50 protein-coding genes, 1 tRNA gene and 1 other annotated feature (2 of these 52 cut by a window edge) are annotated in these 57,671 nt (G+C 37.2%); of the genes, 37 read left to right on the top strand and 14 right to left on the bottom strand.

Annotation, left to right across the window (positions count from 1 at the left end):
• The 17 genes from rpoB to M2919_RS02655 all read left to right on the top strand — a co-directional run.
• A protein-coding gene (rpoB, locus tag M2919_RS02735) for a DNA-directed RNA polymerase subunit beta (RefSeq protein ID WP_168413984.1) crosses the window boundary here: on the top strand, positions 1 to 2,278 show its 3' portion. 1,268 nt of this gene lie to the left of the window's left edge; 2,278 of the gene's 3,546 nt are visible here — the last part of the coding sequence; the start codon falls outside the window, past its left edge; it ends in the stop codon at positions 2,276 to 2,278.
• Between the two features lie 52 nt (positions 2,279 to 2,330).
• Positions 2,331 to 5,984, top strand: a complete 3,654-nt coding sequence (rpoC, locus tag M2919_RS02730; protein WP_283163022.1) for a DNA-directed RNA polymerase subunit beta' — start codon at positions 2,331 to 2,333, stop codon at positions 5,982 to 5,984.
• 114 nt (positions 5,985 to 6,098) lie between these two features.
• Positions 6,099 to 6,171 (top strand) — tRNA-Thr (locus tag M2919_RS02725).
• Between the two features lie 109 nt (positions 6,172 to 6,280).
• Entirely contained in the window at positions 6,281 to 6,967 is a 687-nt protein-coding gene (gene gpmA, locus M2919_RS02720) for a 2,3-diphosphoglycerate-dependent phosphoglycerate mutase (protein ID WP_023605371.1), read from the top strand.
• 155 nt (positions 6,968 to 7,122) lie between these two features.
• Positions 7,123 to 7,812, top strand: a complete 690-nt coding sequence (locus M2919_RS02715) for a response regulator transcription factor (protein ID WP_023605370.1) — start codon at positions 7,123 to 7,125, stop codon at positions 7,810 to 7,812.
• A 1-nt stretch (position 7,813) separates the two neighbouring features.
• Positions 7,814 to 8,827 (top strand): sensor histidine kinase, encoded by a 1,014-nt coding sequence (locus M2919_RS02710; protein ID WP_202584892.1) that lies wholly within the window; start codon positions 7,814 to 7,816, stop codon positions 8,825 to 8,827.
• A 27-nt stretch (positions 8,828 to 8,854) separates the two neighbouring features.
• Positions 8,855 to 9,104 (top strand) — a binding site (T-box leader).
• A 48-nt stretch (positions 9,105 to 9,152) separates the two neighbouring features.
• The gene (locus M2919_RS02705) at positions 9,153 to 9,797 is read left to right on the top strand and encodes an amino acid ABC transporter permease (protein WP_248849154.1); all 645 of its coding nucleotides are present in this window, start codon (positions 9,153 to 9,155) and stop codon (positions 9,795 to 9,797) included.
• Positions 9,798 to 9,807: 10 nt separating this feature from the next.
• Entirely contained in the window at positions 9,808 to 10,419 is a 612-nt protein-coding gene (locus M2919_RS02700; protein ID WP_248849464.1) for an amino acid ABC transporter ATP-binding protein, read from the top strand.
• Positions 10,420 to 10,437: 18 nt separating this feature from the next.
• Entirely contained in the window at positions 10,438 to 11,259 is an 822-nt protein-coding gene (locus tag M2919_RS02695) for an amino acid ABC transporter substrate-binding protein (RefSeq protein ID WP_248849152.1), read from the top strand.
• A gap of 120 nt (positions 11,260 to 11,379) precedes the next feature.
• Entirely contained in the window at positions 11,380 to 12,486 is a 1,107-nt protein-coding gene (mltG, locus tag M2919_RS02690) for an endolytic transglycosylase MltG (RefSeq protein WP_248849150.1), read from the top strand.
• Between the two features lie 152 nt (positions 12,487 to 12,638).
• Positions 12,639 to 13,112 (top strand): transcription elongation factor GreA, encoded by a 474-nt coding sequence (greA, locus tag M2919_RS02685; RefSeq protein ID WP_126761755.1) that lies wholly within the window; start codon positions 12,639 to 12,641, stop codon positions 13,110 to 13,112.
• Positions 13,113 to 13,250: 138 nt separating this feature from the next.
• On the top strand, positions 13,251 to 13,994 hold the full coding sequence (gene liaF, locus M2919_RS02680; protein ID WP_246616558.1) for a cell wall-active antibiotics response protein LiaF: 744 nt from the start codon (positions 13,251 to 13,253) through the stop codon (positions 13,992 to 13,994).
• A complete protein-coding gene (locus tag M2919_RS02675; RefSeq protein ID WP_126761751.1) occupies positions 13,991 to 15,055 on the top strand; it encodes a sensor histidine kinase in 1,065 nt (354 codons plus the stop codon). The genes liaF and M2919_RS02675 overlap by 4 nt, the downstream gene beginning before the upstream one ends.
• Before the next feature lie 4 nt (positions 15,056 to 15,059).
• A complete protein-coding gene (locus M2919_RS02670; protein WP_126761749.1) occupies positions 15,060 to 15,692 on the top strand; it encodes a response regulator transcription factor in 633 nt (210 codons plus the stop codon).
• Between the two features lie 37 nt (positions 15,693 to 15,729).
• Positions 15,730 to 16,392, top strand: coding sequence for a potassium channel family protein (locus tag M2919_RS02665; protein WP_126761747.1), 663 nt, complete (start codon positions 15,730 to 15,732; stop codon positions 16,390 to 16,392).
• A 41-nt stretch (positions 16,393 to 16,433) separates the two neighbouring features.
• Entirely contained in the window at positions 16,434 to 16,766 is a 333-nt protein-coding gene (locus tag M2919_RS02660) for a HesB/YadR/YfhF family protein (protein ID WP_248849149.1), read from the top strand.
• A 109-nt stretch (positions 16,767 to 16,875) separates the two neighbouring features.
• On the top strand, positions 16,876 to 18,264 hold the full coding sequence (locus M2919_RS02655) for a C39 family peptidase (protein ID WP_248849148.1): 1,389 nt from the start codon (positions 16,876 to 16,878) through the stop codon (positions 18,262 to 18,264).
• Between the two features lie 95 nt (positions 18,265 to 18,359).
• Here the strand turns inward: M2919_RS02655 and M2919_RS02650 are convergent, their stop codons facing one another.
• On the bottom strand, positions 18,360 to 19,313 hold the full coding sequence (locus M2919_RS02650; protein WP_248849147.1) for an NAD(P)-dependent oxidoreductase: 954 nt from the start codon (positions 19,311 to 19,313) through the stop codon (positions 18,360 to 18,362).
• Between the two features lie 19 nt (positions 19,314 to 19,332).
• Positions 19,333 to 20,145, bottom strand: a complete 813-nt coding sequence (locus M2919_RS02645; protein ID WP_222317447.1) for a DUF1189 domain-containing protein — start codon at positions 20,143 to 20,145, stop codon at positions 19,333 to 19,335.
• Between the two features lie 167 nt (positions 20,146 to 20,312).
• On the opposite strand from M2919_RS02645, the gene M2919_RS02640 reads away from it, so the two are divergent.
• Together M2919_RS02640 and M2919_RS02635 are read left to right on the top strand one after the other, a co-directional pair.
• On the top strand, positions 20,313 to 20,921 hold the full coding sequence (locus M2919_RS02640; protein ID WP_023606406.1) for a superoxide dismutase: 609 nt from the start codon (positions 20,313 to 20,315) through the stop codon (positions 20,919 to 20,921).
• Between the two features lie 125 nt (positions 20,922 to 21,046).
• Positions 21,047 to 21,919, top strand: a complete 873-nt coding sequence (locus M2919_RS02635) for a diaminopimelate epimerase (protein WP_248849144.1) — start codon at positions 21,047 to 21,049, stop codon at positions 21,917 to 21,919.
• A 38-nt stretch (positions 21,920 to 21,957) separates the two neighbouring features.
• On the opposite strand, the gene M2919_RS02630 is transcribed toward M2919_RS02635, so the two are convergent.
• Genes M2919_RS02630 through M2919_RS02610 form a run of 5 tightly spaced genes read right to left on the bottom strand, consistent with a single transcriptional unit; the run spans position 21,958 to position 26,405 of the window.
• Positions 21,958 to 22,731 carry a class I SAM-dependent methyltransferase gene (locus tag M2919_RS02630; RefSeq protein WP_248849143.1) on the bottom strand — a complete coding sequence of 258 codons (774 nt, stop codon included), beginning with the start codon at positions 22,729 to 22,731 and terminating at the stop codon, positions 21,958 to 21,960.
• Positions 22,728 to 23,642, bottom strand: coding sequence for a Gfo/Idh/MocA family protein (locus M2919_RS02625; protein WP_248849142.1), 915 nt, complete (start codon positions 23,640 to 23,642; stop codon positions 22,728 to 22,730). Before M2919_RS02625 ends, M2919_RS02630 begins: the two co-directional genes overlap by 4 nt.
• Positions 23,643 to 23,662: 20 nt before the next feature.
• On the bottom strand, positions 23,663 to 25,117 hold the full coding sequence (locus M2919_RS02620) for an ABC transporter ATP-binding protein (RefSeq protein WP_248849140.1): 1,455 nt from the start codon (positions 25,115 to 25,117) through the stop codon (positions 23,663 to 23,665).
• The gene (locus M2919_RS02615) at positions 25,102 to 25,818 is read right to left on the bottom strand and encodes an energy-coupling factor transporter transmembrane component T (protein ID WP_248849139.1); all 717 of its coding nucleotides are present in this window, start codon (positions 25,816 to 25,818) and stop codon (positions 25,102 to 25,104) included. The genes M2919_RS02620 and M2919_RS02615 overlap by 16 nt, the downstream gene beginning before the upstream one ends.
• Positions 25,818 to 26,405, bottom strand: coding sequence for an MptD family putative ECF transporter S component (locus M2919_RS02610; protein ID WP_023606400.1), 588 nt, complete (start codon positions 26,403 to 26,405; stop codon positions 25,818 to 25,820). Before M2919_RS02610 ends, M2919_RS02615 begins: the two co-directional genes overlap by 1 nt.
• A 242-nt stretch (positions 26,406 to 26,647) precedes the next feature.
• Between M2919_RS02610 and M2919_RS02605 the strand changes: the two genes are divergently transcribed.
• Positions 26,648 to 27,301: a deoxynucleoside kinase gene (locus M2919_RS02605; RefSeq protein WP_248849138.1), complete on the top strand. Its 654-nt coding sequence runs from the start codon at positions 26,648 to 26,650 to the stop codon at positions 27,299 to 27,301.
• A 35-nt stretch (positions 27,302 to 27,336) separates the two neighbouring features.
• Here M2919_RS02605 and M2919_RS02600 read toward each other — a convergent pair whose 3' ends face one another.
• Positions 27,337 to 28,731, bottom strand: coding sequence for a 6-phospho-beta-glucosidase (locus tag M2919_RS02600; RefSeq protein WP_248849136.1), 1,395 nt, complete (start codon positions 28,729 to 28,731; stop codon positions 27,337 to 27,339).
• A gap of 181 nt (positions 28,732 to 28,912) precedes the next feature.
• On the opposite strand from M2919_RS02600, the gene M2919_RS02595 reads away from it, so the two are divergent.
• Positions 28,913 to 29,713, top strand: a complete 801-nt coding sequence (locus M2919_RS02595) for a MurR/RpiR family transcriptional regulator (RefSeq protein ID WP_126763572.1) — start codon at positions 28,913 to 28,915, stop codon at positions 29,711 to 29,713.
• Between the two features lie 6 nt (positions 29,714 to 29,719).
• Here the strand turns inward: M2919_RS02595 and proC are convergent, their stop codons facing one another.
• Positions 29,720 to 30,532: a pyrroline-5-carboxylate reductase gene (gene proC / locus M2919_RS02590; protein ID WP_248849135.1), complete on the bottom strand. Its 813-nt coding sequence runs from the start codon at positions 30,530 to 30,532 to the stop codon at positions 29,720 to 29,722.
• A gap of 97 nt (positions 30,533 to 30,629) precedes the next feature.
• Here proC and mprF point away from each other — a divergent pair, with 97 nt between their 5' ends.
• The 4 genes from mprF (at position 30,630) to M2919_RS02570 (ending at position 35,732) form a co-directional block, all read left to right on the top strand.
• A complete protein-coding gene (gene mprF, locus M2919_RS02585) occupies positions 30,630 to 33,197 on the top strand; it encodes a bifunctional lysylphosphatidylglycerol flippase/synthetase MprF (RefSeq protein ID WP_248849134.1) in 2,568 nt (855 codons plus the stop codon).
• A 64-nt stretch (positions 33,198 to 33,261) separates the two neighbouring features.
• On the top strand, positions 33,262 to 34,227 hold the full coding sequence (locus M2919_RS02580) for an ABC transporter substrate-binding protein (RefSeq protein ID WP_248849133.1): 966 nt from the start codon (positions 33,262 to 33,264) through the stop codon (positions 34,225 to 34,227).
• Complete coding sequence (locus M2919_RS02575; protein WP_248849132.1) at positions 34,211 to 34,981, top strand: ABC transporter ATP-binding protein; 771 nt, start codon at positions 34,211 to 34,213, stop codon at positions 34,979 to 34,981. The genes M2919_RS02580 and M2919_RS02575 overlap by 17 nt, the downstream gene beginning before the upstream one ends.
• Before the next feature lies 1 nt (position 34,982).
• Positions 34,983 to 35,732, top strand: coding sequence for an ABC transporter permease (locus M2919_RS02570; protein WP_248849131.1), 750 nt, complete (start codon positions 34,983 to 34,985; stop codon positions 35,730 to 35,732).
• Between the two features lie 49 nt (positions 35,733 to 35,781).
• Here M2919_RS02570 and M2919_RS02565 read toward each other — a convergent pair whose 3' ends face one another.
• Positions 35,782 to 38,382 carry a YfhO family protein gene (locus M2919_RS02565; protein WP_248849130.1) on the bottom strand — a complete coding sequence of 867 codons (2,601 nt, stop codon included), beginning with the start codon at positions 38,380 to 38,382 and terminating at the stop codon, positions 35,782 to 35,784.
• Positions 38,383 to 38,702: 320 nt separating this feature from the next.
• Between M2919_RS02565 and M2919_RS02560 the strand changes: the two genes are divergently transcribed.
• Positions 38,703 to 40,691, top strand: a complete 1,989-nt coding sequence (locus M2919_RS02560; protein WP_126763576.1) for a KUP/HAK/KT family potassium transporter — start codon at positions 38,703 to 38,705, stop codon at positions 40,689 to 40,691.
• A 62-nt stretch (positions 40,692 to 40,753) separates the two neighbouring features.
• On the opposite strand, the gene M2919_RS02555 is transcribed toward M2919_RS02560, so the two are convergent.
• Positions 40,754 to 41,776 carry a serine hydrolase domain-containing protein gene (locus tag M2919_RS02555; protein WP_248849129.1) on the bottom strand — a complete coding sequence of 341 codons (1,023 nt, stop codon included), beginning with the start codon at positions 41,774 to 41,776 and terminating at the stop codon, positions 40,754 to 40,756.
• Between the two features lie 133 nt (positions 41,777 to 41,909).
• Between M2919_RS02555 and M2919_RS02550 the strand changes: the two genes are divergently transcribed.
• The 4 genes from M2919_RS02550 to M2919_RS02535 all read left to right on the top strand — a co-directional run bounded on the left by M2919_RS02550 (position 41,910) and on the right by M2919_RS02535 (position 46,166).
• On the top strand, positions 41,910 to 43,082 hold the full coding sequence (locus M2919_RS02550; protein ID WP_248849128.1) for an MFS transporter: 1,173 nt from the start codon (positions 41,910 to 41,912) through the stop codon (positions 43,080 to 43,082).
• A 248-nt stretch (positions 43,083 to 43,330) separates the two neighbouring features.
• Positions 43,331 to 44,536 (top strand): NAD(P)/FAD-dependent oxidoreductase, encoded by a 1,206-nt coding sequence (locus M2919_RS02545; protein ID WP_202585367.1) that lies wholly within the window; start codon positions 43,331 to 43,333, stop codon positions 44,534 to 44,536.
• 125 nt (positions 44,537 to 44,661) lie between these two features.
• Entirely contained in the window at positions 44,662 to 45,102 is a 441-nt protein-coding gene (locus M2919_RS02540; protein ID WP_126763552.1) for an OsmC family protein, read from the top strand.
• A gap of 182 nt (positions 45,103 to 45,284) precedes the next feature.
• A complete protein-coding gene (locus M2919_RS02535; RefSeq protein ID WP_126763549.1) occupies positions 45,285 to 46,166 on the top strand; it encodes a YitT family protein in 882 nt (293 codons plus the stop codon).
• 23 nt (positions 46,167 to 46,189) lie between these two features.
• Here M2919_RS02535 and M2919_RS02530 read toward each other — a convergent pair whose 3' ends face one another.
• On the bottom strand, positions 46,190 to 46,879 hold the full coding sequence (locus tag M2919_RS02530; RefSeq protein ID WP_248849127.1) for a type 1 glutamine amidotransferase: 690 nt from the start codon (positions 46,877 to 46,879) through the stop codon (positions 46,190 to 46,192).
• Positions 46,879 to 48,225, bottom strand: coding sequence for a Mur ligase family protein (locus M2919_RS02525; protein WP_248849126.1), 1,347 nt, complete (start codon positions 48,223 to 48,225; stop codon positions 46,879 to 46,881). The genes M2919_RS02530 and M2919_RS02525 overlap by 1 nt, the downstream gene beginning before the upstream one ends.
• Before the next feature lie 191 nt (positions 48,226 to 48,416).
• Between M2919_RS02525 and M2919_RS02520 the strand changes: the two genes are divergently transcribed.
• The 4 genes from M2919_RS02520 (at position 48,417) to M2919_RS02505 (ending at position 52,650) form a co-directional block, all read left to right on the top strand.
• Positions 48,417 to 50,135, top strand: a complete 1,719-nt coding sequence (locus tag M2919_RS02520) for a hypothetical protein (protein WP_248849125.1) — start codon at positions 48,417 to 48,419, stop codon at positions 50,133 to 50,135.
• 130 nt (positions 50,136 to 50,265) lie between these two features.
• Entirely contained in the window at positions 50,266 to 51,618 is a 1,353-nt protein-coding gene (locus M2919_RS02515; RefSeq protein WP_248849124.1) for a cell division site-positioning protein MapZ family protein, read from the top strand.
• A 64-nt stretch (positions 51,619 to 51,682) separates the two neighbouring features.
• Entirely contained in the window at positions 51,683 to 52,450 is a 768-nt protein-coding gene (locus tag M2919_RS02510) for an AAC(3) family N-acetyltransferase (protein ID WP_248849123.1), read from the top strand.
• A gap of 20 nt (positions 52,451 to 52,470) precedes the next feature.
• Positions 52,471 to 52,650 carry a 2-hydroxymuconate tautomerase gene (locus tag M2919_RS02505; protein ID WP_248849122.1) on the top strand — a complete coding sequence of 60 codons (180 nt, stop codon included), beginning with the start codon at positions 52,471 to 52,473 and terminating at the stop codon, positions 52,648 to 52,650.
• A gap of 33 nt (positions 52,651 to 52,683) precedes the next feature.
• Here the strand turns inward: M2919_RS02505 and nhaC are convergent, their stop codons facing one another.
• Positions 52,684 to 54,066 carry a Na+/H+ antiporter NhaC gene (nhaC, locus tag M2919_RS02500; protein ID WP_202585361.1) on the bottom strand — a complete coding sequence of 461 codons (1,383 nt, stop codon included), beginning with the start codon at positions 54,064 to 54,066 and terminating at the stop codon, positions 52,684 to 52,686.
• A 399-nt stretch (positions 54,067 to 54,465) separates the two neighbouring features.
• Between nhaC and M2919_RS02495 the strand changes: the two genes are divergently transcribed.
• The 3 genes from M2919_RS02495 to uvrB form a co-directional block, all read left to right on the top strand.
• A complete protein-coding gene (locus M2919_RS02495; RefSeq protein WP_126763535.1) occupies positions 54,466 to 55,422 on the top strand; it encodes a LacI family DNA-binding transcriptional regulator in 957 nt (318 codons plus the stop codon).
• A 1-nt stretch (position 55,423) separates the two neighbouring features.
• The gene (locus M2919_RS02490; RefSeq protein ID WP_248849121.1) at positions 55,424 to 56,080 is read left to right on the top strand and encodes a hypothetical protein; all 657 of its coding nucleotides are present in this window, start codon (positions 55,424 to 55,426) and stop codon (positions 56,078 to 56,080) included.
• A gap of 133 nt (positions 56,081 to 56,213) precedes the next feature.
• Positions 56,214 to 57,671: the 5' portion of an excinuclease ABC subunit UvrB gene (gene uvrB / locus M2919_RS02485; RefSeq protein WP_248849120.1), read on the top strand. Its footprint extends 537 nt past the window's final position; the window shows 1,458 of its 1,995 coding nt (coding positions 1–1,458); its start codon is at positions 56,214 to 56,216; its stop codon lies beyond the right edge, outside the window.

Below are 57,671 nucleotides of genomic sequence, written 5' to 3'. Positions count from 1 at the left end.
ATTCCGTATCGGCTTAGCTCGTATGGAAAGAGTTGTACGTGAAAGAATGTCGATTCAAGATACAGACACGTTGACACCACAACAATTGATTAATATTCGTCCAGTCGTTGCATCTATTAAAGAATTCTTCGGTTCTTCTCAGCTATCACAATTCATGGACCAAACAAACCCATTAGGTGAGTTGACACATAAACGTCGTCTTTCTGCCTTAGGGCCTGGTGGTTTAACACGAGACCGAGCAGGGTATGAAGTACGTGACGTTCACTATTCTCACTATGGACGTATGTGTCCGATTGAAACGCCTGAGGGACCAAACATTGGGTTAATCAACAGCTTATCAAGTTATGCGAAGATTAATAAATATGGCTTTATCGAAACCCCTTATCGTCGTGTCGACCGTAAGACTGGCCGTGTTACAGAACATATCGACTATTTAACAGCCGACGAAGAAGACCACTACATGGTAGCGCAAGCGAACTCACTATTAAATGAAGACGGTACGTTTGTGAACGATGTTGTAATGGCTCGTATCCAAAGTGATAACTTAGAAGTTTCAACTGAAAAAGTCGATTACATGGACGTCTCACCTAAACAGGTAGTAGCGGTTGCGACAGCTTGTATTCCTTTCTTAGAAAACGATGACTCCAACCGTGCGTTAATGGGAGCGAACATGCAGCGTCAAGCTGTGCCACTTGTTCAACCTCGTTCACCTTTAGTAGGAACAGGTATGGAATATAAAGCCGCTCATGACTCAGGTTCTGCTTTAATTTGTAAACATGACGGTGTGGTTGAATATGTGGATGCAAATGAAATCCGTGTTCGTCGTTCAAATGGTACACTTGATAAATATAACGTAGCGAAATTCCAACGTTCAAATGCTGGTATGAGCTATAACCAACGTCCGATTGTCACATTAGGTGAAAAAGTAGAAGCAAGCGATGTCTTAGCTGACGGACCATCTATGGAACAAGGAGAAATGGCGTTAGGTCAAAACGTGTTAGTCGCGTTCATGACATGGGAAGGTTATAACTATGAAGATGCGATTATCATGAGTCGTCGTCTAGTTAAAGATGATGTGTATACTTCTATCCATATTGAAGAGTACGAATCAGAAGCCCGTGACACGAAACTAGGACCTGAAGAAATTACACGCGAAATTCCAAACGTTGGGGAAGATGCGTTGAAAAACCTCGATGAAATGGGAATTATCCGCATTGGTGCTGAAGTACGTGATGGTGACATTTTAGTAGGTAAAGTGACACCAAAAGGGGTAACAGAGTTATCCGCTGAAGAACGTTTATTACATGCGATTTTCGGTGAAAAAGCACGCGAAGTACGTGATACATCATTACGTGTGCCACATGGTGGCGGCGGTATCGTTCATGACGTGAAAATCTTTACACGTGAAGCTGGCGATGAATTATCACCAGGTGTAAACATGTTAGTACGTGTGTATATTGTACAAAAACGTAAGATTCATGAAGGAGATAAAATGGCGGGACGTCACGGTAACAAAGGGGTCGTTTCTCGCATTATGCCTGAGGAAGACATGCCGTTCTTACCAGATGGAACGCCCGTTGATATCATGTTAAACCCATTAGGGGTACCGTCTCGTATGAATATCGGGCAAGTACTGGAGTTACACTTAGGTATGGCTGCTCGTCAATTAGGTATTCACGTTGCTACACCAGTTTTCGATGGTGCGACGGAAGAAGATGTTTGGGAAACAGTTAAAGAAGCAGGTATGGCGTCAGATGCGAAAACCATTCTTTATGACGGTAGAACGGGTGAACCGTTTGATAACCGTATTTCAGTTGGTGTGATGTACATGTTGAAATTAGCGCACATGGTTGATGACAAACTTCACGCCCGTTCAACTGGACCATACTCATTGGTAACACAACAGCCATTAGGTGGTAAGGCACAATTCGGTGGACAACGTTTTGGTGAGATGGAAGTTTGGGCATTAGAAGCATATGGTGCAGCATACACCTTGCAAGAAATCTTAACGTACAAATCTGATGACGTCGTGGGACGTGTGAGAACGTACGAAGCGATTGTAAAAGGGGAACCAATTCCAAAACCAGGTGTTCCAGAATCTTTCCGTGTGTTAGTAAAAGAGTTACAATCATTAGGATTAGACATGCGCGTTTTAGATGCGGATGAACAAGAGATTGAGTTACGTGACATGGATGACGAAGATGATCTGATTAGCGTAGATGCCCTAACAAAATATGCACAAGAGCAAGCTGCCAAACAAGCAGAGAAAAAAGACTAGTTACCTATCAGTCACAACCTGTTGTTAAAGAATGAAATGGAGGGAACACCTTTTGATCGATGTAAATAAATTCGAAAGTATGCAAATTGGTTTAGCTTCTCCAGAAAAAATTAGAAGCTGGTCTTACGGTGAAGTAAAAAAACCTGAAACAATTAACTATAGAACATTAAAACCAGAACGTGATGGTTTATTCTGTGAGCGCATTTTCGGTCCTAGCAAGGACTGGGAATGTGCCTGTGGAAAATACAAACGAATTCGTTATAAAGGAATCGTTTGTGACCGTTGTGGTGTTGAAGTAACCCGTTCAAAAGTGCGTCGTGAGAGAATGGCACATATTGAATTAGCAGCACCTGTTTCACATATCTGGTATTTCAAAGGAATTCCAAGTCGTATGGGCTTAATTCTAGATATGAGTCCTCGCGCATTAGAAGAAGTTATTTATTTTGCTTCTTACGTTGTCACTGATCCTGGTGATACTGCTTTGGAGAAAAAGCAATTATTGACTGAGCGTGAATATCGTGAAAAACGTGAACATTACGGACAATCTTTCCAAGCTGGTATGGGGGCCGAAGCTATCAAGCGTCTTTTAGATGACGTTGATTTAGATAAAGAAGTGGCCGAGTTAAAAGAAGAGTTAAAAACAGCTTCTGGTCAAAAACGAACACGTGCTATTCGCCGTTTAGATATTTTGGAAGCCTTCCGTACATCTGGTAATAAACCAGCGTGGATGGTCATGGATGTTATTCCTGTCATCCCACCTGATTTACGTCCAATGGTTCAATTAGAAGGTGGTCGTTTCGCGGCAAGTGACTTGAACGATTTATATCGTCGTGTGATTAACCGTAATAATCGTTTAAAACGTTTATTAGATTTAATGGCGCCAAATATCATCGTTCAAAACGAAAAACGTATGCTCCAAGAAGCGGTTGACGCGTTAATCGATAATGGTCGTCGTGGCCGTCCTGTTACAGGACCAGGTAACCGTCCATTAAAATCTCTTTCACATATGCTAAAAGGGAAACAAGGTCGTTTCCGTCAAAACTTACTTGGTAAACGTGTTGACTACTCAGGTCGTTCCGTTATTGTTGTTGGACCAAACTTGAAAATGTATCAATGTGGTTTACCTAAAGAAATGGCAATTGAATTATTCAAGCCCTTCGTGATGCGTGAATTAGTTCAACGTGAATTAGCAAGCAATATTAAAAATGCGAAACGCAAAATCGAACGCCAAGAAGACGACGTATGGGATGTTTTAGAAGACATTATTCGTGAACATCCAGTTCTTCTTAACCGCGCCCCTACTCTTCATAGATTAGGTATTCAAGCCTTTGAACCTGTATTAGTTGAGGGTCGTGCGATTCGTCTACATCCACTTGTATGTGAAGCTTATAATGCTGACTTTGACGGGGACCAAATGGCGGTTCACGTTCCTTTAAATGAGGAAGCACAGGCCGAAGCACGTCTATTAATGTTAGCGGCTCAAAATATCTTGAACCCTAAAGATGGAAAACCTGTTGTAACACCTTCCCAAGATATGGTTTTAGGTAACTATTACTTAACCATGGAAGAAGAAGGACAAGAAGGCGAGGGAATGGTCTTCCGTGACTTGAATGAAGCAGTTCTAGCTTGGAAAAATGGCTACGTTCATCTTCATACACGTATTGGATTACAAACATCTTCTATGCCGGAAAAACCATTTACAGAGTGGCAAAAAGAGCGTATTTTATTAACAACCGTTGGTAAAGTCATCTTTAATGAAATTATGCCGCCAGAATTCCCTTACTTAAATGAACCGACTGACTACAACTTAGTGGTGGAAACACCTAACAAGTATTTTGTAGAACCAGGAACAGATATTAAGGCTGCGATTGAAGCGCAAGAATTAGTCTTACCATTCAAGAAAAAACATTTAGGTAATATTATTGCAGAAGTCTTCAAGCGTTTTAAAATTACTGAGACATCTCGTATGCTTGACCGTATGAAAGACTTAGGTTATCGTCATTCAACACTTGCTGGTATTACTGTTGGAGCTGCGGATATCAGTGTCTTGCATGAAAAACAAGCGATGCTTGAAGAAGCACATCAACAAGTAGAGAATATTACCAAACAATTCCGTCGTGGTTTAATTACCGATGACGAACGTTATGAGCGCGTTATTGGAGTTTGGAATAAAGTCAAAGATGAAATCCAAGTGAAGCTAATGGAAACATTAGATGCGAAGAACCCTATCTTCATGATGAGTGATTCAGGAGCTCGTGGTAACATTTCCAACTTTACTCAGTTAGCCGGTATGCGTGGATTGATGGCAGCGCCAAGCGGACGTATCATGGAGTTACCGATTACCTCTAACTTCCGTGAAGGTTTAACTGTCTTAGAAATGTTTATCTCAACGCATGGTGCTCGTAAAGGGATGACCGATACGGCCTTGAAAACAGCGGATTCAGGTTACTTAACACGTCGTTTAGTTGATGTTGCGCAAGATGTCATCATCCGTGAAATCGACTGTGGTACAGATCGTGGGTTAGAAATTTCTGCAATTCGTGAAGGTAATGAAATTATTGAAACATTAGAAGAACGTCTTTTAGGTCGTTATGCTCATAAATCAGTCATTCATCCTGAAACAGGAGAAATTATTGCTAAAAAAGGCGACATGCTAGATGAAGATAAGACGAAAGCGATTATCGAAGCTGGTATTGAAACAGTGACGATTCGCTCGGTCTTCACATGTAACACTAAACATGGTGTATGTAAAACATGTTATGGCCGTAATATGGCCACTGGTTCAGAAGTTGAAGTTGGAGAAGCAGTTGGAACGATTGCGGCTCAATCTATCGGAGAACCTGGTACACAGTTAACAATGCGTACGTTCCATACGGGTGGGGTAGCCGGAGATGATATTACACAAGGTCTACCGCGTATTCAAGAGATTTTTGAAGCACGTAATCCTAAAGGTCAAGCTGTCGTAACAGAAGTGACAGGGATTGTTTCAGAAATTAGTGAAGATGCTTCTACACGTACACGAGAAATTACGATTCAAGGTAAGACGGATACACGTACATACACAGTTCCGTATACAGCCCGTCTAAAAGTCTCTGAAGGAGATACCATTAAACGTGGTGAACCATTGATGGAAGGTTCAATTGAACCAAAAGAATTATTACAAATTCGTGATGTGTTATCTGTTGGTAACTATTTGCTACGTGAAGTGCAAAAAGTTTACCGTATGCAAGGGGTAGAAATCAGTGACAAACACGTTGAAGTAATGGTCCGTCAAATGTTGCGTAAAGTTCGTGTCATGGATCCAGGTGATACCGATGTGTTACCAGGTACATTAGTTGACATTTCTGATTTCAAAGATCAAAACTATGAAACATTAATCGCAGGTGGCATACCTGCAACAGCTCGTCCGGTCTTACTAGGAATTACAAAAGCATCATTAGAAACAAATAGTTTCTTATCTGCTGCGTCATTCCAAGAAACGACACGTGTCTTAACAGATGCGGCGATTCGTGGAAAACAAGACCACTTATTAGGCTTGAAAGAAAATGTTATTATCGGTAAGATTATTCCAGCCGGTACAGGTATGTCTAAATACCGTAATATGGAGCCAAAAGAAGTGGGCGTTGCTAGTGAAAATGTTTATAGTATCAGTGATATTGAAGCGAAAATGGCAGCAGAAGATGCTTTGTTAAATAACGAAGAGTAGCTATGATTAAAGAGAGAGTACCTTTGAAAAGGTACCTCTCTTTTTAATATGATGATAAATGACTCTTGACTTTATCAACTATTTTAGGTATGCTATTATTTGTATTGATAATTTGCCGCCTTAGCTCAGCTGGTAGAGCACTACCATGGTAAGGTAGGGGTCGTCGGTTCAAGTCCGACAGGTGGCTTATATAAAGAGAATCTCACGAATGAGATTCTCTTTTCTTTTTATTCGCATTTTTTTTTAATTGCCGTTAAACTAGAGTAAGAAATGAATTTAGAAAAGGTGGAATAAACATGAAAAAAGTAGTTTTTATTCGACACGGCCAAAGTGAATGGAATCTAGCTAATCGTTTTACAGGCTGGGAAGATGTGGATTTAAGTGAACAAGGCGTCAAAGAGGCGCAAGAAGCCGGAAGAAAGATTAAAGAAGCGGGTATCCACTTTGATGTGCTTTATACTTCCGTGTTAAAACGAGCCATTAAGACAGCCCATATTGTTTTAGAAGAAACGGACCAATTATTTGTCCCCGAGTATAAATCATGGCGTTTGAATGAACGTCATTATGGCGCTTTACAAGGATTAAATAAAGCAGAAACGGCTGAAAAGTATGGAGATGAGCAAGTTCATATATGGCGTCGTTCTTACGATGTTTTACCGCCACTTTTAGAAGGGGCAGATTATGATAAATTAAAAGAAGATCCACGTTATGCAAGTGTCGACCAACGTCAATTACCACAAGCAGAAAGTTTAGAAGTAACGCTTAAGCGGACACTACCTTTTTGGGACGATGCGATAGCGCCTGCTTTATTGGATGATAAAACAGTTTTAGTTGCAGCGCATGGTAATTCGTTACGTTCTTTAGTGAAATATTTAGACAATTTAAGTAAAGAAGAAGTGTTGAACTTAGAGATTCCAACGGGCTCACCTTTAGTTTATGAATTAAATGATGACTTAACTGTCTCTAAGAAATATTACCTCTAAATAGTTAAAATATCAGTGCCAGAATTCATTCTCTTAAATAAATCGTTAATGATGATTCAACTTATTGATGATATGGGATGATTTTTCTGGCTTTTCTTTTATTTTGAGAAGATTTGGCGTATGATGATAGAAAAGAGTTTGAAGGATGAGAAAAGATGAAAATAATGCTAGTGGAAGATGACCAAAAATTAGTCAACTTAGTTGAAGACCATTTAACACGATATGGGTATGAGGTCGTTGTGCCTTCAGATTTGCAAAATGTGATGGCTTTTTTTGAACAGGAACAACCAGAGTTAATTTTAATGGACGTTAACTTACCTTTTTTTGATGGGTATTATTGGACGAGAAAAATAAGACAACAATCAAAATGTCCGATTATATTTTTATCTGCACGTGAGAGTCATATGGATCAAGTCATGGCATTAGAATATGGAGCAGATGATTATATTACCAAGCCTTTCTCCTATGATTTATTGTTAGCCAAAATAAAAAGCCATATTAGACGTGTCTATGGTGAATATGCACCTGGACAAGATGAGCGAGTAATTCAACGAGGTGAGCTTGTTTATTATCCTGAGCGTTTGGAGTTAATGTTTCATGACCAAAAGGAATTACTCACTAAAAAAGAAGGCGAACTCGTTGAATTATTGTTATCTAATTATCCGCACATTGCTTCTCGGGAAGCGATACTAACTAAATTATGGGATAGCGAGTATTTTGTTGATGACAATACGTTGTCAGTGAATATCACACGATTGAGAAAAAAATTTGATGATATCGGTCTACCCAATTCGATTATAACCGTACGTGGAAAAGGCTACCGACTTGATTTAGGGGATATATAAAATGAAACTTTTTTTAAAACATCATATTGGTTATATTTTATTGTTTCTTTGCTATGCTTTCTTGTTCGCTTTGATTGTTTGGTTAGATGGTTTTCATCGACTATCGGTCTTTATATATGCTGCTATTTTAGGTTTGTTTTTATTAATCATTTTTTTAGTGTGGCAATATTTTTCTCAAAAGCATTTGTATCAAATGTTTCAGAAGAAGCGTGTTTTTGGTCTTAAAAATGACCGAACATCGGATAGTAGTGATCTTTCCCAAGAAGTGGTAGAGTTGTTAAATCATCAGTTTGATCATTATTATCGTGAAGTGACCACGATGCGTAATGCAAGAGAGGAACATCTAACCTTTATAAATCAATGGGTTCATCAGATGAAGACTCCGATTGCGGTGTTAAAACTGATGTTAGAAGAAACACCAGTTGAAAGAGAGAGTATGTTAGAAGAGATTGATAAGTTACAAGAGGGATTACAAATGGCGCTAAACGTTGCGCGAATGGAATCATTTGAACAGGACTTCATCATTGAGCAAGTTTCAGTGAGAGAGATGATTCTAGCCACTATTGATGACCATAAGCAAAATTTTATTCGACATCGCGTCTATCCTAAAATACTTTTTAAAGACGACGCGTTAATCGAAACAGATGCCAAATGGTTTCGTTTTATTTTATATCAAATCATAGGCAATAGTATTAAATATGCGGCTGGCACTGGGACTGATATTACGTTTAGTTTGATGCGTAGAGGTCAGGCGCTACAATTAAAAATCACTGATTCTGGAAGCGGTATCCGCAAAGAAGATTTACCACGTGTCTTTCGTCCGTTCTTCACAGGATATCAAGGTCGGTCTCATAAGGAAGCAACTGGAATGGGCTTGTATATGGTCGCGCAGCTTTGTGAAAAATTAAATCATCAAGTGTCAATTCACTCGATTTTAGATGAAGGGACAGAGGTCACTCTAACGATAAATGAATTTGAACATATAAAAAGTGTTGACAATCTAAAAAACGCATGATATTATTTCTATAAATTAAAAACACATGAGAAAGCTTTGACTAGAACGAGTAGATTATTAGTTTATTATCAGAGAGTCCTTGGTTGGTGAGAAAGGATATTAACGGTAGTTGAACACATCTAGGAGCTATCTTCCTGAACTATTTTTTAAACAGTAAAGTAAGGAAGTTCGTCAGTTGCACGTTATCGCAAACGGTCTTGTTGGAGACTTGCTGAGGTTATCACTGTGAAGTGGTAACGTGTTTGAGGTGGAACCGCGTCTATTTGTCGCCCTCTTAGTTCATATGAACTAAGGGGGCTTTTTTTATTGATTAGGAGGAATGTAAATGGAATTATTATGGCGAGTATTACCAAGTTTAATCAAAGGAAGTCAGATTACACTACTTGTTTTTGTCGTGACGTTAGTGGTGTCGTTACCATTAGGATTATTGTTAGGACATATTGCTTATACGGGTCCGAAATGGTTACAACGTCTATTAGCTTTCTTAGTATGGGTTATTCGTGGAACACCGTTAATGTTACAATTAATGATTGTTTTTTTCGGCTTACCGCTTGCGTTTCCAGATGTTATTGTAAATCGCTTGCCAGCAGCTCTCATAGCATTTGCGATTAACTATACGGCTTACTTTATTGAAATATTTAGAGGAGGATTTGCAGATGTGCCGGTTGGGCAAGGAGAAGTGGCTTTTGTATTAGGGTTTAACAAATGGGAAACACTCTTGTATGTAACGATTCCACAAGTTTTTAAAAAGACTTTATCAGCGATAGGGAATGAAGTGATGACGCTTATTAAAGATACGTCACTTGTCTATGTGATTGGTTTGGCTGATATTATGAAAGTCGGTAAAGCGGCTGTCATGCGCGAAGTTAGCATGCTTCCTTTTGTCGGTGTGAGTCTTTTCTATTTGTGCATGACCTTTATTTTTACGTTACTATTTCGATATATTGAAGGGAAGATGACTTATGAGTAATCAGGAAGTGATTTTAGAAGTAAAAGGGGCATCGAAACTTTTCGGTGAGAAGATGATTTTTAATCAAATCGATTTTCTTGCAAAGAGAGGCGAAATTCACGGAATTGTGGGGCCATCAGGTAGTGGCAAAACAACCTTTTTAAGGTGTCTATGTGGATTAGAGACTTTTGATAGTGGGACGATGTCGGTAAACGGGAATCAGTCTGAAACGGCTCAGCGGATAGGATTAGTTTTTCAATATTTTCAGCTTTTCCCTCATTTAACAGTCATTGAAAACCTAATGCTCGTACCAGTCAAGAAAAAGCAAATGACTCGCGAACAAGCAGCAGTTAAGGCGCAAGAGTGGCTCGAGATGCTAGGGATTGAAGGACAAAGCTCCCAGTATCCTACTTCTTTATCGGGTGGACAAAAACAACGTGTGGCTATTGCTCGTGCGTTAATGCTATCACCAGAAGTATTATGCTATGACGAGCCGACGAGTGCGTTAGATGTTGAAAGTCGTAATCAGGTAGGGCAGATTATGCAGTTGATTCAGCAACAAGGAATGACGCAAATAATAGTGACGCATGATGTTGCCTTTGCTAATGAATATTGTCATCAAATTTTTGATTTTAATAAATAATACTAAGGAGGAAAAATGATGAAAAAGAGATTAATGAAAACAGCGATGGTGAGTTTTGTTGTATTGACAGGAGTGGTATTAACAGCGTGTGGCAGTCAGAAAGAAGAAAGCAAAACAACGAAAAAAGAGACATTGGTAGTAGGAGTCGATGATACGTTTGTTCCGATGGGATTCCGTGATGAAAACGATGAGATTGTAGGATTTGATATTGATTTAGCGAAAGAAGTCGGGAAAGAGTTAGGGATGAAGACAAAAATTCAACCCGTAGATTGGAGCATGAAAGAAACCGAACTGTTAACAAATAAAATAGATGTGATTTGGAACGGTTATACAGTGACGCCTGAACGGGAGAAAAAAGTTGCTTTTACGATGCCGTACTTAAAAAATGAACAAGTCATTGTTGTTTTAAAAGATAGTGGCATTAAGACTTACGCTGATTTTAAAAATAAAAAAGTCGGGGCTCAAGAAGGATCAAGCGGAGAAGCGGCATTGTTAGCAGAACCTGAAAAATTATTATCCTATACGACTTCTGAAGAGCCTATAGGATACCCGACATTTACTGAAGCTTTTTTAGATTTAAAAAACAAACAAGTTGATGGGTTTATTATTGATAGTGTCTACGCAGAATACTACATTAGTAAAAGTGATGATGGAAATTTATATGACATATTACCAAGTGAATTTGAAGAAGAAGATTATGCCGTTGGCGTGAATCCAAAAAACAAAGGGTTAGTGGAAGATATTAACAAAGCTTTTGTGAGTTTGAAAGAAAAAGGCAAAGTGCAAGAGATTAGCAAAAAATGGTTTGGTGATGACCGTACGCTTATTGAAACAAAATAAGAAAGAATATTATAGAAAAGATTTTCGTTTTGCTTTATTTCATGTATAATAGGGAAAGCTATGACATTAAATATAACTAATGTTAAATTATATAGAGAAAATGAAAGCGAGCGATCCATAATGCGCAGAGAACAAGCTCGAGAAAAAGAGAATCGACTAGTAAGGAAGATTGTAACGGTGGTTATTTTATCCTTAGTCTTAATCGTAACCGTATTGGGAATATATATTTATAAATATTGGCAATCAGGGCTAAAACCTTTAAATCCTAAAGATGACCATTTGGTGCAAGTGAATATTCCAATAGGTACTAGTAATAAAGGAATTGGAAATATTCTCGAAGAACAGAAAATTATAAAAAGCGGTTTAGTTTTTACTTACTATGTGAAAACTGAAAATATTACAGACTTTAAAGGTGGTTATTATCAAATGGCCCCTAACATGACACTTGATGAGATTTCAGAAATGCTGCAACAAGGAGGTACTGAAGAGCCAGAAGCATTAGCAGATGCTCGTATCACGATACCTGAGGGTTACAGCGTTGATCAAATCGCAAAAGAAGTCGCAAGTAAGACAGGACTTAAAGAAGACGAAATCTTAAATGTAATTACTGATGAAGCGTTCTTTAAAGAACTTTTAGCGAGCTACCCTCAATTATTACAAAGTGCGTCTGAAGCACAAGATGTTCGTTTTAAACTAGAGGGATACTTGTTCCCAGCAACGTATAACTACTATAAAGATAAGGGCGTTAAACCACTTATTCAAGCGATGGTCGAACAAATGAATCAAGTGTATATTGAACGAGAAGAGATGTTTAATCAAAGTGATTTAACAGTTCAACAAGTTCTGACGTTGGCTTCGCTAGTGGAAAAAGAAGGGGTCGAAAGTGAAGACCGTCGAAATATTGCGGGTGTCTTTTTAAATCGTATAGCTGCTGACATGCCGTTACAATCGGATATTTCTATTTTGTATGCGATGGATAAACATAAAGTGCATTTATCTAATAAAGATACTGAAATAGATTCTCCATATAACTTGTATATTCATAAAGGGTTTGGTCCGGGACCGTTTAACAACCCAAGTACCGATGCCATCGATGCGGTGTTAAATCCTTTAGAAAATGATTATTATTATTTCTTAGCAGATATTACGACGCATAAAGTTTATTTTGCTGAGACATATGAGAAACATTTAGAGTTAAAAGAACAATATATTGATAATTTACAATAAAATTCATTTTTAGATAGCTTAGCTATTTACAAACGCTAGGTAACATGGTAATCTGTGTGGTGTAAAGAAGTAGCTTTTCTGGACGACGTGTTCAGAAAAGCTCTTCGCTTTTTATTTATTAAGACAAGTTAAAAAGGAGCTAACTGGACATTATGGTAGAAAAAGTATATCCAATGACTTTAGAAGGTAAGGCAAAGCTAGAACAAGAATTAGAAGAATTAAAAACAGTAAAACGTAAAGAAATCGTTGAACGCATAAAAATCGCGAGAAGTTTTGGAGATTTATCAGAGAACTCTGAATATGAATCAGCTAAAGATGAGCAAGCTTTTGTTGAAGGACGTATTACAACACTAGAAAATATGATTCGTTTTGCAGAGATTATTGATAATAATGGTGCCGACGAAAATGAAGTAACTATTGGTCGAACGATTACCTTTATCGAATTACCAGACGGAGAAGAAGAAGTTTATACGATTGTTGGAAGTGCCGAAGCAGATCCAATGGCTGGGAAAATTTCAAATGATTCTCCTATTGCGAAAGCATTGATTGGAAGAAAGTTAAACGAAGAAGTCACGATTGATACACCTGGTGGAGACATGCATGTCAAAATCACAAAAATTGATTAATTCATCTGGCGAAACAGTATGACTGTTTCGCTTTTTTTATCTTTCTCAGACTTAAGACGGAGAGTAATGTCCATCTTAAGTGAACTTGGTAGTCAGAATAGAAAAAGGTATAATAGAATAAATGAAGGAGGAATGCTTGTGAGCAGCTCTTGGAAACTATTTTTTATAGTGGAAAGTCTTTTAGCCTTATTAGGCCTTTATCAATTAATTCAAAATCCACCGCAATTACTATTTTTAATCTTTGGTCTTATCAATATATCGATAGCGTCCAAAAAAATGCCACGTAATAGTTTTCATCGTTTTCAACTACTCATCGGATTATTGATGACAATGTTAGCACTGCTAACAATTGGTCCGGCAATTTGGCTAATGATGATTTTTGCGATTGTTTTTATTGGATTAAAAGGAGTCGAAGTGACCGGTTTATCCATGCAAAATGCCTTTGACCGTTCTCCGTGGCAACGAAAAGAAATGAAAATTGTTAAAACAGTCGAACCAGAGGATAAAAATGGTCGTCGCTTTAAACGCCCTTGGATTGGTAATCAACGAATTGGTACGGAAGTCTATGAATGGGATGATATTAACATTACCCTGTTTTCTGGAGATACCATTATCGACTTAGGTAATACGTTGCTACCTAAAGCTGATAATGTTGTCATGATACGTAAAGCATTAGGAAGAACTCGTGTTTTAGTACCGATTGAAATTGGGCTAATGATTGAACATTCCACGCTCTATGGCAATGTGATTTTTGATGAGCAAACGTATACGTTAAAAAATGAATCACTCAAACTATTTAGTGATGATTATGACCATAGTACTCGACGTTTAAAAATTGTCACGAGTACTCTAGTTGGAGATATCGAGGTGATTCGCATATGATGACACGGATGAATCGCTGGTGGTTATTCTTTTATACATTTGTTTTAACAGAAATTATTTTACTTTTAACACTATATTCTTATTTTTACTCACAAAGTAAAAAAGGTTGGCTAAAGGAACTTTTTACGGCTAAGATTAGTCATATCCCTTTATTTATTTATATTTTGGTGATTGCGTTAGTGGTAAGTTTAATGGTCACACTCGTTGTTTACTTTTTTAGACGTTCACAGTATGGTAATCTAGAAGAGAAATTAGCATTATTAGCGCGAAATCATTATGATAGTCCTTTGTTTTTAAAAAGAACTCAAACGCTAGCTCAAACAGACGGCATGGAAGAAATTGACAGTTATATCGATGATATTCGCAAGAAGATGGCGACGATGTCAAAAGATTTACAAGTTATTTCCAGTCAGCCCCAAATGGTTGATGGTGAATCAAAAGAACTCATATTACAAGCTGAACGGCATCGTATTGCTCGTGAACTGCATGATTCGGTGAGCCAACAGCTTTTTGCTGCCTCTATGATGATGGCAACTTTGCTGGAAGAAGCTAAACGAGAAGAAACGACGGATAGTTTGCAAAAACAGGTTGAAATGGTTGGAGATATTATCAATCATTCTCAATCGGAGATGCGAGCGCTACTACTCCATTTACGTCCTATTTCCTTAGAAGGAAAGACGTTAAAGAAAGGAATCCAGCAGTTATTAATCGAGCTACAAACAAAAGTCAATATCGAATTAACGTGGGAAGTCGAAGATATTTCGCTAGAAAGCGGCATGGAAGATCACCTGTTTCGTATTGTACAAGAACTGCTATCAAATACGCTACGACACGCCAAGGCGACGTCACTAGATGTCTATTTAAAACGTCGCGACCACGTGTTATTATTGCGAGTAATTGATGACGGCGTTGGGTTTGATACGACAGACAGTCATGTGGGGAGTTATGGCTTGTCAAATATTCGTGAACGAGTGAATGGTATGGGTGGAACATGTAAAATTATTAGTTTTAAAGGAAAAGGAACAAGTATCGATATACGTGTTCCAATAGTAGAGGAGTGACAAAATGATAAAAGTGTTGTTGGTAGATGATCACGAGATGGTTAGGTTGGGAGTATCATCGTACTTAGGGATTCAATCCGATATTGAAGTGATTGGCGAAGCGGAAAATGGTTTAATCGGATATGAAAAAGCTCTCGAATTAAAGCCGGATATTATTTTAATGGACCTAGTAATGGATGTCATGGATGGCATCGAGGCAACGAAAAAAATATTACAAGATTGGCCTGAAGCCAAAATTTTAATTGTCACGAGCTTTATTGACGACGAAAAAGTTTATCCAGCGATTGAAGCAGGTGCTGCCGGCTATTTATTAAAAACATCCACAGCCAGTCAAATAGCCCAAGCAATTCGTGCAACGTATAATGGCGAAACAGTTTTAGAGCCTGAGGTTACGGGTAAAATGATGGCCAAAATGGCGAAAGCTCAAATACCTGAACCACATGAAGAATTAACGAATCGTGAAAATGAGATTCTCTTGTTAATATCAGAAGGAAAAAGTAATCAGGAAATTGCCGATGAACTTTTCATTACATTAAAAACCGTTAAGACCCATGTGTCTAATATTTTATCAAAATTAAATGTAGAAGATCGAACACAAGCAGCCATTTATGCGTTCAAGCATGGTATAGTAAAGTAATTGAAGTTATTAATAGAAAAGAAAGTAGGATAAAAAGATGAAGCAAAGTTTTGCAGTTATTGGACTGGGAAGATTTGGTTCAAGCGTTTGTAATAGTTTAATCGAGTCTAAACAAGAAGTATTAGCTATCGACCGTGATGAAGATCGCGTGAATGAATATATGGATATTGCGACCCATGCTGTTGTAGCAAATGCGCAAGATGAGGCAACGTTAAGACAGTTAGGTTTAAACAATTTCGACCATGTGATTGTTGCAATAGGTGAGGATATTCAAGCTAGTATTCTTGTCACGCTAATGGCGAAAGAAATGGGCGTCAGTCGTATTACCGCAAAAGCGCAAGACCAGTATCACGCAAAGGTATTAGAAAAAGTAGGGGCTGACCGTGTTGTTCACCCAGAACGTGATATGGGAGAGCGTGTTGCACATCAATTAATATCAAAAAACATTTTAGACTTTTTAGAGCTTTCAGATGAGTACAGTATCGCGGAAGTAAAAGTGACGAACCACGCTTACTTAGAGAAAACACTTATTGATTTAAATCTACGTCAAAAATACGGCTTAAACGTGGTGGCCATTCGACGTGAAGGACGTGGCTTAATTGTCTCGCCAGCTGCAACTGAAATTGTGAAGTTTAATGATACATTATTTGTAGTTGGAGCGACAGAAGATGTGGAAGAATTTGATGATAAAATGAATTAACAGGTCAAGCATGAAAAACGCGATAAGCCTTATTTTATGTTATGATAGGAGTAATTCAAAAAGAAAGTGATGGATTTGAGATGAAATTAACAGTATCAGATAAAGCACATCAATGGTTTAAAAGTGAACTAGGATTAGCTGAAGGAGATTACTTACACTTCTTTGGTAAATACGGTGGTGCAACAAATGTTCATGCTGGTTTTTCAACGGCAATGCGACCTGAATCGCCAGAAGAGACACCAATGGCAACCGTGACAAAAGAAGGTATCACATACTATACGGCAGAAAATGATGATTGGTTTTTCAGTGATTACGACTTATCCGTTGATTACGATGAAACAAGAGATGAGCCAACTTACTTCTATACGGAATAGAAAAAAGGACGTACATTTTTGTACGCCCTTTTTTTTATGATTTAATGATGCTTGCATATATATTATCACATGGTATTATTAACTTAATTATGCCATAAGGAGAATAATAATGAAAATAAATACACAAGTTGGTTCTTTAATAGTACTAAGTACATTGGCTATATCATCAATGTGGGTGTCGTTTGAAGTACAAGCGGAAGAGTCTACTAATGAAACCTCTGAAACTGTCGAGGTGACTGAGGTTTCTACGGAAGAAACTCAACAGTCTGAAATAGAGACACTGCATGAAAATACGACGGAAAATACAAGGCTTAGTGATAGTATAGAAAAACAACCTGAAACAACTGAATCGACAAGTACAGCTGAAGATATTAACCCTCAAAGAGCGAAGGTTATTATAAATGGCGAAGAAGTGCTTTTAGAAGACCCTATCAAAGCGGGAAGTGAAGAAGCGCAAACTACAGTAATACCAAAAGAAGAATTATATGAAGGAGTGAGTCGGTTTAGGAGTATTGCTCCACGTGAAGCGACTATCTCGATGTATCGAATGTATAATCCAAACAGTGGGGAACATTTCTATACACAAAATACATACGAAAGAGACCACCTTAGACGTGTCGGATGGAATTATGAAGGAATCGGATGGAAAGCGCCAACTAAAGGAATGCCTGTATATCGATTGTTTAATAGAAACTCGGGTGAGCATTTTTATACACTAAACAGTTATGAGAGAGATCATTTAGTGAAATTAGGATGGCGTTACGAAGGCATTGGATGGTACTCTCATACGGGTGCAAACTCTTTGCCTGTATATCGTTTATATAATCCTAATAGTGGTTGGCACCATTATACATTGAATAGTTATGAAAGAAATCATTTGGTTTCCTTAGGGTGGAAGTCTGAAGGCACCGGATGGAACGCTGTGGCCTTAGGTGAAGGTAGTAACGAGGACTATCATTTACTGAATGTTAATAACTACGATCAGTATGCTTTAGGAGCGCCAAGCGGTTGTGAAGGAGCTTCGTTGTTACAGGCTTTTCAGTATAAAGGTTTGTTAAATGATTGGACCTTAAGACGTTTTTTAGACACCATACCCAAATCACCTAATAATAATCCAAACACAGGTTTTGTTGGCTCACCTTATGTTGAAAATTATTGGACGTATTCTGCTATTTATCCAGAGCCTTTAACTCAGTGGGGGAATCGTTTTGGAAGAGTAGTAAATATTTCAGGAAGTAGTTTTGAAACGTTACTCAGTGAAGTTCAGAACAATAATCCCGTTGTAGTTTGGGTCACAATCAATTTCCAACCTGTAAGATGGGGGAACTGGCCGTTTGGACCAGCGGTGAATAATAATCATGCTGTTACACTCGATGGCTATAATAGAGGGTCGAATCAAGTACATGTCTCGGATCCTATTGGAGGAAAGTATTGGATTAATGCTAATACATTTAAATCTGTATATAATGTGAGGAAATATGCCGTCACTGTTCAATAATGTATAATTGTGATTAATATAATCATTCTTAAACAAACCCCCATGAAATCAATGGTTTAAACCATTGATTTCATGGGGGTTTTAAAAGTTTATATTTAGTATCCTTCTGTTAGATTGACAACACTTTCGCAAACAGTCCCGTCTTTCATATAAGAGTGATAGTTTCGTGTAAATAAAGCGATAAGTCGGTCTGCATAATAGTTTGAATTTCCAGCAATATGCGGTGTTATCAAAACGTTAGGTTCCGACCAAATCGGATGATGTTGGTCTAAAGGTTCTTCTTCTAAAACATCTAAACCAGCAAAGGCTAGCTCTTGATGACGTAATGCTTCAAGTAAGTCATTCGTGTTAACAGACGCGCCACGGCCGACGTTAATGAACCAAGCGTCATTTTTCATTTGTTTGAAGAATTTAGCGTCGAATAGATGATATGTCTCGTCAGTTAATGGAAGAATATTGACGACAATATCCATATCCCCTACAACGTTTAATAAGTCTTCTTGCGGATAATTCTTGATAAAGTGTGGTAGGTCGTATCCGCTCCGGTTAATTCCGTAAACGTCTAATTCAAATACTTCTGCTACTTTAGCTAAGTGTCGCCCAATTTTACCTGTCCCTACAATGAGTAATTTTTTATGTGCCAACTCAATAATATCATTTGGGTCTTGCCAAATACGCGCAGTTTGTTGTAAAACGGATTGTTGAATACCACGACTTTTGGCTAGTAACATTCCCATAACCGTTTCGGTAATTTGAGAACCGTGTATGCCACTTGCTGATGTTAATTGGATATTTTGTCGTGCAATTTCTGCTAAATCAAAATAATCAACGCCAGCAGAAAAAGATTGAATCCATTTTAATGAGTTGTTTGGCATGTAAAGAACACGTTCGCCAACGTCTTTTTTCCAACCAATAATGATTTCAACAGCTTGTAAATCTTGATCAGTTAGATCGTCAGTATCAGTGACAACTTTATAATCAGTCGCAACCTCTTGTAATAGTGATACTAACTTTTCTGATAATGGATAAAGTACTAAGATTGTTTTCATGAACAAACTCCTTTAAGAATTATTTTTTTAAATGATCTTTGAATCGCTGTTGCATGATGATTTGACGATATAGTACATAAGTGACTAAAATAATAACAAAGTTTGAGCTAACAGATTGAAAGGCAAAATCAATCGCCGCAGTAATAAAAACAGGCATGGTGGAAGCAAATACAACTAATTTAAAACTTTCACCAAAAGTAAGGTTCATAAGACGAGCGCCTGTAAAGAAATGACTAATCATTGTAACAATTAATAGTGAAAAGACAAAGTTTGCCAAGACAGGAATTAAAAGCACAAGGAACGTTACACCCGACACATAGCGTGTTGAACGATTGGATGTGGCAAGATTTTCAAAGTAGCTTTTGTTAAGTTGTTGACTATCAAAACGGTCGTAGGTCAAAATCATCGGATTTACTTGCAATTGCGAAGCAATGATGTTTTCATCCGCAATGGCAAAGACTACTTCATTTTTAAGTAAACCGACACCTATCACATTACCAGATAAATCTTTTCGAATATCTTCAGGCGTTCGTTTGTTCTGAGGGTCGAACGAGAATACCATGTAATCAGTTTGATAGATAAAGCCGTCTTCTTCTTTTTCGGTCGTCAATTGATTATTTTCTATCTTAAATTCTGGCATTTCTTTTGCAATTTTTTGCATGTCGTCTTGAACAAGATTAAAAACATGAACCACTTGTCGAATGACCGGAAGTGCTAGAATCAAGCTTAATATTAGTAAATATAGAAAAACCTTTCCACCAGATTTTTTGCGCCCTTCATACAAATCAGCTGGTTTTTTAAACGCGGTAACAAATAATTGGACTAAGGTCATATAGTCCCTCCTTTAATTCTTTTCTGTTTTAATTGTAAACGTTTTGGGATGATAACTCAAGTAAGGCGGATTTCATGTAAAAAGCAATAACTTTGTGATTTTCTCTAAAAAATGCTATTCTATTAGTAGAGGTTATCTACAAAAATTATTATTTGGAGGGTTATGACATGAGTTATTCATTACCAAAATTACCATACGCATACGATGCATTAGAGCCACACATTGATGAGTTAACAATGCACTTGCACCACGAAAAACATCACAACACTTACGTAACCAATTTAAATGCGGCTATTGAGAAGCATCCTGAATTAGGCGAAAAAGATATTGACACATTAGTAGCAGAGTTAGATGCTGTTCCTGAAGATATTCGTACGGCTGTACGTAACAATGGTGGCGGACATGCTAACCATACATTCTTCTGGGAAATTATGGCACCAAATGCTGGTGGCGAACCAACAGGTGAAATTAAAGAAGCTATTGACAAAACATTCGGTAGTTTTGACCAATTTAAAACAGATTTTGCTGCAGCTGCAACAGGACGTTTCGGTTCTGGTTGGGCATGGTTAGTGGTTAATGACGGAAAATTAGAAATTATGTCAACGCCAAACCAAGATTCACCTTTAACAGAAGGAAAAACCCCTGTATTAGGTTTAGATGTTTGGGAACACGCATACTATAAAAAATATAGTAACGTTCGTCCTGACTACATTAAAGCTTTTTGGAATGTTGTCAACTGGGATGAAGTCAACAAACGCTATAACGCTGCAAAATAGTCTTGCTGGACTGATAAAAGCGTTGTTATAGATATAAGCTAAGTAGGAAACTACTTAGCTTTTTTTGTTAATTATCCTAGAATTTGGTACGATAAAGATAAGAGAATAGGGGGAGGCGTCAAGTTTTGATAACACTACATCATATCAAAGCATCAGGAAATCATTATTTAATGTTAGACAATCGTCAAGAGAAGAGAGCGACAGACGAGTTTTCAAGACTGGCACAAAAAATTGCACAAGATTTTCCAAACATGAAAAGTTTTATAGTATTGGAAGATTCAACAGAAGAAGCGACGGTAAAAATGACGACGTTTCATCGTGATGGTACAGAATGTTTACTGTGTGGAAATGGAATTAGAGGAGTCGCACATTTTTTGTTTGATGAAAATCCAGAAAAGAACGTGCACCAATTAATTGAGACTCGTCATGCGACATTGCACGTCCAAAAAATAGTGGATGATATTAGCGACCATCTTTATCGTGTTGAAATTTCTCCTATGAGTTTATTAATGGAAACATTAAATCGAGAAGTTGAGAGTGGGACAACCTTTATTGAGAAACGCTTAAAAGACATTACCCGTAAGTTAAGATTCACAGCCATTGCCACGCCAACGCCTCATTTAGTTACGTTTGTCAAAGAAACGGATGGGTTGTCGATAGCAGAGAGACAATTTATTGCTGAAAAACTGACACAAGGTAATCGTTATTTTCCAAATGGAATTAACGTAAGTTTTGTAAAAGTTGATGAAGATAGATTATATGTTGATACATTTGAAACAGTGGCAGGGCATACTTTTTCCTGTGGTACGGCTATGGCAGCAAGTGGCTTACTTTATTCATTACTCTATTTACGAGAGTTTGGAGAATTAATTGAAGTTAAAAGTGCTGGAGGGACAGTGTTTGTAAGACCAAGACAAACACCTGAAGGTCAATATTGGGTTGAGTTGCAAGGGGAAGCAACGTGGATCGAGCATATCGTTTATGATGAATCAGATTAAAAAAAGGAGCAGATTTCTGCTCCTTTTTGTGTTTAATATTAGGCTTTGGTTGCTTCTATTGTAATCGTTTGATTACTGTCAGAAGGTGCTAACTCATACTCATAGTCAGCTGAGATAACAATGTTTTTGAAACCAGCTTGTTCTAAAAGTAATGTAATCTCTGTTAAACCGTACCACTTAATGTTTAGTTGTTGGTGTTGAGTATCAATTAAACGTTGGTTTTGCCACAGTTGATAAGTATAGAGGTGATGTATTTCTTGTGTTAGCCAATCAATCTTGGTTATTTCATGTTCAACCGAAATGGATTTTTGAGAATCCCATTCATATTGTGAACGTTGACGTTCTCCAAGTTCTGGATAAAAGGGTAAATCAATATCAAAAATTATTCTGCCACCTTGTTTTAAATCCGACACGCATTTTTCTAAGAAAAGTTGGATACCTTTATGAGCCGTAATAAGATTAAACGTTGCGACAGGAATAATAAGTGTGTCAAAAGAGTGTGGGAATTGACAAGTCATATAATCGCCTTGATATAAAGAAGTTGTTAGTTGACGGCGAGCGAGTTCATTACGACAAAGTGAAAGCATTTCATCTGAATACTCTATCCCTTCGATATTCACTCCTTCCTCTAAAAGAGGAATCAGTGCCCTACCCGTACCACTACCAATTTCTAACACTCGTTGATTTTTTGATGAGTTAGCTTGGATACGTTCCAAGTAATAATCAATATCCCCATTAAGAGCTGTACCGATTGGTTTTGATAGTTGATAAACAATCGTGGCTAATTCGCCATAGTAGTCCTTCATCATCATTCATTTCCTTTCTTCACGATTGCTTCAATCCATTTGTGAGAATGATAAGCAAGCGAATCGTCATAATAGGTTGCATCTTGTTTTACTAACGTTAAAAATTCTTTTATTGTTGTTTCAAACCCACGTTTTTCAAGTGTTGGTGTCCAATCAGGAAATGTCTGATGAATCGTTCCATCGGGCGTAGTATGATTTAGTTGAGCAAGGTTATGGACATGATACGTACCGCTTGGACTTTGTACTTCAATACTTTCCGTACGAGCGCCACTATTGAGATTGGTAATACAAATGACCGTATTTTGTTGATTTGAAAGATGCAAGCATACTCGCTCTAAGCTTTGATTAGCTTCATTGATTTGTGAATCAATATAGTGCTGCTGAACGGCTCCTTCCATTAAAAACAAGCCTGTATCGACAACATGGATAAATAAATCGTACAAAATTTCCTTTAACGATTTAGATGTTCCCAAAATATTTTTTTGAACGATAATCATATTTTTATCGGGAACTTCTTTAAGTTGTTGAACCATAGGAGCACGACGCCGGTTAAATCCTGTAAATAAAAGACATTGCTGTTGTTTGGCAAGCGCCAGAAGTTCTTTGACTTCATCTAAATTTTCGCTAATCGGTTTATCAACATAAACATGTACCCCTTTTTCTAAAAACATTTTAATAAAAGTATAATGTGTAGAGGTTGAGGTATGAATAAAGCATGCATCTAAGTCTGCTTCGTAGAACGTCTGAAAATCGTCATAGACGAATTGCCATTGATATTGATTAGCTAAGCGTTCTCTCGTTTCTTTGTTTCGAGTGAAATAATGCCACTCGATATTCGTTTGTAGTTGATTCATAATCGGCAAGTATGCTTTTTGCGCAATCGTGCCTAAACCCATTACACCAATTTTTAACACCATATTGATTCACCGTTTCCTTTCTATTTTTTCATCCACATTTCTAACGTTTGTCGGTCAATTACGGAATCACTTAAAAAACTTCCTTGTTTGGTTAATACAAGCAATTGATTCATTGTTTGTTCAATAAATTCGATATCATGAGTGATAATAAAGATAAAGAGATTATGTTTTTTCATCAAATTCAACGCATTTTTCAACTGCATCATATGTTGATAATCCATACCACTAGTTGGTTCATCTAAAATGACCACTTTTTTTCCAGATAGTAAAGCTGAAGCAATCGCTACACGTTGTTTTTCGCCACCAGAAAGCGTCATTGGATGTCTTTTTAGCAAGTGTCCTAGGTTCAGGCTCTGAATGATTTCATCGCGTAATTCTAATCGTGTCGCTTTTAAAGTTAATTCTCGTTCGACTGTTTCTGTAAAGAGCTGATAGTTGACATCTTGCATGACAAGATAACTTTGCCGTAATCGTTCTTTATCTGAAAGAAAATTAGCATTCCAACTTATTTTATCAGCGTCACACGGTAAAATCCCTGCTAATTGTTTAGAAAATGTCGATTTTCCTACCCCATTTGGACCAATAATCCCTATGATAGTTCCAGCTTTAAATTCATGAGTCTGTGTTGTTAACAAAGGTTGTGATTTAGCGTGCCATCTTACAGGGATTTGTTTGATACGAAGTGTTTCGACATCATCGTTGCACGCAATTATCGACGGTGACAGGGTGATTTTTTCAGGAAGTTGCTTTGTTCTTAAACCAAGTGTTTGTCGTTCATCACTAGTTAGATCTTCCCAAGAAGGTTTATCATATAAAGTCCAATCACGAGCAGGCGTTTGATATAGATAGTAGTCTGCGAGAGATTCCAAATAATAAAGACGATGTTCTGAGATAATAAGAGTACAACCGATATTCTTTAAGCGGTGCAAGATATCGGTAAGGCGTTCAATCGTTTGTAAATCAAGATTACTGGATGGTTCGTCGAGTACGAGATATTCTGGATGAAGCATGTAGGCAGACGCGAGGGCGACCAGTTGTTTTTCGCCACCTGACAATGAGAACATCTCACGGTTTAAAAGGTCGTGGATATTAAAAAGAGTCGCGACGTCTTCAATTCGAGATTGAATCTTGTCAGGCGACATTCCAATATTTTCACATGGAAAAGCTAATTCACTTAAAACCTCTAACGTGAAAAACTGCGTTTTAGGATTTTGAAAAACAGAACCGATACGTTCAGGAAGCTGATAAAAAGATAAATCGTTATAGGACGTATCATTTAAGTACCTTTCGCCTTCCAAAGTCCCTTCATATAATTCATTGATTAAGCCGTTGATGATTCGTGTAATGGTTGTTTTACCACAGCCACTTGCCCCACATAACACGATACAGTCCCCTTGTTGAACATCTAGAGATAAGTCGCTAATGATCGTTTCGTTTTGATAGGTAAAAGAGACATGATTTAAAGAAATTCCCATAGACTTAAGCCTCCCATTAAAAATATGATAAGTATGGTTATAATCATCCAATCAAAAAAAGTCATTTTTTTCTGATAAATAGAAGTCGATATTGCTGGATGATTAATACCACGTGTTAGAGCTGCACTGCTAAGATCAAGAGCCGTCACAGAGGCGTTCATTAGTAGTGGAATTAAAATATATTCTAGTGTCTGTAAAGGGTGGCGCACCATTTCCCAATTTGTTACCGCAATGCCTCTAAATTTCATCGCCGAACGAATTTGTTGATAGTCTTTTCTCAGTGTAGGAAAGAAACGGAATAAAACACTGAGTGGGATGATAATAAATTCTGGTATTTTCCATTTTCGTAAAGTGTAGATGAGTGAAGATACTGGCGTTGATTTTATCAAAAAGCCTGCCATCATGGTCAAAGGAAACAGTCGTCGTACGGTTAAGGTATAAAATCCGATGATTGATCCAATAATGGGCAGCTGTGATAAAAAGTTGGGCCTAGATAATAAGAGAATACTCAAATAAATGCTGACATAAATAAAGATTCTGCGCCATTCTTTTTGACTGGCTAGAATAAGTAATAAGAGAATCAAATAACTGCTTTCAATAACAATGGGTAGATGAAAAAAAACCATAATATTAGTAAAAAGGACGAGAGCGATTTTAGTTTGTGTATTAAGCGAAGGCATTGTAACAACCAGTCCTTTCATTATGAGAGTGCTGCGAAATGTTTTTGAATCATTTTATCTCCGATAATTGCTCCAATAATGCTGCAGATGATTAGAAAACCTAAACTGATAAAGAGAGTTTGCTGATTAATAAAAGCAAAGGTATCGGCTATATATGCTGCATCTTTCCCGCGCGCTACTAAGTTGTTAACATAAGCTTTTTTAAAGAACCACAACGGTAAGATAGGTCCCATCATATTAAAGGAGAATATAACAAAGCTAATTTGATTTATCCGTTTGTTTTTATAATGTCCCATACGTGCGACCCAATCTGCTAAAAATCCCGCAACAAAGTGTGGCACAAAGGTGAGTGAAAAATGTCCGACAAGCAAGAAAAAGAGCCCCATGACAATACCCATGATTGAAACGGCACCAAATTTTGGAACTTTTTGAATGAGCAAGAAATATACGGCTCCTGTAATGAATGCTACAAATCCAGGTAATAAAATAATTGAAAAACCAGGAATTAGAATCGAACTTAAAAAGGTCGCAACCCCTGTTAGTAAAAAGTATATTGCGGTATATACGCCTATGGTAATCATATCATTAATCTTAAGTTTATTTTGCATTATTTATCCTCCACTAAGTAATATGCGTTATTTTTCACATATTAAATTAAAATTTAAAATCAGTTGTTAGTATAACATAAGTGAGAAAGATTATCAGTGTTTTTTAGAATGATTATTAATGGATTGTTTTATTTTGAAGAGAATAAATGTAGGCGATAAGATTGACAATCACTAGATAAAGTAGGTATGATAACAGTCGAATATTAATAACACAAGATGTAGTATAAGGAAGTAGGAGGAAAATGAGTGTGATTGTTTTAGCGGGAACAATAGGAGCTGGTAAGTCCAGTTTGTCAGAAATGATTGCCAATGAATTAGGCAGTGAGGTTTTTTATGAAGAAGTAGATAATAACGAGATATTACCTTTATTTTACGCAGACCCTAATAAGTATGCATTTTTACTACAAATCTACTTTTTGAACAAGCGTTTTGCAAGTATTAAACAGGCGCTTGCTCATGATAACAATGTCTTAGATCGTTCCATTTATGAAGATTCGCTATTGTTTCATTTGAATGCGGATTTAGGACGCGCGAATGACACGGAAGTAAAAGTTTACGATGAGTTGTTAAAAAATATGATGGAAGAGCTTCCATATGCTGCTCATAAAAAACACCCTGATTTGTTGGTTCATATCAAAGTGTCGTTTGAAACTATGCTAGCACGTATTGAAAAACGTGGAAGAGAATTCGAACAATTAAGTTATGACCCATCACTTTATGATTACTATAAAGAACTCAATAAGCGTTATGAAGCTTGGTATCAAAATTATGATGAAAGCCCGAAAATGGAAATTGACGGCGATGCTTTAAACTTTGTTGAAGATGAAGAGGCAGCCAAAATTGTAATTCAGATGGTTAAAGATAAATTAGAAGAAGTTAGAGGAGAAAAGCTCTAAAAGAAAACACCGCTTGTAAAAGCGGTGTTTTTGTTTTAGTTAGATTTCATTAAATCATGAACATATTGAACAGTTTCGGATTGTTCTGCTTTAATTTTTTCAATAGCCTTTTTAAATTGTGGTAAATGATCTTCGTGAGCGATTAATAACTCATCTAATAATTGTTTAGCTAAGTGACCACCAGGTACTAATGGATTAATAGTGAAAGCCTGTAGAGCAGCACCATAATCACCTGTAATAGCAGCACGAATGGTTGTTTCTTCCATGCCTTTCATCCCTTGTAATAATCCACGAGCAGCAGGAGGGAATGCCCCCCAGTTATACGATTCAGGACCATGAGCGGTAATGGAAGCCGATACTTCAACCGCACAGTCATAAGGTAAGTCAGTTATCGTTCCGTTATTTTCCATCGAAACGACCATATCTGTACGTTTATCATTTTGTAATGACGCGATAACTTCACAAGCAGCATCACTGTAATGTGCACCACCACGTTGTTCTAGTTCCTCAGGTTTATAATCCAATATTGGATCTTTATAAAGCTCGAAAAGAGCAGCCTCGGTTTCTTTAACGACTTGCGCACGTGTTTCACCGTTTTTAAATTCATCAATGGAATGATTTAACATCTCGTCTTCTATATAATAGTAACGGTGATAGCCACATGGTAACATTCCTAAATCTTTAATTTGTTCATAATGGAAAGGAACATTGTGAATGTTTTTTAGATGACTTTCTGATTCGACTTGCGGACCATAAATAAGGTCAATTAATTCATCTGTTCGTTCATTTCCTTCTTTGTCCCATACACGATGCCAGTGGAAATGATTAATTCCTGCATACTTAACAAATAAATCTTCCTCAGGAACTCCTAATTTTTCCGCAGCTTGTTTAGTATGACCGATAGGAACATTACATAAACCAATCGTTTTCTTCCAGCCTGCGTGTTTAATAGCAGCTTCAGTCACCATACCCGCTGGATTTGTAAAGTTGATTAACCAAGCATTAGGACATAAACGCTCCATATCAGAAATAATATCCATAATGACAGGAATAGTACGGAAGGCTTTAAACATACCGCCTGCACCGTTTGTTTCTTGTCCAAGAACACCGTGTGAAAGTGGAATACGCTCATCTTTAACACGAGCATCGAGTAGACCAACACGAAACTGAGTCGTTACAAAGTCAGCGTCTTTTAAAGCAGCCTCGCGGTCAAGTGTTAAATGAACTTCCCAATCTAACCCTGCAGCTTTAATCATTCGTTGCGCCATTGCCCCAACAATTTCTAATTTTTCACGACCTTCTTCAATATCGACTAACCAGATTTCTTTAATTGGGAGTTGGTCTTTTCGTTTGATATATCCTTCAATTAATTCTGGTGTATAACTAGAACCACCACCGATAGTGGCAATTTTCAATGCATGACGTGTCATAAACATCCTCCTTGTGATTGTTTTTCTTTTGATACATTTAGTGTAAGCCCTTACGATTAAGACATCAATAGGTAGACTAGATTCTGGTTTGATTAATCAAAATTCTCATTTCTCAACCTTTAAATATGAATAGAAACGCCAAAAAAAGAAATATGAGGTATAATCGAGGTGGAGGTGTACTATGATTTTAGAAAAATTAGCACAGGAGAGTAATCTAACTCCCTCTGAAAGAGAAATAGCTCGGTTTATCTTAGCGGAAACCACTGATTTACGTGGTCTATCCAGTGAAGAACTGGGGAAACGTACATACACATCGCAAGCAACAGTCACACGACTGTATCAAAAACTAGGTTATCAAACATATCGGGAATTTATTGTTGCTTTAAATGAACAGTTAAATGAGCGGCATCGTGCTAATAATATGATTCGAGATAATCGCCCGTTCCGTGAAGACTCGACATACGCTGATGTTATCGAAACATTGCCACATTTGTATACAAAAACAGCGATTAATACGAAACTGATGCTAGATGAAATGGTTGTAAAAGAAGTGGCTCGACAAATCAGTCATGCTCAAATGGTGGATATCTACGGTAGCGGGATTACATCAACCCTAGCAGAGCAACTCGCTTTTAAACTACGTGCATTGGGTATTTTTTGTCAAACACACTCAGGCTATAATAGTAGCTATGTAGAACAAATTGCTTCAGATAGAACACATCTCTCTATTGTTATTAGTTTAACAGGTCGTAATAAGATGATGGAACAAGTCGCTCAGCGTTTAACAGCGAACGAACTGCCAGTTGTCATTATCGCGGGGTCACTTCGTCAGACGGAATTACTGCCGGGTGATTATGTTTTGTCACTAGATCGTAATCACTATTTTGGGATTGATACGATGTCGTCGCTTTTTTCTGCTCAGTATTTAATTGATTTGATCTTTTCGTTATTATTAGTTGAAAAAATAAAAAAAGAGTCGTAATCTAAGTTACGTCTCTTTTTTACTAAGAAAATAATCTTTTGAAATAGTAGCATCGACTGCTTTGACAATAGCAGGGATAAATCGTTCATCTTCTAATGTTGTGACACCCTCAATGGTCGTGCCACCAGGAGAACAAACATCTTGTATGAGTGTATTTGGTGCTAGTTGTTTTTCACTCATTAAAATAGCAGTGCTTTTGGTAGCAGATATTGCGATATTAACGGCTTCCTGATAAGCAATGCCATTTTTCACACCCGCACGCGCAAGTCCTTCTATAAATAAGGCGATAAAGGCAGGAGAACAACCCGCGATACCAGTAAAGGCTGGTAACATCGGTTCGTCGATTAAATATGCTTGTCCGACAGTCTCGACGAGAGCCGTTACATCATCCAATTCTGATTGATTTACCTTTTTGTTAGGAACAAGTGCAGTTGTGCTTTGTCCGATTTCAATCGCCATATTAGGCATTAAGCGGACGATTTTTTGCTGCTCGTGCGTTGCATCTTCCATACTAGCTAGTGAAACACCCGCAGCAAGTGATAAAATGATTTTCTGATTCTTCACAAATAAGTCACGATTTTCAGATAAGATAGGGATGATAGCGTGAGGTTTGACTCCTAAAATAATCCAATCGCATGTTTCAATTAATTCAGCATTAGAAGGCGCATACCTCACGCCTAATAACTCAGCTTTCTTTTTAGAGCTGCTGATGCTCGAGCCAGTGACGTATATACGGTCAGCTGTTATGTAGTGGTTATTTAGTAAGCCATGAATAAGTGCTTGTGCCATTTTGCCAGCACCGATGATTCCAATTTTCATGTAAACATCCTTTCTATAATCAGTTCAATTAGTATTTGAAAAAATATGTTAAAATAACAAGAGAATTTAAGTATAAAGTAGAAAAGTAGGAATAAAAATGAAGCATTTTATACAGTCTATCTTTCAGTTTATCAAAAAATATCAACGTTTGATACAATTAGTTTTTTTAGCATCCGTTGGTTTATTTGTCGTCAATCAATTGACGGCCATTTTACATGGTATGACTTGGCAAGAGTTGAAACTATTGCTGTTCGGTCAAAGTAAAAAAACACTTCTAGCTATGATAGGGGTTGGATTACTTGCAGTTCTTCCTTTATTAGCTTATGACTGGGTTACCATCCAGTTGTTGGAAGATGAAGGTGAAATTGATTTATCCTTTAAAGAACGCACGTTGACAGCATGGATGATTAATACATTAAACAATTTTATTGGATTTGGTGGCGTCATTGGAGCCACATTGCGTGGGAAGTTTTATGGGAAAAATCATGATGTTAAACGGGTCGTTGCGATTGTTTCTAAGGTCGCGTTGTTCATGTTAACCGGTCTGTCGTTCCTATCATTTTTAACATGGCTCGATTTAGTTTTTTGGCATTCCACTCATGTATTTGCTCACTATCGTTGGTGGTTGTTAGCGGGAGCATTGTATTTACCAGGCTTGTTAATTTTCATCTACTTGCGTCGTCAGACGTTGTTTAAAGAATTTCGTTTTTATCATGTTTTTGAATTAGTGTTAGGCTCTACTGGTCAATGGACGTTTGCCTTAGCGTATTTCTTTTTTATAGGAAAGCTTTTACAACTCAATATATCCTTTTTACACTTATATCCTTTATTTGTTGTTGCTACATTGATTGGGATGTTAACAATGGTACCTGGGGGAATGGGAACATTTGATGTGTTAATGATTATGGGGTTAGGTTCCTTAGGTGTTTCGCGTGAGCAAGCCGTAGTCTGGCTTTTATTTTATCGTCTTTTCTATTTTGTTTTACCCTTTTTGACAGGTTTGTTAACGTACTTGTATCAAACAGGAAGTCGGATTAATCAGTTTTTTGACGATATGCCGAAAATGTTGACGTCAAAATTTGCTCATGCTGTTATGGTCGTATTGCTTTATATTTCAGGCATTATCATGGTGTTAATTGGAACAATCCCTAATGTATCTCAGATTAATCGTTTTATGACCTATTTATTTTCCTTTTCATTTAACTTTTTAGATCAGACATTAAATATGTTAGTCGGTTTTATCTTGATTGGTCTAGCCCGAGGGGGAGCCAATAAAGTAAAAGCAGCATATTGGCCGACTGTTATTATTTTAATGTTTAGCGTGGTTAACACCTTAACGCGAACCATGTCTTTTAAATTAGTTTTCTTTTATTTATTTGTGTTAGTTTGTTTATTCTTATCTCGACATCAGTTTTACCGACAACAACTAGTGTATTCTTGGGAAGCATTAGTAACTGACGGTATATTATACGGGCTGTTGCTTATCTTATATTCTGTCATCGGTTACTTTAACCGCGTAACGACCCCTGTTAAAGATGAACTCGCTCACTATATTTACTTCCCTTCTGAAGAAGTGTGGTTTCAGGGTTTGCAAGGAATTCTCTTAGCATTCTTCACGTTATTGATTCTGTATCATTATTTAGGCGGCGAGCAATTGAAACCTGGTGAGGCGTTTGATGCGGATAAGTGGCATCTGTTTCAACAAAAATGGTCGCGTACACTTTATATGCATACCCCTTTTATTCAAAATAAACGCTTGTTTTACTTTGAAAAGGATCAACAAACAGAAGTGCTAATAATGTTTGAATTGAAAGCCAATCGAGTTTTTGTTTTAGGAAATCCAATGGGAAATCAAATGCATGTCGATCAAGCTTTAATGCGTTTTTTAGAAGAAGTCGATCGATTAGGTTATGAAGCTGTTTTTTATAATGTCAGTTCACCGATTGCTTTGACTTTACACGACCACGGTTACGAATTTATTAAAATTGGTGAAGAAGGCGTGATTGATTTAGCGACGTACGAAGACTCTGTGGCAGGTAATAATTGCTCAGACGACTTGACTTTTAATTTGCTAAGTGAGGACGAAATCCGTGATGTTGCTTATCATTTACATCATATGGTGAGAGATTGGGAAAAGCAGCATCAACAATCTTTTTATTCGTCCGCACATTTAAAAATGGATGCTTTAATCGAAAGTGGTGTCGGTGTGGCGATGAGGCAAGACGAGATTGTTGGCTTTGTCACGTTGAAACAACTTTCTTATCGTCGTATGTCGTATGAGCTGTTATTTATTAAAAATGACGCACCGGAAGAGACCGGTCATTTTTTAGTGAACGCTCTTATTCACGAAATAAAAGAACGTGGTTTTCATTACTTTAGTTTAGGTTTTACTCCACTTGCGAATGTTGGGAAATCAGATTATTCATTCGCTGCGGAAAAAACAGTCAATTTATTGTATCGTTATAGTTCGCCTCAAAGCGGTTTTCAACCTATCAGACGTTTTAAAACACAGTATGTTACGGACTGGCATCCAGCTTATTTATCGTATAAAAAGAGACGCTCCCTGATGATGATTGCTTGGCAACTACATCGTTTAATAACTGGTCATAATATCTTTTCGAAAAATCCAGTAGAAGTTTTAATGGAAGAAGAAAAGCAAAGATAGTTTTCTTTTTCACGATTATCAGTTAAAATAGTTAACTGTACCAAATAAGAAAGGAATGATGTAAATGAAAAAATGGTTAGCTTTAGCTGTGACTACTGTTGCTGCTTTAACCATCTTGGCTGGTTGCCAAAAACAAGATTCAACAACAAAAGAAAGTGCTGAAAAAGGTGCTTCTGAAAATAAAGTGGAAAAAATTCGATTGGGCGTCATGCCTTCGACCGATAATATTCCGTTCATTTTAGCTCATGACGAGGGGATGGATAAGGAAAATGGCGTTGATTTAGATGTTAAAGTATTTAAAAGCGCCTTGGACCGCGATGCTGCGTTTCAGGCAGGAGAGTTAGACGGTATTATTACTGACTTAGTCGGTGTAGCGATTTATAAAGAAGCAGGTAACGATGTTAAAATCGTAGGGGCTCCTCACGACCAGTTTGACTTAGTCGTTTCAGACGACGTCACATCTATGGCAGATTTAAAAGGAAAACCAGTGGTGTTTTCTGAGAGAACTGGGACAGCATATGCTGTGAACAAAATGCTTGAAGCCGAAGACATGACAGTAGATGACATTGTGGTAAAAGAAATACCTCAAGTGCCGACACGTTTAGAATTGTTGAAAAACGGTCAAGTTTCTGGTGCGATTTTACCGGAACCATTTATTACGATAGGGAAGTCACAAGGATTGAAAGTTCTTTCTTCTACGCGTGATTTAGGGATTAACCCATTTGCCATTGTATTTAATGGAGAAGTCATCAAGGAAAAAGGCGATGCGATACGTGGTATGTTTGAGTCTTATAACGACGGTGTAGCATATATTCAATCTCATGATAAAGCAGATTATATAGACTTATTTGTCAAAGAAGTAGGTTTCCCAGAAGCGATGAAAGAAACCATCGAAATTCCTGAGTATGGTGCTTTAGAACAAGTTAAACAATCGGATATTGAGTCTGTTTTTGAATTTGCTAAAAATGAAGGGTTATTAACGAAAGAAGTATCACCTGAAGAAGTGTTAAGCAATGTCTATTTTAAATAATCAACAAACGCTTTATTTAGATGATATAAGTTTAAGACGTGCGGATAAGTTTATCATTAAAAACGTATCACTTGAACTAGCCAATCAAAAAGTCTATGCGTTGATTGGTCCATCTGGAACGGGTAAAAGTACGCTTTTAAATATTTTGTCTGGCGTGATTAAGGATTTTGATGGTCAAATTAAAATGGGTGAGCATTCGTATTCTCCTGACAATCATTTAATTAGTCTAATGCCTCAAAATTATGGGTTACTACCTTGGCAGACAGTTGAACAAGCCATATGTTTGCCGTTAAAAGCGGTTTTGAAAACAAAACAATTCAATAGTGAAGCTGAGACAAGTTATCAAGAAATGTTAAATCTTCTGGGCTTGAAGGGACTGGAGAAAGCCTACCCTAAACAATTGAGTGGGGGTCAGCAGCAACGTGTAGCAATCGCGCGTTCGCTTTTAATCCCCTCCCAGCTTTTACTAATGGATGAACCTTTTTCCGCACTAGATGCATTGACACGTGAAACGTTACAAACCGTTTTCTTAAATAGTTGGCAACACTATCCTAAGACAACGATTCTAATTACACATGACATTGAAGAAGCGTTATTGCTGAGTGACATAGTCTTAGTTATGAACGGCCAACCTGGAAAGGTTACTAGAGAAATAGTCAATCCTTTAGCTAAAGATAACGCGACGTTAAATGAGCGACGTCAAGATGTGCGTTTTTATGAGTTAGTTGAGACGTTACGAAGGGAGATTCGCTGAGATGCAAAGATCATCCAAAAATAAAGGAATCGCGTTTCTGATTAGTTTCCTTGTTTTGAACGTTTTATGGGCAGTTTTAAGTCGCATGATTAACAAGGATGTTTTACCTTCGCCAGTCGTCGTTTACACAGCTTGGCCACGATTACTTGAATTAAACTTATTTGAACATATTTTTGCGAGTTTATGGCGTATTGCGGTTGGCATGGTTATCGCTTTAACATTGGGCGGTCTGATTGGTATTTTGATGGGGCGTTTTGAAAAAGTTAATCGTTATCTCGATCCTGTCGTTTATTTTTTATATCCGATACCTAAATTAGCGTTATTACCGATACTTATGTTACTTTTTGGACTGGGTGAAGTTTCTAAATGGTTGTTAATTATTTTTATCGTCCTACCACAAGTCATCGTATCCGTGCGTGACGCCGTAAAAGAAACACCTGAGCATTACTATCACATTTATCAAGGATTAAATATTTCACGTTGGCAACAATTTAAATGGATTACTTGGCCAGCCAGCCTCTCGGCCTTGCTAAGTACTAGTCGTATTTCACTGGGAACAGCCATTTCCGTCTTATTTTTTGCTGAAAATTATGGAACGGAAAGAGGAATGGGATATTTTATCATGGATGCATGGATGCGGATGGACTATCCGTTAATGTACGCTGCCATTTTTACCTTGAGTATTTTAGGCTTAGTTCTATTTATTGCAATTGATCGATTAGCTAAGCATGTCATGAAATGGCAAGCATAAATAAAACACGTGAAAAGCAAGTATAGTGTTCTTGCTTTTCACGTGTTTTTTACTGTCTATTTTTTTGTCTGTATAAGAATGCATAGTAGCTAGAGATTCCTACAAAAAATAGGAAGATACCTGTCTTTAGACCTTGAGGGAAGAAGATTAAATTAAGGGTTTGTTTTCCTTTTTCTACCGGGATAGTAATGAAACCGTCTTGAAAAGGTTTAATGTCTACTTCTTTTTCATTGATAAAGGCGCGCCATCCTTTGTCATAAGGAATTGTTGTCCATAACGTTTGTTTTTTGTCGCTCGTAAAGGAAGCAGTAGCAGAACGCTTACCCATTTCGAACGCGACTTGTTGCTGACTTAGTTTATCCCATGTGCGTTCGAACGAGGGGATATCCAATAAGACAATATAAGGCGTCCAGATTGTAATGGCTGGCGTTCCAAAAAATTCGATGGAGAATGAAACGACCGTTTCTTCGTCGTAATAGCCTAAATCATAGAAAAGACCTGTTGTACTGATTTGCGATTTCACTTTACGACCGTTGACTAAGATGGTTGCACTCGAACTTTTAATCTGATTAAAATCAGAAGGAGATAAATTAAAGTAGGCTTGTTTATTCGCTGGAACAGTAATAGTAAAAAAGAGCGTTTTACCAATATTGGTTTGTTTTTCTTTAATTTGCCATTTTCTATTCTCGTACGTAATAGTTGCATTATCAAGTTGCGTTGGCAAAGGATACTGATAACTAAAATAGTGCTCTTCCGTACTTGCTAGTTGATTGAGTAGTGTTTCCTGTGCAAGTAAGGGATTATTTTCAGGTAATTGAAAAGTATGTATTTGATTATCAGTTAAAAGACCTAAGTTTAATGCACGTTGATTTTGATAGGTTGACATCGAATCAACATGGTCAACTAAGTCGAACTGATACTTCGATAGGGTATCGTTAGTCAGATTGTACTTGACACCAAAAAGACTATCCATTAGTAATGTATTATTTTGATAGCGTGTATTGGCATGGGCGCCACGTGAACGAAATCCTAATAGATTGAGAATCTCCGCACTTCTCGTATTACGTATTGAAGAAAATTGACTAAGTCCAGGATAGCCATGATTTAAGCTATCGTTGGCAGAGACAGGTGTCATTTGTTCCATTCGATAAAATTCAGAACCTTGTCGCTTTTTGATACGGGCTACACTTTCAGCTGTTTTTTTATAAGGTTCGCTATATAGGCTACGAGAAGGGTAATTCCAATCAGCTAAAATACCTTGTGTCATAAAGAAACTATTTAAGGATAATTCTATGACGATGATAGCGAGTGTCACGAGTGTCCACTTCTTTTTTGTATGAGTGTCATGTGCAGTATTAGCATAACTATATAGACAGACAGCATAGATGAGATAAAAGACAGCAGTGATAACAACGTGATACCATTTAATGTATGGATAATCAGTTTTAAAAACAGTCATGTATAGTAGACCAATAATGGGAATAAATGCCACAGATAAAAAAGGAAGCAAGTTAAGCGTCTCTCGTTCAAGATGTTCTAGTGTATAGGCAGTGATTAATAACAGGGTAAATGAAAAAAGAAAACTATAACGAAATAGAAACATGTTTGGCGAGTGAAAACCTTGCCACATTAGGTTTAGCGGTTCCCAATAAAAACTTGTCATCAGCAGTGTAAGGAGCAAGATGGCACTTATTTTGACACGTTTATTTACTTTAGGTTGAACTAAAAATATAATAACAACTAAAAATGGGAGCAATCCTACATAGGTAAAGGGAATAGAGCCGTACTTAGTTGTATCATAGATGCCAATTAATTGCTTAGCAAATAAGTCAAATAGTTGAGTCGCCTCGGTCTTTCCCCAGTGAAGCTTAGAAAGTTCGTCACCATTGTTTTTTAAATCGAAAACAGTAGGTAAAATCATAATCATAGATGCGATGCCGGCAGAAAAGGCGGTGACGAAGTAGTCGAGAATGTATTTTTTACGCCGTTCCCAATCGCTCCAAGTTAACAGACAAAAGTAGAGAAACGAAAATAAACCAATCATAAAACCAAAATAAAAATTACTAATAAATAAAATTAAGTATGACCAGAATAGTAAAGGACTTTTTCTAGTTTTTGTCACTTGATGAATACCTGTAAAAATAAGTGGCAGCCAGACAAAAGCATCCAGCCACATAATTAATTCTGATTGACCGATGATAAAAGACATTAAGCTGTATGAAAAAGCTAAGAATAAATGACTGGCATCGGATAGTCGAAATGTTTTTTGTGTGAAATAACCAAAGGATATCGACGCACAGCCTATTTTTAAAAGGGTCAGAAAGTATAGGGTGTCGGGCATTAAATGATTAGGTACTAACAAAACTAAAGGAGTAAAAATACCTCCTAAATAATAAGAAATCAGTGCCCAGTAATTTAAACCAAGAGCGGAGTACCATGTATAGAATAAACTATCACCTTCAATTAGAACACGGCGAAAACTCGCATGGAAATTTGAAAACTGTGAAAAAGAGTCACTGGCCATGACAGTTAATTTACTACCCGGGTAGATGCCGATAATTGCATAGCAAATAATCATGATAATGACTGGGACAAAAAACATGATAAAATAAAGTTTTTTGTCATGAAAAAATTGTCGTAAACGAAGCATAGATAAAACTCCTTTTTAGAATAATTTGACTGTACTCAGTTTAACATATAAGCTGAAGACAGTAGATAAAAACCCTCGTTAAATTAGCTTTTTTTATTTCGGTGTGAAAGTTCGCGAAAAGCATTGACAATTAATATAAAAATACTATAATTGTTTCTATTCATAAAGTTATCTCCATCAAAATTGTCAGAGTTACCGGTTGACTAAAAAGGTCAAAACCGGCCTTTTTCATGTTTGAAGAGAGATGGGAGGCATAATAAGTGTTACAAGAACAAAAGCAAAAGCGAGATCAATTTAAGATTGGTGGCGCACTCGTTGCTATGGGTGTCGTTTATGGCGATATTGGAACGAGTCCACTCTATGTCATGAAAGCCATTATTGAAGGAAATGGAGGCCTGTCAGAAGTTTCTGAGAACTTTATTATTGGTTCAGTTTCTTTGATTGTGTGGACGTTGACGCTATTAACGACAATTAAGTATGTTTTGATAGCATTGCGTGCTGACAACCATGGAGAAGGAGGTATTTTCTCTTTATTTACACTGGTTAGAAAGATGAGTAAATATTTGATTATACCAGCGATGATAGGTGGGGCAGCGTTACTTGCCGATGGTGTTTTGACCCCAGCTGTTACGATTACGACAGCTATCGAAGGTTTGCGAGGAATCCCTGCTTTTTATAATGTTTTTGGAGAGAATCAACATGTTATTATTATTATTACTATCACGATTATTACGATTTTATTTATGATTCAACGAATAGGGACTGAAAAAGTAGGAAAAGCGTTTGGACCGGTAATGCTCGGTTGGTTTACTTTTTTAGGCTTAATAGGGTTGTACAACTTCTCAAACGACTGGACGGTATTACGTGCGCTAAATCCATATTACGCGTTTAAGATTTTGGTTAGTCCTGAAAACAAAGCGGGCTTATTTATTTTAGGGAGTGTGTTTCTAGCTACTACGGGAGCTGAAGCTTTGTACTCTGATATGGGTCATGTTGGAAGAAAAAATATTTTAGGTTCATGGCCGTATATTAAGATTTGTTTGTTACTTAATTACTTTGGGCAAGCAGCATGGATTTTATCTGTTCATCGAGACCCTTATTATCAAGGGATAGAAATGTTAAATCCTTTTTTCAGAATGATGCCTCAAAGTTTATCTGTCATCGGTGTTATTTTTGCAACGATTGCAGCAGTCATTGCGTCACAAGCCTTGATATCAGGTTCTTATACACTGGTTTCAGAAGCGATTAAGTTACGATTGTTACCACGTTTAAAAATTGTCTATCCAACTGATAATAAAGGACAATTATATATTCCCGTTGTGAACTGGTTGCTTTTTGTTGGCTGTGTATCGTTAGTCTTTTTCTTTAAAACGTCGGCTCGATTGGAAGCAGCTTATGGACTAGCGATTACGATTACGATGTTAATGACAACTATTTTGTTATTGTTTTATCTTTTACAACAAGCTGTACCGAAAATTATTTCATTCGGCATTTTCTTTTTCTTTATGTTTGTTGAAACAATTTTCTTTATCTCCAGTGCAACGAAATTCTTACATGGTGGTTTCGTGGCCGTATTGATGGCTTTAATGATTTTATTTGTCATGGTAGTTTGGCAACAAAGTCGTTTAATTCAAAATAAAGTGTCAGAAAGTGTTGATTTATCGGATTACGTGGATCAATTGGTAGAGCTTAGTCATGATGAGTCGATTCCTTTATATCAAACGAATGCTGTCTTTTTGACAAGTAACCTTAAAGGACATCGCATTGGTAAAGAGATAGTCTATTCCATTCTTGATAAATCTCCAAAACGTGCGAAAGTATACTGGTTTGTTAATGTACTGGTAACGGATGAACCTTTTACTAAAGAATATCACGTCGATATGATGGGAACAGACTGTGTGGTTAACGTGCAGCTTCATCTAGGATTTCGTATGAGTCAAGACGTAAATAAGTACTTACGTCAAATTGTTAACGACTTAATGGAACAAGGAATGATTGAAGAACAACCGCAGAAATACACGATTATGCCTGGCAGGATTGTCGGAGATTTCTCCTTTATCTTAATCAAAGAAGAGTTGTCTCGTGTAGATTCTGGTTTGACAGCGTATGAACAATTTATTATGCATACGAAATTAGCTATTAAAAGCATTACCGTTGCTCCTACTAGTTGGTTTGGATTAGAGTATAGCGATGTTGTAGTCGAACATGTCCCACTCATTCTCGATTTAAACCGCATGAAAATGGACCGACCATTAAAACAAGTCATTGTTGACGACTTTACATCTGAAGAAGAAACTGATGAATTATAAAAAAACATCTAGCGAATGGAACTGCCAATTCGATAAAGGCCGTTTCCATCTCGCTAGATGTTTTATTGGTTTTTTTCTGATAAATACGTGGCAATAAGCTCATTCCGTCGCGCGATGTAAAGCGGCCGATTATCCAAAGGATGAACACGGTTTGAAAGAAAGATAAATGCTTGTTTAGTTTCTAAATCTACAATCATAAAGGTACCAGTATATCCAGTATGAAATAATGCATGAGTTTGATTGTTTGTCGGCAATAAATCCCAACCTAAAGTTCGAGGTTTTAAATGGTCATCATTCCAATTTTTTGTTAATAAACGAAGTGTCTGAGCGTTTAAAAAACGTTGATGATTTTGTGTTTTACCATTTGCAAACAGCATGGAAACAAAATTAGTTAAATCTCGGATAGTAGAGAATAGACCGGCGCTTCCGCAACGTTCTTGTAAACAAGCGGCTTTGGGATCATGAACCTCTCCTTTAATTAATCCCCGTGCAAAAGAATATTCAGTAGGAGCGATTGGCAGACTATGTTCTTGAGGGTAAAATGTACTTTGTTTCATATTTAATGGAACTAAAACTTCTGCTTGAATAACTTCTTGAATCGGTTTTTGATAGTGTTTTTCAATCATAAGTCCAAGTAAAATAGTCCCTGTGTCTGTATAAACAACTTCTGCATTTTGTTTTTCTTTATCGATAGGGAGTTTCATATATGCGCTAATCAATTCATCGGCTGTTAGTGAATCACGATTCGGTATAAAACTGTTAATGCCACTCGTGTGAGTTAATAGTTGTTGAATTGTCACGCTATCATCATGAAACTCAGGTAGGTGTTGCTTTAGCGTGTCAGTTGGAGCCACATGGTTATTTTCAATAAGTTTTAAAATTACGGTAGTAGTGCCGACTACTTTGGTTAACGAAGCAATATCAAATAGCGTGTCCGATGTCATCTCTTCTTTTACCGGAAGAACTTGACGGGATCCGAGAGCTTTTTGCATCATTCTATTTTGGTCAATGATATTAAATACAGCCCCTGGAATAGTTCCTTCATGAATGAGCTGTTGAATGAATTTAAGGGTATTCGGGTACATAGTAAACCTCTTTTCTTTTACCTTGATTTTTATCGCTGTCTTTTTTACTATTCAACATGAAAAAATATCTCTTGTCAAACAATCAAAAAATCGGCATAATATAAAAGATAAACAAAAAAGAGAAGGTGAATAAATGAATAATAATGAAGTTTCACATAAACGGATGATATTGATTGTTATCGCCAATTTATTCGTAGTATTTTTAGGGATTGGTTTAGTTATTCCAGTTATGCCAGCGATGAAGAAACTGATGGGACTGTCTGGTAGTACAATGGGTCTATTAGTTGCTATCTTTGCTATTGCACAGTTAATCTGTTCACCTATCGCGGGTCGACTTTCTGATAAGCACGGACGTAAAAAGATGATTGCAATCGGCATGTTGCTCTTTGCCATATCAGAAGTTATTTTCGGTTTAGCAGAAGATGTTTCGATTCTGTACTTTTCACGTGCCTTAGGTGGTGTGTCTGCCGCGTTAATCATGCCGTCGGTTATGGCGTTTGTAGCAGATATGACTTCTATAGAAGAACGTCCTAAAGCAATGGGGTGGGTTTCTGGTGCAATTAGTGGTGGATTTATCATAGGCCCCGGAATTGGTGGGTTTCTAGGAAATATATCCGTGCGATTACCTTTTTACTCAGCAGGTGCTCTTGGATTTCTTGGCTTTTTACTCGCTGTATTTTTATTAAAGGAACCTGTTAAAGAACATCATCACGATAGTCAACAGCCGGCGCCGTCATTATTACAGACACTTTTTGATCCGGTCTTATTTTTTCCTTTTATTATCATCTTGATAAATGCGTTTGGGTTGGCTGCATTTGAGTCAATGTACGGTATCTATGTTGATTTAAACTTTGGTTTTACAATGAACGATATCGCTATGGTTGTTACAGGTAGTGGAGTGTTAGCATTGATTGCACAAGTTGTCTTTTTCGACCAATTAGTCCAACGCTTTGGTGAGATTGGTTTAATTCGTCTGTGTTTAATACTAAGCGTAGTATTTGTGGTGGCTATTGTGATTACAACGAACTATTGGGTCGTAGTGGGCGCGACATTTGTCATCTTTTTGGCATTTGATTTATTGCGACCTGCCATTACAACTTTCTTATCCAAAAATGCAGGAAATCATCAAGGAGCGGTAAGTGGGTTGAACTCCGCTTTAACTAGTGTGGGAAATATTGTCGGACCTCTATTATCGGGTACGCTCATAGATTTAAATCCACATTATCCTTACTATACGGTTGTCTTTATTTTATCGATAACGCTTGTTTTAACACTCTTTTGGAAAAAAGAAAAAACGAGAGGTTAATGTAAAAGTTTCACAAACTTTTTATGAGTTAATCACTTTTTGAAACAAAACTGTTATATCAAGAAAAAACACGATGATAAAAGGTATTCATCGTGTTTTTATTTTTGCTTTATAACAGATTACAGAAAAAATGTAACAGAACACTGTTCTTTTTTTGTAAAATGCGTTACAATATGTGAAGCGATATTATATTCTATTTTATATTATATTTTTTAAGAGTTAAGTGTTTAAATTTAGGAGGAATCATTGTGAGTAAAAAACATATTGTTGTCTTAGGTGCTGGTTATGCAGGTTTGCGTACGGTTAAGCAATTGCAAAAGAAGAACTTGGATATTGAGATAACATTAATCAACAAAAATGACTACCATTATGAATCTACTTTATTACATGAAGTAGCAGCTGGAACAAGTAAAGCAGATAAGATTTGCTTTGATGTTGTGGAAGTAATTGATGATAAAAAAGTACGTTTCGTCAAAGATACAGTAGAATTAATTGAAAAGGACCAAAAACAAGTCAAACTGGCTTCTGGTCAAACAATTAGCTATGATTATTTAGTCGTTGCGCTTGGTTTTGAGTCTGAAAGCTTCGGAATCCCAGGTGTGGATGAGTTTGCTTATGAGCTAGTTAATATTCCAACAGCTGAACGTGCTTTAGCTGAATTGGATAAAAACTTAGCTAATTATCAGCATAGTCAAGATCCAAAAGACTTAAGTGTCGTAGTTTGTGGAGCAGGCTTTACAAGTATCGAGTATTTAGGTGAAATTACTAACCGTATTCCTAAGCTAGCGGATAAATATAAATTCCCAGCTAACCAAGTTAAGATTACGTGTATTGAAGCGATGCCTAAACTGTTACCAATGTTTACTGAAGAACTTTCAGATTACTGTGTGGATGTTCTTGAAAAACGCGGTGTTGAGTTTATCGTTGGAACACCTATTAAAGAAATCAAAGAAACATCTGTCGTATATGAACAAAATGACGAACTTAAAGAAGTTGATGCACATACCATCATTTGGACAACAGGCGTTAGAGGTTCTAGCGTTATCGGTGCTTCAGGTTTTGACGAACGTCGTGGACGTGTCATGGTCAATAGTACGTTGACAGTGCCAGAGCATGAAGATATCTTTATGATTGGGGATGTCAGTGCAGTGATGGATGAGGCGTCAGGACGTCCATATCCAACAACCGCTCAAATTGCATTAGCACAAGCAGATGTTGTAGCTGATAATATTGAAGCAACATTAAAAAATCAACCTTTAACAGATTTCGTATACCAATCAAAAGGAACAGTTGCTTCTATTGGTAATAATAATGCAATTGGTAACGCCTTTGGTAAAAACTTTAAAGGATTTATCGCTTCAGCAATGAAAAAAGGTATTGTTGATAAGTCTCTTTTACAAGTTGGTAGCCCATCTGTTATGTTTAAAAAAGGAAAATTTGACTTCTATCATTAATTTTTGAAAAGAGTAGCGTGAGCTGCTCTTTTTATTTGTAAGAATTTGCTAAAAATTGAGCAAATCTATTGCAAACGATTTAGTTTGTGATAAACTTTACTTAATTATTGAAGGAGGTCATATAGATGGCAGTAGAAATTTACAAAGCAGAAACACAATCAATTAAAGGACTTCAAGTAGCGTGTCGTGCGCGTGACTTTGAGTTTGTATTAGATGAACCGAAAAATGTTGGTGGTACTGATGAAGGTATGACACCAGTGGAAGCGTTATTATGTTCATTAGGAGCATGTAAAGTTATTGTGGCACGTTCTTTTGCAAGAATGCATAAGATTAAATTAAATGATATTCGTGTGGAACTTGAAGGTGTCTTAGACACAGACGGTTTCATGGGTAAAAATAAAGATGCTAAAATTGGTTTTTCAAAAATGACATCAAACTTTTTCATCGATGCTGACAATACTGAAGAAGAAATCGCAGCGTTTGTTGAATTTATTAATGCCACATGTCCAGTACACGACACAATTGCTAACAGTCCAGAATTTGAAACAAATGTAACACTTCTATAAAAAGTTAGTTCAGTGAAAAAACTAGAAAGAAATTTCTAGTTTTTTTATTTTGTGATAATAGTGGAAATTATATTATCAATCTTAAAATGATAACCGTTTCATGCATATTTTGTGAAAAGAGGGTTGCATAAAAGCCAAGCTTTTAGTAAGGTAGATTATGCGTGAAGAAGAGGAGTGATGAGATGAAAATAGATAAAAAACGATTATTTTGGGATCTTGTAAAAATGACAGTGGGAGCATTCATATTTGCTTTAGCAGTGAATGTTTTTGCTTTGCCTAATGATTTAGGAGAAGGGGGAGTCACTGGGGTTACGATGATTCTATATTATACTCATGGTATCTCACCGGCTCTGACAAATATATTTTTAAATACGATTATTTTGACACTAGGTTATAAGTTTTTAGACCGAAAAACGATTATTTTTACATTTTATGCCATTGGTGTTATGTCATTCTTTTTAAAAATAACAGAAGGCTGGGGCTTCATTCCTCAAGAAGGTATTGTAGCAGCTATAGCAGCTGGTTCTGTTATGGGAGTTGGTATGGGCTTAATCATGAAAGGTGACGGCACCACAGCTGGTAGTGCCATTTTAGCTAAAATTATGAATAAGCATTTTGGTTGGAATACAAGCTATGCGTTGTTATTTTTTGACTTGATTGTCGTTGTCCCATCTGTCATAGTTATTGGTTTGGAAAATATGATTCTGACTGTTATCTCGTTGAGTGTGTCGACTAAGCTATTAGACTTTATTTTAGAAGGATCAAATCCGAAGAAAACGGTCATGATTATTTCAGATAAGTATGAAGAGATTGCTGCTGAAGTTGATGCGCAGTTAAGTCGTGGTATTACGATGATGGATGGAGTGGGTTATTATAAACGTGAACCGAAAAAGATTTTATATGTGGTCATTAGTCGTGAACAATTAATCCCAATTCAAACGATTATCAATGAAGTAGACCCACAAGCGTTTGTGACGATTAACGATGCTCAGAGTGTCATTGGTGAAGGCTTTACTCGTGATATTTTTATTGAACCAGAAATGGAAAATCAGATAGACAAATAAAAAAAGTGCCGTATGGCACTTTTTTATTTGTCTTGAAATAGATGTTCAAAGCTCTCTTGATATTTTTTTTCTAACGCGGTGATTAATATTCGCTTAGCAAGGTTCAAATTGCGTGCTAAGATAGGGCCGTGGAAATAAGAACCAAATGTATTGCGGTAATGTACGCCTTCTGTTTGGTCTTGACCGTTGTTACCGTATCCTTCAATAACTCGACCGAGTGGTTGTAACCCTTCTCCTAAGAAAGTCATGCCATTATGGTTTTCAAAGCCGACATATTCTTCATTAAAGACCTCATTGACAATGCGAACATCTCCAATAAAACGGTTGTTATCTTGACTTAAAGTGTAATAATCAATAGCGCTAATTCCTTTAATTTTTTGACCGTCAGCCCCCATATAATAGTGACCTAATAACTGATAACCACCACAAATCGCCAACATGACTCCGTCATTTTCAATAAAGCGCGTAATGGCTTTGGCTTTACGTGGAATATCGCGTGACACGATAGTTTGCTCAAAGTCTTGTCCGCCGCCAAAAAAGAACAAATCGTACTGAGTTTCATCTAGCTCTTCATCGATACTAATGATTTCAGAGTGAAAGTCAATATTCGCTTGACGAGCTAGATAGTCTAGAACAAGTAGATTACCGTTATCGCCATAAGTATTTAATAAGTTTCCATATAAATGACAGACGTTTAAACTGTACTGTGACATTACGCCATACCTCCTTCGAGATAGCCTTGTTGCGCCAGTTCTTTACGTAATTCTAGTACTGCGGTATAAGTAGCTAAAATAAAGACGCGTTCGGTTGGTAATTCTTTGATTGCTTTAATCACTTCTGTAATTTCTGGTCGTACGGTAATATCTTCATTAGAAAATCCGGCGACTTTTAAACGTAAGGTAATATCTTCATGGCGTTGACCGCCAGTTATTACGTGAGGAATTGTCATCTCACTTAACTCTTCATAATGACCGTCCCAAATCCAACTAATATCTATCCCGTCAGCATAATTAGCGTTTAGTAAGTGGACGAGTGAAAAAGGTTGTGGTGCTAATGCCATTAAGTCAATGACTTGATTAAGTCCCACAGGATTTTTAACTAAAACAAGTGTACATTCTTTGTCTTCAATCTGTATGACTTCTTGGCGCCCAAATACTTTTTGGTCATGCGCTAATCCTTTGCGAATGTTTTCTGGTGAGACATGATAGTGATGTCCCACAGCGGTTGCTGCTAAGGCATTATAAACGTTATATAGGCCTCCGACTTCTATCTGATAAGGCTCATTCTCAATAGTAAATGCGGCCGATTGATTGGTCATCGCATCAATGCTTGTTAATTTCACATCTAATTCAGGTCGCTTAAAGTGGCAATGTGGACAGTAATATTTACCTTGATTGCTATAGGTAATCATTTTGTAGTGTAAGATATGATGACAGTTTGGGCAAACGACTCCGTCTGTATTGAAGTGAGCCATTTGCTCTACATCTTCTTGATGGTCAAAGCCAAAATACTCTCTAGGATTGACAGTGTCAATAGAATTGAAGATGGGTAAATCACCATTTGCTAAAATTGGGGCATTTGGAGCCTTAGCTGCACCATCTACAATCATTTGATAGGTAGAATAAATTTCGCCATACCGATCCATCTGATCTCTAAAGATATTAGTAAAGACAAAGAGAGAAGGGGTCAAATACTCCGTAACTTTTGTTAAGCTAGCTTCGTCAATTTCTAGCACAGCATATTTTTTTTCGCGTTTGGCTGCTGGTTGACTTAAAAATGTCGAAACAATACCTTGAAGCATGTTCGCACCAGTAGTATTAGTTAGAACTGGGCCGTATTGTTGCTCTAGAATATTGACTGTTAAAGCAGTCGTGAGAGTTTTACCATTTGTACCCGTTACAACAATGATTTCATAATTTTGAGCGAGTTTATTTAAAACGTGCGGATCTATTTTTAAAGCCAATTTACCTGGTAAACTGCTGCCACCTTTAAAAAAAGTTTTGAGCACCCACTGTGTTGTTTTACCAGTTAAAATCGCGAGTTGACTTCTCATACTCATGTTAGTTCCTCCGATCGTAAATATCACAAAACAATAATTTAACAGAGTCTATCATATCACATCCATCATAAAATGATAATAACTTTAAACAGAAACAAGAGAAGCTTAAGAAAAAGGCAAAATAAGACTTACGATGTATTGCAGTTTTGTGCGCATTTCTTTAATCTTAAGGTATAAAGGAGGAGAGTCAAATGATGTTAGGTCAAATTGGGTTGAATAGTATTATGTATCTTATTATCTGTATTGGTTTTCTTGTAAAACAACAATTTAAGGTGAATAAGAATCAGAGAAAATGGCTGATTAGCAGTACGATAGCCGTTATTCTATTACAAATGGTATATATATGGACGGTCTTACCTAGTAAGTCATTATTAAATTATTTAAGTCATAATATTATTATCGGCCTTATCGCTGTAGGCGTAGTCTATTTAGCGGAAAGAAATGCGGATGTCATTTCATCAGCTAAAAATCATTCATCAATCAAACTGGCTTTGATTCTAGTAGGGAGCTTCGTATTATTATTAGGGGCTTCTTTTACGTATGATATTGCCAGTAAGAAACATGTGTATAGCACACTAACGCTAGTGGAGGGTCAAGATACACCTGAGCTAGATAAAGATGATACGCCAGTTACGATTCCACCAAAAACCGTGCGAAACAAGATGAAAAAATCGATGAATCAATTTGATAATCAACAGTTTTATGAATTAGGGGAGTTGCAAGTTCAAAAAATAGCCGGTGACGTCGTGTATGTCGCACCATTAGAGTTTAAAGGTATATGGCGATGGTTAAAAGCAGGCGCATCAGAAGGTTATTTAAAAATGTCTGCTACGGATGTTTATGAACAACCGGTACCGGTTAAGCGTGAAATGACGTATATTCCGAGTGCTTACTTTTTTAAAGACGCCGCTCGTAAAATTTACTTTGCAAGTGCTCGCTATAAATCAATGGGTGTACCACAATTAGAAATCGATGACAACGGTAAGGCTTACTATGTGCAAACCTTGTACCGTCCTCGAGGTATTTCAGAAAACCCGAACTATAAAAAGATGAAAATCGCTGTCCTTGATACTGAGACAGGCAAGGTTACTTTATACGATTTGAAAGATGTGCCAAAATTTATAGATGCGCCTATCTCTCCAGAAATGGCTAGTGAGATGAATAGTGTATATGGTAAGTATGAAGAAGGTTGGTTGAACAGTCAGCTTGCAAAAAAAGGAGTAAAACTTGCGACAACGAACGGGACTGAAGACGAAGTGACACCTATTTTTAATGAAAAAGGTGAGATGCTTTACTTTACTGATTTTACTTCCCCATCTAATAGCGATGATTCTGCTATCGGATATTCTTATATCAATGCACGTACAGGAGAATTAACCTATTATAGTAAGAAAAATATGATGGATAGTGAGGGTCTTCTCAGCCTTGTAAATTTAGTCTATCCAGAGAAAAAACTAGTCGGAAATATGCCTCTTCTATATAATATTGACGGCGTTCCTACATGGGTTGTTTCCATGCTTGATAAAAACGGTATTTTCAAAAAAATTGCTTATGTTAACGCGACGGATACCGATATTTTGGCAATGGAAGATACAGTTGATAAAGCGCTGCAAGTTTATCGTTTAAAACTGGGAGAAAAACGGAGTAATGTGACAGCTACCTCTAAAGTAACAGAGACTGAAATAAGTGGACAAATTGTTCGCTTGACTTCACCTATTGAAACAAGTGATGGTGTTATTATTAAGTTTGTGTTGGATGATAATCGTATTTATACGGCCAGTGAAGCCGATAATACGCTTGCTCTTTTCTTACAAGCGTCTGATAGGGTGCACTTTTCAGCGAAACTGGTAGACAATGAAGTACAAGGTTATATTACGAATCTTTCGATTGACGGTTTTGATATCCAATAAATGAAAATCTGCTAGTGATATCACTAGCAGATTTTTTCTGTCATCATATCGAGATACAATCGTAATAGGCACTCTTGTCATTTTATGATAAAATAGAACACAGATTAAAAAAGGAAGTGGAGAGTAAATCATGTCTAAAATGATTCAATGTACCAAATGTCATGAAACGTATGATGAAACACTAGATGCTTGTCCCCATTGTGGAGAAGTAAATCAGCATACGAATATTTCTGAGACGCCAAAACGGCGCCGTCGTGAACCTCAATTAGCTAAGCTATTAAATATAGATGAAGAAAATAATCAAGAATCAACCAGTAAATCTTCCGATATGAAAGATGAAACGGCTCAAAAAACAAGTGATAAAGAAGCGCCAAGTACTAAAAATGAGAAACAAGAGAAGAAACCAAACGTTCATCCCGCACGTGAAAAGAAAAAATCGTCACGCAAATGGAGCGTAATAGTGGTCATTTTATTAGCGTTGGTCGGCGCGGGATTATTAGGGAAAAAATATGCTGACGCAAAAGAAGCTGAACGTCTTGAAAAGGTTGAACAGGCCTATCAAAAAACGACACTGGCTTTTGAAAAGCTATACTTTGATGAACAGCATATCTTTCTCAATGCTGGGATAACGGAAGATAAAATTTTAAGAGCGGATAAACGTATTGACGCGGTTGATAATGATGCGTATCAAAAAGAATTGACCAAAATGTCCGTCGATATTCATGACCGATTTAAAAAACAACAGAGTATTAATCAGTACTACGAAAACAATTATATTGTAGGTAATACCCTTAACGATCAAGCAATCTTAAAAGAAAATGTGGATGAAATTCTAACACGTCCAGTTAATTCAGAAAAAGATGAGTTTGATAAAATGATCAATCATGCGTTAGAAGAAACGAAGCTACAATTGAAAGTTAGACAGGAAGCGCAGAAGGCTGTGAAAGCCTTAATGAATGATGATAAGCAACCGAAAGAAAATCTAACGAAGAAAGAGATTGACGAAGCGAATCAACTTGTTCAACAGGTGACTCATCCTAAGATTAAAACGTCGTTAAATGACTCGATGAAGCAAATTATTTTAACGTTTGATGAACAAGAAGCTAAAAAGAAAGAAGAACAAGAAGCAGCTAAGAAAAAAGAGGAAGAAGAAAATAGAAAGAAATTAGAAGCAGAGAAAGCTCAGAAGCAAAAAGTGAATCCACAAGACGACCCAAATGCTAGCGATGCATGGGCTTGGGCGCCTGGAGTGAAAGAGCAAGTGCTTGCAGAGTGTTTACGTCGTGGATATATTGTTGACGGTGGTTATACCTTGGTTAAAAAAGAAATACGTGACGGACAGGGATATTATGATTTATATGCTACGAATGCCGAGTCACCACTATTGCAGCCATGGCCAAAAGCTGAAATGCCTTTTTATCTCGTCACAATTAATTGTAAAACAGGTTGGTTTAAAGGAAATGGAACGGACGGTACGCGTTAAGAAAGAGCGTACGTTTGATTAAATAAAGATAGGGAGCGAATAATGATTGCATACAGTTAAATCATTGAAAAAAGATTTTGAAAAACTTGGTTTATTGCCGACAGATACCGTTTTGGTTCATACGTCAGTGAAAGCCGTTGGGCCTATGGAAAATGGCGTTGACACATTAATTGACGCTTTGATGACCTATTTAAATGAAGGACTGTTACTTGTACCGACGCATACTTGGCGACAAATTAATGAAGAAAACCCTATTTTTAACCCGGAAACAGAACAACCTTGTATAGGGATTATGCCTGAAATTTTTCGACATCGGGAAGGCGTAAAACGCTCGTGGCATCCGACACATTCGCTAGCGGCCTACGGGAAACCGTCAGAAGTAGATATCTTTACGGAAGGCGCAGAACAGTTTGATACACCCGCACCGCCAAACGGTTGGATAGGCCATATGTTAGACCGAAAAGCAAAAGTCTTATTGATAGGGGTTAATCATAATCGTAATACGTTTATTCATGGTATTGAAGAAATCGTAGATGTACCCGACCGAATGACGATTGAAAGACAACCGCTGAAAGTTAAAGTAAATGGACAAGTCATCGATTCGCCACAACGACGTCACTATGGAAGTACGTCAGAGAAATATAACAAGTTGTATCAACCGTTCTTAGATTACGGTGTAGCTGTGGAAGGTAAAATAGGCGATGCGACATCACAACTTTGTGATACAGTAAAGATGACAGAGTTTGTTACTTATCTATTAAATCAGGAAATATCATTATTTAGTCACTTTGAACCTATTCCAGAAAGCTATTTGCCAAAGGATAGAGTATAAATAAGAAAGAAGGATTAAGTATGCCAATCGTAACAGTTCAAATGTTAGAAGGAAGAACCGTTGAACAAAAACAAGCACTTATTAAAGAAGTAACTGAAACAGTTGTTAAAACAACGGGAGCAAAACAAGAGGCGGTTACCGTCGTTATCGAAGAAATGAAAAAAGAAAATTATGGTTTAGCGGGTGTTTCACCAAAATAAAAAAACTGCGACTTTCACGAGTCGCAGTTTTTTTTAAGCCGTTATGGGTTCTTTTTCACTTAATCCGATTCCAGTTACACCGGAAGCAATTGAAAGAATGGGAGATAGTAAGTTAAAGAAACAAAATGGCAAGTATACAAGTGTCGGGACGCCTAACGTAGCGGCCATGAAAACACCACTAACTCCCCATGGAATCAATGTATTAAAGACAGTTCCAGAATCTTCCAAAGCGCGAGATAAAGCAGTAGGGTCAAGGGAAGATTTATCGAAAGAAGGTTTCATAGCCTTACCTGGTAAAATAATCGATAGGTATTGTTCGCCAATTAAAACATTGGCTAAGATACCCCCTATGACAGTCGCTGAAATTAAACTAGTTGGAGATGTTAATCTTTCGGCTAAAGGAGCCATTAACGCTTCGATAATTCCAAACTTCATCAATAAACCACCGAGTGAAAGTGTCAACAAGATGAGTGCGATAGAGCCTAGCATACTATTTAGTCCCCCACGACTGAGCAGAGCGTCTAAATTTTCGACACCAGTCTCTGCAACGAAGCCTTGTTCGATGATAGTTGCAATTTGCTTAATCGTTGCTGATGGAGATTGTATAACATACAGCCCAATTGAAACACTAATATTTAGTAGAAGGGTTGCAATGGCTGGCATTTTTAAAAGTGAAGAACCAACCATTAATAAAATCGGTATGGCTGAAAACCATCCTATATGAAACTCACTTTTTAACGTATCGATCAATAAATTAATCTCAGCTGTACCTTGAGTCGCATGTGTTTGATTACCTAATATAAAAAATAAAATCAGTGAAAGAATAAAAGCTGGAACGGTCGTCCACATCATGTTTTTGATATGTTTAAACAAGTCAGTACCAGCTACGGCTGCAGCTAAGTTAGTTGTGTCGGATAGAGGTGACATTTTATCACCAAACACCGCACCAGAAATAATAGCACCAGCTAATAACGCAGGATTAAAGCCCAAGCTAATCCCCATCCCCATGAGTGCCAAGCCGACAGTGGAAGCTGTTGTAAAGGCACTTCCAATCGATGTTCCGATAATCGCACAGACGACGAAAGCGGAAGGAATGAAGTAATTCACGTTTACTAGTTTAAAGCCAACGACCATCATAGCTGGGATAATACCAGCAGCAATCCAGCTGGCAATTAAGGCACCGATTAAAAGAAATATAAGCATGGGAATAATTCCTGTCGCAACGCCTTCTTGAATTCCGTCATGTATATTTTGCCATGAGTGACGACGCCATTTTCCCCATAAAATGAGAAGTGCTAAAGTAAGAATAATCGGCACAATCGGCGACAAACCAAGATAAATGACGCTCACCCCGATGATGCCTAACATAGTAACAAATATAAATGCTGCTTCTTTGAATGTAATGGTTTTAGTCATAATGTGCCTCCTTTTAATATGTGTAAGTGTGTTAAATAAAATAAAAAAAGCCCCTATCAATCATGTCGATTGATAGGGGCGAGATATTCGCGGTACCACCCTAAATTGACTTAATGTGCACCTTAAGTCATCTTTATCATCTGCTATCGTGAGATGAAACGAATCAGCTTGTTAAAAAGATGTAATTCATGATTGAATCCTGTTTGACTCGCACCAACCGTCAATTCTCTGAACGCTGAGATTCATCACTACTGTTCTTTTCTGATTTTTTTATTTTATTGTGTCTTACTATCTCATGCTTAAATTACATTGTCAACCCCCAAAATTAAAATCAGCTAGCAATTTATTTTTAAAATCGCTATAATAAGCTTATTAAAGGAATGGTCTAGGAGGAACAAAATGGTTACGCTAACCGATGTTGCCAAACGAGCAAATGTATCAAAAATGACAGTTTCAAGAGTGATTAATCATCCAGAGCAAGTCACGGATGAGTTAAAAGAATTAGTATTTCAGGCAATGAAAGAGCTCAATTATAAGCCTAATGTGGCGGCAAAAGCATTGGCACATAATCGCACGCAAGTGATTAAACTTTTTATCTTAGAAGAGATGGATACGACTGAACCATACTACATGAATTTGTTGATGGGAATTTCAAAAGAATTAGATAATCATCAGTATTCCTTGCAACTTGTGTCAGAGAACAGTTTTGATATTGGACAATGTGATGGCTATATCATTACAGGAATGCGTGATAAGGATTATGACTGGATAAATGGTATCGAGAAACCTGTCATCCTTTTTGGAGAAAATCGCTATGGCTATGATTTTGTTGATACTAATAATCAACAAGGCACTTATTTGGCGACGAAACATGCGCTTGCGTGTGGATACGAACATATCATTTTTATCGGAATTGATGTTATGGAGCCTTTTGAGTTTTCTAGAGAAGCAGGCTATATTAATGCGATGCAAGAGGCGGATATGCTTCCTCAAATTTTAAAGTTTGATAATCGCTCACGCTACACAGCCCGATACATCGATGAAAATTTTGCAAGCTTTTCAAAAAATACCGCCTTTGTATGCAGTTCCGATCGTTTGGCATTTGGTATTCAGCGAGGATTACTAGCAAAAGAAGCAACAATTCCACATGATTTTGGTATAGTCGGTTTTGACGGGGTGTTTTTAGATCAAATTGCCTATCCAAGATTGACGACGATTAAACAAAATGTGGTGGAAATGGGGTCAGCTTGTGCTAAAATGCTGTTGAATAAAATTGAACAAAAAGGAGCACCTCAAGGCAACCGCTTGTTTGACCCAGAGTTAATTATTCGTGGAAGTACGAAAGGAGAAAGCTAATATGACGGCAGATGAGTGGTTAGCTTCAGAAAAATTTATTTATATCACGCTTCCCATTTTATTTCTTATAACAGGATTGGTTTTATTTGTTTTAATTTTCTTTTTACTGTATCGTCTTCCTTTAAAAAAGAAGATGAGATACCTGACGTTGTTTATCATAGTATTAACAGGAAGCGGACTTATCTATGCCATGATATCTGGAACAAAGTCAACAAAAGACTATGATCATTTATCGCGTTTAGTAACACCGGCAATGCGCGATCGGCGTCCAAAGGCATTTCGTTATCAGTATTATCATTATCATCCAGCAAAATTATTAGATAAACCAAAAATAGAAGAAATTGGTCTATATGATAAGTCAGAGATTTTGGAAGAAGATGTTATCACTTATCTAGGGAGCACACGTTACCTTTATTATTTTAAAGCGCATGATAAACTGTATAAAATTAGTCGTTCGACGAAATATATCACGTTTTCAGATGAGGTGGAAACACCTGTCAGAAAAGGGTATAGTTATCAGTTAAAAGACATGTCGTATGCCTCACTTGGATTTTATGACACCATCTCTCCGTTATATACAGAAATTATTTTTCCTAAAGAAATGGAAAATCTCACTTATGAACATGGTGGAGGCAAGACATCAGAATACACATTTTAAAGAGTGGTGTGAACCACTCTTTTTTTATCTTATTTGATGAGTAAAATAAACCGAAATAATAGCGAAAGTATGTTCGCTATGTTAAAATAGAGAGTATTAGACAACACGATTTAAGAGTAAAAGGAGCGGACTTATGATTGAACGTGAAGAGAATAGACAGTTTCAATTAGTTTCCAATTATCAGCCAAATGGCGATCAACCAGAAGCAATTAAACAGCTAGTGACAGGCTTAAAAAACAATAAAAAAGAACAAATATTATTAGGTGCGACTGGAACAGGAAAGACTTTTACTATTTCAAATGTTATTCAAGAAGTAAATAAACCAACCTTGGTCATTGCACATAATAAAACGTTAGCTGGTCAGCTGTACAGCGAATTTAAAGAGTTTTTTCCTAACAATGCAGTCGAGTATTTTGTTAGTTATTATGATTACTATCAGCCGGAGGCCTATGTTCCAAGTAGTGATACATTTATCGAAAAAGATGCGAGCGTGAATGATGAAATAGATAAACTGCGTCACTCGGCAACAAGTTCGTTGTTAGAACGTAACGATGTGATTGTGGTAGCTTCAGTTTCTTGTATCTATGGATTAGGTGATCCAAACGAATATCAAGCGAAAGTTTTATCACTTCGAGAAGGTATGGAAATTGACCGCCAAGAATTATTAGAACGTCTTGTAACGATTCAGTTTGAGCGCAATGATATTGATTTTCAACGAGGACGTTTTCGTGTCCGTGGAGATGTTGTCGAGATTTTTCCAGCTTCTCGTGATGAACATGCTTTGCGCATTGAGTTTTTTGGAGATGAAATCGAGCGTATTCGTGAAGTTGATGCGCTAACGGGAGAAATATTAGCCGATCGTAAACATGTTTCTATTTTTCCAGCGACTCACTTCGTAACGGATGCAGCTCATATGGAAACGTCGATTGAAAAAATTCAAGCAGAGTTAAAAGAGCGATTAGCAGAGTTAAGAGCAAACGACCAGTTGCTTGAAGCTCAACGTTTAGAACAACGGACGAATTACGATATTGAAATGATGCGTGAAATGGGATATTGTTCGGGTATTGAAAATTACTCTCGTCATATGGACGGACGTGAACCGGGAGAAGCGCCTTACACCTTATTAGACTTTTTCCCAGAAGATTTCCTAATCGTCGCTGATGAGTCGCACGTAAGCTTACCGCAAATTCGTGGTATGTATAACGGTGACCAAGCACGTAAGAAAATGTTAGTTGACCACGGTTTTCGTTTGCCAAGTGCTTTGGATAACCGTCCCTTGCGTTTAGAAGAGTTTGAGAAACACGTGAATCAGATTATTTATGTTTCAGCTACACCAGGACCTTATGAATTAGAAAGAACGGATACCGTTGTCGAGCAAATTATTCGCCCGACTGGTTTATTAGATCCGTTAATCGAAGTTCGTCCAATTATGGGGCAAATTGATGACCTAGTCGGCGAAATCAATGAGCGAGTTGACCGCGACGAGCGGGTGTTTGTCACGACTTTAACTAAAAAGATGTCGGAAGATTTAACCGATTACTTGAAAGAATTAGGGATGAAAGTCAAATATTTACATAGTGACATTAAGACG

Origin of the sequence: Vagococcus lutrae, from assembly GCF_023299185.1 — a bacterium.
In the GTDB taxonomy this organism is placed as follows: domain Bacteria; phylum Bacillota; class Bacilli; order Lactobacillales; family Vagococcaceae; genus Vagococcus_A; species Vagococcus_A lutrae.
This window is presented reverse-complemented; position numbering and strand designations above follow the sequence as displayed.

What these genes read in the sequence shown, in the direction of transcription:
- gpmA (WP_023605371.1), top strand. Translation starts at nt 6,281, where the DNA reads ATGAAAAAAGTAGTTTTTATTCGACACGGCCAAAGTGAATGGAATCTA.
- M2919_RS02715 (WP_023605370.1), top strand. Translation starts at nt 7,123, where the DNA reads ATGAAAATAATGCTAGTGGAAGATGACCAAAAATTAGTCAACTTAGTT.
- M2919_RS02710 (WP_202584892.1), top strand. Translation starts at nt 7,814, where the DNA reads ATGAAACTTTTTTTAAAACATCATATTGGTTATATTTTATTGTTTCTT.
- M2919_RS02705 (WP_248849154.1), top strand. Translation starts at nt 9,153, where the DNA reads ATGGAATTATTATGGCGAGTATTACCAAGTTTAATCAAAGGAAGTCAG.
- M2919_RS02695 (WP_248849152.1), top strand. Translation starts at nt 10,438, where the DNA reads ATGAAAAAGAGATTAATGAAAACAGCGATGGTGAGTTTTGTTGTATTG.
- mltG (WP_248849150.1), top strand. Translation starts at nt 11,380, where the DNA reads ATGCGCAGAGAACAAGCTCGAGAAAAAGAGAATCGACTAGTAAGGAAG.
- greA (WP_126761755.1), top strand. Translation starts at nt 12,639, where the DNA reads ATGGTAGAAAAAGTATATCCAATGACTTTAGAAGGTAAGGCAAAGCTA.
- M2919_RS02675 (WP_126761751.1), top strand. Translation starts at nt 13,991, where the DNA reads ATGATGACACGGATGAATCGCTGGTGGTTATTCTTTTATACATTTGTT.
- M2919_RS02670 (WP_126761749.1), top strand. Translation starts at nt 15,060, where the DNA reads ATGATAAAAGTGTTGTTGGTAGATGATCACGAGATGGTTAGGTTGGGA.
- M2919_RS02665 (WP_126761747.1), top strand. Translation starts at nt 15,730, where the DNA reads ATGAAGCAAAGTTTTGCAGTTATTGGACTGGGAAGATTTGGTTCAAGC.
- M2919_RS02660 (WP_248849149.1), top strand. Translation starts at nt 16,434, where the DNA reads ATGATAGGAGTAATTCAAAAAGAAAGTGATGGATTTGAGATGAAATTA.
- M2919_RS02655 (WP_248849148.1), top strand. Translation starts at nt 16,876, where the DNA reads ATGAAAATAAATACACAAGTTGGTTCTTTAATAGTACTAAGTACATTG.
- M2919_RS02650 (WP_248849147.1), bottom strand. Translation starts at nt 19,313, where the DNA reads ATGAAAACAATCTTAGTACTTTATCCATTATCAGAAAAGTTAGTATCA.
- M2919_RS02645 (WP_222317447.1), bottom strand. Translation starts at nt 20,145, where the DNA reads ATGACCTTAGTCCAATTATTTGTTACCGCGTTTAAAAAACCAGCTGAT.
- M2919_RS02640 (WP_023606406.1), top strand. Translation starts at nt 20,313, where the DNA reads ATGAGTTATTCATTACCAAAATTACCATACGCATACGATGCATTAGAG.
- M2919_RS02630 (WP_248849143.1), bottom strand. Translation starts at nt 22,731, where the DNA reads ATGATGATGAAGGACTACTATGGCGAATTAGCCACGATTGTTTATCAA.
- M2919_RS02625 (WP_248849142.1), bottom strand. Translation starts at nt 23,642, where the DNA reads ATGGTGTTAAAAATTGGTGTAATGGGTTTAGGCACGATTGCGCAAAAA.
- M2919_RS02620 (WP_248849140.1), bottom strand. Translation starts at nt 25,117, where the DNA reads ATGGGAATTTCTTTAAATCATGTCTCTTTTACCTATCAAAACGAAACG.
- M2919_RS02615 (WP_248849139.1), bottom strand. Translation starts at nt 25,818, where the DNA reads ATGAAAGGACTGGTTGTTACAATGCCTTCGCTTAATACACAAACTAAA.
- M2919_RS02610 (WP_023606400.1), bottom strand. Translation starts at nt 26,405, where the DNA reads ATGCAAAATAAACTTAAGATTAATGATATGATTACCATAGGCGTATAT.
- M2919_RS02605 (WP_248849138.1), top strand. Translation starts at nt 26,648, where the DNA reads ATGAGTGTGATTGTTTTAGCGGGAACAATAGGAGCTGGTAAGTCCAGT.
- M2919_RS02600 (WP_248849136.1), bottom strand. Translation starts at nt 28,731, where the DNA reads ATGACACGTCATGCATTGAAAATTGCCACTATCGGTGGTGGTTCTAGT.
- M2919_RS02595 (WP_126763572.1), top strand. Translation starts at nt 28,913, where the DNA reads ATGATTTTAGAAAAATTAGCACAGGAGAGTAATCTAACTCCCTCTGAA.
- proC (WP_248849135.1), bottom strand. Translation starts at nt 30,532, where the DNA reads ATGAAAATTGGAATCATCGGTGCTGGCAAAATGGCACAAGCACTTATT.
- mprF (WP_248849134.1), top strand. Translation starts at nt 30,630, where the DNA reads ATGAAGCATTTTATACAGTCTATCTTTCAGTTTATCAAAAAATATCAA.
- M2919_RS02580 (WP_248849133.1), top strand. Translation starts at nt 33,262, where the DNA reads ATGAAAAAATGGTTAGCTTTAGCTGTGACTACTGTTGCTGCTTTAACC.
- M2919_RS02575 (WP_248849132.1), top strand. Translation starts at nt 34,211, where the DNA reads ATGTCTATTTTAAATAATCAACAAACGCTTTATTTAGATGATATAAGT.
- M2919_RS02570 (WP_248849131.1), top strand. Translation starts at nt 34,983, where the DNA reads ATGCAAAGATCATCCAAAAATAAAGGAATCGCGTTTCTGATTAGTTTC.
- M2919_RS02565 (WP_248849130.1), bottom strand. Translation starts at nt 38,382, where the DNA reads ATGCTTCGTTTACGACAATTTTTTCATGACAAAAAACTTTATTTTATC.
- M2919_RS02560 (WP_126763576.1), top strand. Translation starts at nt 38,703, where the DNA reads ATGGGTGTCGTTTATGGCGATATTGGAACGAGTCCACTCTATGTCATG.
- M2919_RS02555 (WP_248849129.1), bottom strand. Translation starts at nt 41,776, where the DNA reads ATGTACCCGAATACCCTTAAATTCATTCAACAGCTCATTCATGAAGGA.
- M2919_RS02550 (WP_248849128.1), top strand. Translation starts at nt 41,910, where the DNA reads ATGAATAATAATGAAGTTTCACATAAACGGATGATATTGATTGTTATC.
- M2919_RS02540 (WP_126763552.1), top strand. Translation starts at nt 44,662, where the DNA reads ATGGCAGTAGAAATTTACAAAGCAGAAACACAATCAATTAAAGGACTT.
- M2919_RS02535 (WP_126763549.1), top strand. Translation starts at nt 45,285, where the DNA reads ATGAAAATAGATAAAAAACGATTATTTTGGGATCTTGTAAAAATGACA.
- M2919_RS02530 (WP_248849127.1), bottom strand. Translation starts at nt 46,879, where the DNA reads ATGTCACAGTACAGTTTAAACGTCTGTCATTTATATGGAAACTTATTA.
- M2919_RS02525 (WP_248849126.1), bottom strand. Translation starts at nt 48,225, where the DNA reads ATGAGTATGAGAAGTCAACTCGCGATTTTAACTGGTAAAACAACACAG.
- M2919_RS02520 (WP_248849125.1), top strand. Translation starts at nt 48,417, where the DNA reads ATGATGTTAGGTCAAATTGGGTTGAATAGTATTATGTATCTTATTATC.
- M2919_RS02515 (WP_248849124.1), top strand. Translation starts at nt 50,266, where the DNA reads ATGTCTAAAATGATTCAATGTACCAAATGTCATGAAACGTATGATGAA.
- M2919_RS02505 (WP_248849122.1), top strand. Translation starts at nt 52,471, where the DNA reads ATGCCAATCGTAACAGTTCAAATGTTAGAAGGAAGAACCGTTGAACAA.
- nhaC (WP_202585361.1), bottom strand. Translation starts at nt 54,066, where the DNA reads ATGACTAAAACCATTACATTCAAAGAAGCAGCATTTATATTTGTTACT.
- M2919_RS02495 (WP_126763535.1), top strand. Translation starts at nt 54,466, where the DNA reads ATGGTTACGCTAACCGATGTTGCCAAACGAGCAAATGTATCAAAAATG.
- M2919_RS02490 (WP_248849121.1), top strand. Translation starts at nt 55,424, where the DNA reads ATGACGGCAGATGAGTGGTTAGCTTCAGAAAAATTTATTTATATCACG.